Raw genomic sequence first — 55,368 nt, 5'->3', positions numbered from 1 at the left:
GCGACTTGTCCAGGACGCTCACGGCGAGCTCGTAGCCATGGATTCCCGCGCCAACAATCACCGCGGTGCACACCGGAGACAAATAGGAATGATGCCTGAATTCTTCGCGCTGGTGCACATTGGAGATGTGGACTTCCACGGTGGGCAGTTCCACGCCGGCGATGGCGTCGCGCAGCGCCACCGAGGTGTGCGTATAGGCTCCTGCGTTGATGATGATGCCCACCGACCTGCCGCGTGCGGCATGAATGGCGTCCACCAGGGCACCTTCGTGGTTGGACTGCAGGCAGGTGGTGCCGAAGCCGGCGACCTTGGCGGCAGCCGTGGCGAGTTGTTCGACGTCGGACAGGGTGGCCGTGCCGTAAATCTCCGGTTCGCGGGTGCCCAGCAAGTTCAAATTGGGTCCGTTGATGATCAGCAGGGTGCCGCGGTCGGCAGCGGGGGATGAGGTCATGGGTTAATAATGCCCCATGCAGCAAACGCAGCTTGCGTCCAGCCTCGAAAGGACTTGGATGCAAGCTGCGTTGGTTGCAGGCCAGTGCAGAAATGCTACTTGCGCAGGGACTCCGCAATCTGGTTCATGACAGTGTTGTCGGCCAGCGTCGAGGCATCTCCCACTGCGCGGCCTTCGGCCACGTCCTTGAGCAGGCGGCGCATGATTTTTCCGGATCGGGTCTTGGGCAGTTCCGGCACCACCAGGATGGTCTTGGGCTTGGCGATGGGCCCAATTTCGCGGCCAACGTGGTTGCGCAGCGTGGTGACGATGTCGGCGTCTTCCACGGCGGAACCGCGCAGGATGACAAACGCCACCACGACCTGGCCGGTGGTCTCATCGGCTGCGCCCACCACGGCAGCCTCGGCCACCGAGGGGTGGCTGACAAGGGCGGATTCAATTTCCGTGGTGGAGAGGCGGTGCCCGGAGACGTTCATGACGTCATCGACGCGGCCTAAGAGCCATACGTCCCCGTCCTCGTCCCACTTGGCGCCGTCACCGGCAAAGTACATGCCGTCAAAGCGGGCCCAGTAAGTGTCCTTGTAGCGCTCGTTGTCTCCCCAGATGCCGCGCAGCATGGCCGGCCAGGGCTCGCGGATGACAAGGTAGCCGCCGTGGCCGTGGGGCACCGAGGCACCAAGTTCGTCAACGACGTCGACGGCGATGCCGGGCAGCGGGACTTGGGCGGAGCCGGGCTTGGCTACCGTCACACCGGGCAGCGGGGCGATCATGATGGCGCCGGTTTCGGTCTGCCACCAGGTGTCGACGATGGGGGCCTTGTCTGCACCAATGACGCGGCGATACCACATCCAGGCTTCCGGGTTGATGGGTTCGCCCACCGAACCGAGCAGGCGGATGGAGGACAGGTCGTACTTGGCGGGGATGTCCTCGCCCCACTTCATGAACGTGCGAATGGCCGTGGGTGCCGTGTACAAGATGGAAACCTTGTACTTTTCCACGATCTCCCAGAAGCGGCCCTGGTGCGGGGAGTCCGGGGTTCCCTCGTACATGACCTGCGTGGCGCCATTGATGAGCGGCGCGTAGGTGACGTAGGAGTGGCCGGTGACCCATCCGACGTCGGCCGTGCACCAGAAAACATCCGTTTCCGGGTGCAGGTCGAAGACGGCGCGGTGCGTGTACGCGGTCTGTGTGAGGTAGCCGCCGGTGGTGTGCAGGATGCCCTTGGGCTTGCCGGTGGTGCCGGAGGTGTACAGGATGAACAGCGGGTGCTCGGCAGGGTGCCCCACAGCGGTGTGCTCGGTGGAGGCGGCGCCAACACTGTCGTCCCACCACAGGTCGCGGCCCTCAACCCAGTTGACGTCCTCGCCATTGCGCTTGACCACGACGACATTCTGCACCGAGTGCCCGGGGGTGCTTAGGGCCTCGTCCACGGCCGGCTTGAGCGGGCTGGGCTTGCCGCGGCGGTAGGTGCCGTCGGAGGTGACAACCAGCTTTGCCTCGGCGTCGTCGATGCGGGAGCGCAGGGCGTCGGCGGAGTAGCCGCCAAAGACTACCGAGTGGATGGCGCCAATGCGGGCGCAGGCCAACAGCGTGATGACGGCTTCCGGGATCATGGGCAGGTAGACGGCGACGCGGTCCCCTCTGACAAGGCCGAGGGATTCGAAGGCGTTGGCAGCCTTTTTGACCTCTTCGGTGAGCTGCGCGTAAGTGTAGGTGCTGGTGTCTCCGGGCTCGCCCTCAAAATAAATGGCGACACGGTCGCCGTTGCCGGCTTCAACGTGGCGGTCAAGGGCGTTGTAGGCGGCGTTGATTTCGCCATCCTCGAACCAGGTGGCGAAAGGCGGGTTGCTCCAGTCGAGGGTTTTGGTGAAGGGCTTGCTCCAAGTGAGGAGTTCGCGGGCCTGCTCGCCCCAGAAGGCGGGACGGTCGGCGTCGGCCTTTTCGTATTCATCGCCGTGAACAATCGCGTTGGCGGCAAATTCCGCGCTGGGCGCGAACGCTCGGTTCTCCGTGAGCAGGTTCTCCAGTGCGTCGCCGGACTGGCCGTCCGCTGCGGTTGTGACCTCAGACATCTAAAATCCCTTCATTCCTACGTAGCTGATGTCCTGCAGTTCCCCATCGGCGGCAGTGCGCTGCAACTCCCAAGAAAGGAGTGGGTGCGGTGCTCGGGATAGTTGCTGGGACAGCGTTTTGTTCCAGCTTTAACTGTAGCGCTTTTCATCATGGAACGTGTTTGCCGTCACAGGGCGGTGGGGTCAATGGGGTCATATCTGCGCTCAAATGCGCGAAGTCCGCGTGGGCAGGGGTAGGCGAGTTCTGCCCTTTAAACGCATTTTGCGCTATTTAAGCTGTGGCTCGCTAGTGTTGCCTCTCTGCGGTAACTAGGCTGGAAGACAATCGTGACTTTGAGGAGTAGGACCATGACAGAGCAACACACGCCTTCTGCCCAGAGCGCCGCAGGCAACTCGGGTACAACGCCCAGCCATGCAGCAGTCGGCCCGCTAACTATCCGGGATCTATGGGTCCTGGGATCTGTTGCGATTATTTTCGTCGCTTCACTGGTGCCACTCATCTCGAACCTTGCCGGCAGTTTCAATCTATGGAACACCGGCGGGCTGTTTTACATCGGCATCGGAGTCGTGCTTCCGCTGGCCGTGGGCGGGCTGTTCCTTGCCCGTCGGCTGAGCCCGGAAAGCAAGGTTCGTTTCGGGTCGCTCTCCGTTGACCAGTTCGCTTCGGTGGTCGCGGCCTTCGCCACGTTCTTCTTCTTCACCGGAGCCGTGACGAGCTTTGGCCCCGCCTATCTGGTGGGTCTGGTCGGTTCCTTGCTGCTGTTGGCAGGGACTGTTTGCGCACAGTGGATCCCCTTCCTGGCCTCCGACTTTTCCGGCCGTGCCGAAGTTCCTGCCCATGTGGCAGCACGCGATGCGATTCCCGCCCCCAAGCGCGCGGTTGCAGCCAAGCCGGCAGCCGTGGCCGCAGGTGCCGGTGCTGCCGGGACGCACTACGGCCATGGTGCACCTCGCCAGGGTGCACAGGCCACCCCGGCCCAAGGCAATCAAGGCATGGCCAACCAGGGTCAGGGCAACCAAGGCCAGAGCAACCAAGGCCAGGGCGGCGCGCAGGCCGCAGGCGGCTGGGCCGCCGCACCGGCTGCCGGCCACTCGTCCGCCGGCCAGATCTTCACTCCGGCCAAGGAAGGCAACCCAGCCCAGGGAGCTCCAGCGCAGTCCGGTGCCACGCAGGCATCCACTGCCACGGGAGCCAGCGCAGGTGCTAAGCAAGCCGGTGCAATCCAGACCGGTGCAGGGCATGCAGGTGCGGGGGGTGCAGCAGCGCAGACGGCTGCAGCCAAGGCAACCGCAAGCACGTCCGCTGCAACTGAAAGCGCCGCCGCAGCCCAGCCTGCTGCCGAGCAGTCGGCTTCACACGGTTCCGCTGCAGGGAAGTCCGGCGTCGAGACGTCATCAAACGAAACGGCAACGGCTGCCAGCGCGGGCGGCGCAGACCGGTTCGGCAGCGACCGCTCTGGCAGCGACCGCTCCGACGGCGGCCAGCCAGGTGCGGCGCAGGGCGCTGCAGCTGCGACCACGCTGAACCCCCAAGTGGCAGCAGCTGCCAAGGACAGCATCGCGGCCACAGTGAATCCGAAGGCTGCTGCGGCGCCTGTCAGCGTTGATCCGTTCTGGTTTGCCGTGGACCGCCCGCAAAACGTGATTGACGAAAATACCCGGCAATTCCTTTTCAAGCTGGCTCCCGGGGCCTGGATCCTGGCCCTGGAGGACCGCGGCAATAGTTTCCTCGTTCAAGACAGCCACGGCAAGACAGGTGTTTTGCTTGATCTGGTGGGGATCGAGCGCGCCTCGGACAGCCAGTAGCCAGTGGTGGCAGTGGTCCCGGAAACGGCGCTGGCACTCAAGCGCCGGGCTCGGAAAATCAACCGCGAGTTGGCGCAGCTGTACCCTTATGCCCACGCGGAGTTGGACTTTCGGAACCCGTTTGAGCTGCTGGTTGCCACCGTGCTGTCAGCGCAGACCACCGACATTCGAGTCAATGCGGTGACCCCGGCCCTCTTTGCCCGCTTTCCCACGCCGCTGGCAATGGCGCAGGCCCAGCCGATTGAGCTTGAGGTGCTGATCAAATCCACCGGTTTCTTCCGGGCCAAGGCAGCAAATTTGTTGGCGCTGGCCACGCGCGTGGTGGATGAGTACGACGGCGTGGTGCCGGGTTCCCTTGAGGCCCTCGTCACGCTTCCGGGAGTGGGGCGAAAAACCGCCAATGTGGTGCTTGGGAATGCGTTTGGGGTTCCGGGCATTACCGTGGACACGCATTTCATCCGGCTGGCACGGCGCTTTCGCTGGACCGAATCCACGGATCCGGTGCGGATTGAGGCTGATGTTGCGGCTTTGTTTGAGCGCAAAGACTGGACGATGGTTTCGCACCGCGTAGTTTTCCACGGCCGGCGAATCTGCCACGCCCGCAAGCCCGCGTGCGGGGTCTGCCCCATTGCGCATCTGTGCCCGTCCTACGGGGACGGTGAAGTGGATCCGGTGAAAGCCGCGAAACTGCTCAAGTACGAGCTCGCGCCGGGGCAGGAGGAACTGCTGGCGCGCATGCTTGCCGACGTGGGCAAAGCCGCGCAATACCGACAAGAGTTCCAGCGAGCGGCTCGATCCACGGAAACGGACGCCAGGGACAACTCCCGGTGAGTGCCTACACCGACTTGGCGGCCTTGGCGCAGAAAGTTGCGTTGAGCGCTGCACTGCCTGCAGCCAAGCGAATGGGCCGTCCCTCACTGTGGCAGCCGCCGGTGGACAGCGCAGCAACCCGCAAAGCGGCCGTCCTGATGCTCTTTGGTGCCTTGGACGACGTACCGGCTGCTTCTGCCAAGCCGTTGGTTTCGGCCGATCTGGACATCCTGCTGATTGAGCGGGCGGCAACCTTGAACGACCACCCCGGCCAAGTGGCTTTCCCGGGCGGGGGAGTGGATCCGGATGACGCTTCGATGGCTGCGGCAGCGTTGCGGGAAGCCGAAGAAGAGACAGGTTTGGACCCGCAGGGTGTGGACGTCTTGGGCCTGCTGCCCGAAATGCCTCTTCCCGTCAGTAATTTCATGGTCACGCCCGTGCTCGGCTGGTGGTCGCGGCAAAGCCCCGTCGAGGTTGTGGACTATGGCGAGTCGGCCCAAGTTTTCAGATTGCCCGTCAGGGACCTGCTGGATCCCGACAACCGTTTCACCGCCGTCCTGGCACGCGACGGCCAGCGCTACCGGGGGCCCGCCTTTACCGTCAATGGCGTAGTGGTGTGGGGTTTCACGGCAGGGATCCTCAGCTACGTTTTCCAAGAGTTGGAGTGGGACGTGCCTTGGGATGAGACGCGGGAACTGCCTGCTCCCATCTAGGAGGTCCAAACCCGGTGGAAGTTGCCCTATTTGGCATCGGCGTAGCACTGCACAACGCTGACGTTGACAGGAAACTCCAGCGGGATCCTGCCAAAAATCAACTCCGTTGCAGCCTGCGAGGACTCATGCACAATCCGAGTGACCTCATCCACCAACGCGGTGGGGCAATGCACCATGACTTCATCGTGAAGGAAGAACACCAACTGCGGCGTGCCCTGCCCTGGCGTTCCCCCGGCGTCGAGCGAGGCAGCCGTCAAGGCCCGCAGCCGACGTCGCAATTCAGCGAGCCAGCACAGGGCCCATTCAGCAGCTGTTCCCTGAACCACAAAGTTGCGGGTGAAGCGTCCCCGGGAGCGGGCAGCGGACTCGGCCCGGCGTTGTTCCACAGCTGAGGAGCTGCGCTGGCCGTCGTGCCATTCCTGTGTGGTGGGAGGGGTGCTGCGGCCAAGGAACGTGCTCACACGCTGGCCGCGTTCGCCTGCTCGGGCCGCTTGTTCCACATAGTCCAGCGCTCGCGGGTACATGCGGGCAAGTTGGGGCACCAGCCTGCCCGATTCCCCCGTGGTGGAGCCGTAAATGGCACCCAGCAAGGCAATTTTGGCCATGCTGCGGTCGCCGCCAAAGCCCTGGGCCGCAATCCCCGCATAGAGATCCTTGTTGTGCCCGTCGTGGTCTTGGCCCGCCGCGGCCATCGCCGTGTCCTGGGCGAGGGCAGCCAGAACCCTCGGCTCCAATTGGGCTGCGTCGGCCACAATCAACGTGTAACCGGGGTCGGCAACGGCGGCGCCCCTGATCTGCGCCGGCACCTGCATGGCGCCGCCGCCGCGCGAAGCCCAGCGCCCCGACACCACTCCGCCCACCACGTATTCGGAATGAAATCGCCCCTCTCGCACCCACTGCCGGAGCCAATTCCAGCCGTTGGTGGTGAAAAGTCGGCTGAGTTTTCGGTACGCCAGCAGGGGTTCGATGGCAGGGTGCTTGAACTCCATCAGCTCCCAGCTTCGGGTGGATTTCGCCTCGATGCCCGCCTTGTGCAGGGCCCGGATCAAGTCCTGCGGGGAGTCGGGGTTCAGTGAGGGTGCATTCAAGGCGGTGCGCAACTGTGCGGCCAGCGCCTCCATCTTTTCCGGGTGGGCATGGTCGGTTGGTTCCGGGCCAAGCAAGTCATTGAGCAGCCTCCTGTGCAGGTCTTCCCTCCAAGGGATACCTTCATATTGCATCTCCGCTGCCACCAAAGCACCAGCGGATTCTGCAATGAGCAAAAGTGAGAGCCTGGCTGGGTGTGTGGAGGAAGCAACGGCGACTTTTTGGGCACCGAGTTCCTTCGCCACGGTCTCAAGATCCCACGCCCGCGGGGCGGTGGCATGTGTGGGGGCATCGAACAGGCTTTCCTGCCCGGTGGTTGCCGCACCCCAGATTGAGGTTTGACGGACCGGGTCGATCTCCGGCGGAAGGGAGGTGGATTGCGCGTGGTAGCCGGTGGCTGCGGCAAATTCGGAGTGCAGCAGAATGTTCTGGCACAAGGCCAGGTCATGGCACTTTTCCACCCGCACATTGGCCGCCAGCAGCTCCGGATACCAGTTGGCAGCCCTGTCCCACACCCAGCGGGGGCGGTGGGTCGCCTCAAGCTCGCGCACAGTTGCCTGGAGTGCGGCTCGGTCCACTGTCCGAGCCTCCGAAGCGGGCGTGCCGTCGTCGTGCCTGAGCTGAACCATGGCGGTGGAAGCAGCAGGCCCCTTGGCCAACAATGCGTACATAGTTTCTATTCTGCACTGTCCGCCCGCCACCTGCCCGCCCATTCCTCCACAGCCGCCCCTGGCGTCCTCTTCCTCCACTTTCAGACAAGGACCTGTGGAGCCGATTCGAGGGCAAGGGCACAGTTGATTCATGAGACGCAGCCAGAGTCCTCCGCCCGGTCCGGCAGCGGCACCGTGGATGCCGCGCAGGGACACCACCATCGTGCTGTTGTCCGGGTCTGCAGAGTTGCAGGGCGCCGTCGGCAGGGTCAGTGCCGCCGCCGCTGTTGAACTGGTGGTTGGGCAGAGCCTTGACCAAGTGGCTGGCAGGTGGGAAGACGTGGCTGCGGTGCTTGTCGACGCCGAAGCGCTTGCCGGCTCGGCCATTGACGCGGGACTTGCCGGGTGGCGCGGACCCACCGCTGTGGTGGGCTTTGCCGGCGAAGCGGCGCAGATGTGGAAGCAGGCTGAACGGCTGGGGGCCGATCGGGTGGCCATACTCCCAGATTCAGCTCCGTGGCTGGCCAACTACCTGAGCTTTTTGCGAAATCCAGTCGCCGGTGCCGGAGTGCTGGGCGTTGCCGGTGGTTGTGGCGGTGCCGGGGCATCCACGCTGTCGGTCCTGGTTGCGGCCGGGGCTGCTGCCCGGGGCACGAGAACGCTGCTGGTCGACGGCGACCCCTGGGGCGGTGGATTGTGCACGGCTCTGGCGGCCGTGGATGTGCCGGGCCTGCGTTGGCCGGAGCTGCTGCAGGCATCCGGGGCCATCAATCCGGACCAGCTGGCTGCCTCCCTGCCGCAAATGGGCGCCCTGTCCCTGCTCTCCTGGGACAGCGCCTTGCGGCAGGAAACTGCCGGAGCCATGCTGGCTGCCGGGCCGCGGGTGGAGGGGAGCGCACAGGCGGAGCCCGGGTCTGGCACCCGCTCGGCGGCTGGGGAGATCATGCGCGCTGCCCGCGGAGCCTACGGGCTGGTGGTGGTTGATTTGGGTCGAAGCCCCGAAGCGTTTGCGGCCTTGGCTCTGCGGTGCAACGGTCTGGCCGTGGTGGTTCCGGGCCGTGTGCGCGCTGCCGCGGCCACGCTGCACATGCTGGAGACGATGGCGCCCATGCCCGCTGCCGCCGTCGTGCGTGGACCACTGGCGGAAGGGCTGGACGCGGCCATGGTGGCTGATGCTGTCGGCCTGCCGCTGGTGGGCCGGCTTCCTGCGCTGCGCGGAGTAGGTGAAGCGTTGGAAGCCCAGCGCCTGCCGGAGCTCCTGCGGCGCCGGGCCGTGCGGAGGCTTGTCTCCAATGTTCTGAATTGGATGTCGGGGGAGTCCTCGAACGACGGCGGGACGTCGGGCAGGCGGCTGCCATGAGTGCGCCTGTGCCCAACGGGGGTGTGCGCGGCCCGTGGGACGGGGCGATGGATGCGCAGTTGCTCGAGGTGGTTCGGCGCAGCGTTTTGGCCAGGCCGGGACCAGTGACCGAGCTGCAGGTCGCTGCCGCTGTGCGGGAAAGCGGGCGGCTGCTCGGAGCCGCCGGCTCGCTGGTGGCCATGGAACGGATTGCCGCCGAGCTCAACGGGCTTGGGCCGTTGCAGGGCTTGGTGAATGATCCCGCCGTCACCGACATTTTTGTCAATGCCCCGGATTCGGTGTGGCAGGACCGCGGGGCGGGGCCGGAACGGGTGGGGGTGGGTTTTTCGAACGAGGGCGAACTTCGCGCTCTCGCCGTGCGGCTGGTGGCCACCGGCGGGCGCAGGCTGGATGAAAGCAGCCCATGCGTGGATGTGAGGATCTCCTCCGGCTACAGGGTCCACGCCGTCCTGCCACCTATTTCAACCACGGGAACCCTACTGTCCATCAGGATCAAGCGCCGAACAGTCCTGACGATGTCCCAGCTGGTCGACGCCGGCAGCGTGGAACCCTTGGTTGCCCGGGTGATGGCCGCGGTTGTTGACCGCCGGCTGAACTTTCTCATCAGCGGAGCGACAGGGGCCGGGAAGACCACTTTGCTGTCAACTCTGCTGGGGCTGTGTCCAGCAGAGGAAAGGCTGGTGCTCATAGAGGACGCGGCAGAGTTGGAGCCGGAGCACCCGCATGTGGTGACGCTTGAAGCCCGCCATGAAAACGCTGAAGGGGCCGGTGCCCTGGATTTGGCGGAATTGGTGCGCCAAGCATTGCGGATGAATCCGGGTCGACTCATTGTTGGCGAATGCCGAGGCAGTGAAGTGCGTGAACTGCTCATGGCGATGAACACCGGCCACAGCGGAGGTGGCGGAACTATCCATGCCAACAGCGCCGGCGACGTGCCTGCCCGGCTGGCAGCCTTGGGGGCGCTCGCGGGCATGACCTCGGAAGCTGTTTTCCTGCAGGCTGCCAGCGCATTGGATGTGGTGATCCACCTGACGCGAAGGAACGGCCAACGCGTTGTTGCCGAGGTTGCCGCGGTGGTTTTACGCGAAGGCCGGCTGGAAGTGGTGACGGCTTTGGCCTGCCGGACCTCACGGGAGGATGGTTCCGGATTGGTGCAGGGACCGGCGTGGTCGGCGCTGGCTAAAAAGCTGGGAGTGGCGCCCGACGCCGTCTCCCGCCATGTCGACGCGGCTCACCGCTCCGGGGCCCTGCCATGAGCGCACTTTTGGTCTTCATCCTGTCGGCGGCAGCCTGCGGTCTGGTGGGCCTTGGCGGCTCTGTTTGGCGGGCTACGCGGCGCGGTGGTGGCGGCAAAGAGCTGAGCGCAGCAGGCCGCACGGGACCGAACACAGCCGAATCGCTCCCTCGACTGGTCCGGCAGTTGGCATCGCTGTTGGCGGCCGGCCGGTCGGGACCCCTAGTATGGGGGGCGCTGGCCCAGGTGCTGGCGATGGAACAAGCGCGCAGGCCTGCAGGACGCCCCGTGCCTGTCCGGTCCAGGGCTGCTGCCAACGGAGACCGCATGCCAGCCGACGCCGTTTTGGTGCTCGTCCTGGCTGTGCAGCGCGCCACGGGTTTGGGGATGCCCACGGCAACCGCTGTGCGCACTTCCTGCGGCGAGGCAGCCGCACCAGCCCGCAAACTGCGAATCCGCAGGCATGGTCCGGCCCTGACAGCGGAGCAGCACAGAGTGTGGCTCGATGTGGCAGCCTGTTTTGAAGTATGCGAAGGCAGCGGAGCGCCCGTCGCCGCGATCCTTGACCGCTTGGCACTGGCCATCGAAGCAGAGCAGGACACCGCTGCTTTGCGGGCAACTGCGCTCGCAGGACCGCGTGCCACTGTGCGGCTTTTGAGCTGGCTGCCCTTTATTGGGTTGGGGTTGGGTGTGGCCATGGGTGTGGACCCGATTGGGGCTTTGCTGGGCAGCCCGCTTGGGTGGGCGGTGCTGGCCACCGGTGTTGCGTTTTCGCTCGCAGGACGGATCTGGTCGGCCAGGATGATTGGCGGTGCGGCTCGCCCCCCGGAACTCCCGCAGCGAAGAAGTGCCGGTGCGGGCAGCTGGATGCGGTCATTCACGTTGCACCGGCGGTGGTGAGCATGGTCCCAGTGTTGGTCTTTGCGGTGGCGGCTCTGGCCTGTGCAGGCCTGTGGGGCGGAACGGCTTGGGGTCGTGGCGGCGGCTTGTCGGCGGGAATTGGCAAGCGCAGCCCCCGCCTGTTGGCCTCGCCGGGAGCTGGAACAGCCCATGGTGCAGGCGCCGCAGTACCGCCTGATCCGTCAAGCGGGGTGTCCTCGGTCCCGCTGCTGCTGGAACTGCTCGGCACTGCGCTGGAATCGGGGCTTACGGTTCAGGGCGGCTTGCGGGTGGTGGCCGGCGTGGCCGTGCCGGGAGCGCGCGAGTGTTTGCTGCAGGTGGTGGCGGGTCTGGAGATTGGCGCATCCTGGGACGACTCTTGGGACGGCAAGCTGCTGCGCAGCGACATGGCACGGATCCACGACGCGTTGAGTTTTGGGGCCCTGACAGGAGCCTCGGTGGCCCCGCTGCTGTATGCCGAGGCGCAGCAGCAACGACGGATGGCCGGCCGTGCGGCAGAGAAGCGTGCCGCCGCACTTGGCGTGAAGCTGGTGCTGCCTTTGGGGCTTTGTGCCTTGCCGGCATTTATCGCTTTGGGCATTGTCCCGGTCGTGATGGCCATGATTCCTGAGTTCTAGGTCCGCAGCGTTTCCCCCACAGGCAACGCCGGCGGTGGCTCCGTCCACGAATCAGCAAAGGGGTCTTTTGCCAGGTTCAACCAAGGGCAAGAGTTGCATCAACAGCTTGGGCCGGGAGGCCGATTCAGCGTGAATCGAGCACTGCATGCAGGTCCGGGCGGGTCTTCCGGTTGAGGAAGACCCCGAACCAAGGAGTCGAAATGAACAGCAAGGAAGCCGCACAAGCAATGGGAGTCGGCCCGCAGGAGGCCTGTGCCGAGGACAACGTTCGGGAGATTTTCCCCGGTGCGAGCCGCACCACACCCGTGCTGAACCACGGCACCGGACTCCACACGTCAGCGGGGCAGCGTGCCAGGGCAGGAATGGAAAGCGGTATGGCAACCGCTGAATATGCCATCGCGACACTGGCCGCAGTGGGGTTCGCGGGACTGCTCGTGGTGATTCTCAAAAGCGATGAGGTCCGTGGCTTTCTGCTCAATATCATCCGGACGGCACTGAGCTTTTAGCCGGCAGAGGCTCTTGGCCGGCAGACAATCCGAGCCGGGAAACAGTCACGAATGTCAGAGCCAATCGAAGAGACGAAAACCATGGAAGCACAGGGACGGGGAAGTTGTCGGTTCCATCCTGGCGAATCTCGGCGGGCGGCATCGATGCGCGGATCGGTAACGGCCGAACTGGCCGTGGTGCTTCCAGCCGTCACCGTGCTGCTGGCCATGCTTTTGCTTAGTGTTGCTGCGGGCATGCTTCAGCTGCGGCTGGAGGAGGGCGCCAGGGCAGGGGCGAGGGCGCTGGCGCGCGGAGATTCTTCGACGCAGGTGCTTGCACTTGTCGCGGGCGTGGCCGGAGAGGCTGCCGTCGTGTCCCTGGGACGCTTAGACGGCTATGCCACCGTCACAGTTCAGGGAAGAGTGGGTGGTGTGCTGTCCGGGCTGGTGCCTTGGGCGCAGAGCGCACAGGCCAGCGCCAGGGTTGAATCCACTGATGCATCGTTGGCAGGGCGTCAGGCTTTGGAAGTCATGGCATTGCGGCAAGGATTCGCAGCGCTCAACCCGGCCCTGTGGCGGTGGGCGCGGGCGCCGGAATGCAGGCTCGCAACCGGCCAGTGCACCGCCACTGCATCGAACCAGCGCGGAGTGCAACATGGGCAAGGATGAATCGGGCGCAGGCACCGCGCTGGCTGCCGGTCTGGCAGTGGCGGTGCTGCTCCTCATGGCAATGGTTTTGGGACTTGGCCAAGCGGCCGCTGCGGCGGCCAAGGCGGCAACGGCTGCCGATATGGCAGCCCTTGCCGCTGCGGACGCCTACAGAGGTGTGAGCCAAGGTGCGCCTTGCCGGATTGCAGCGGAAGTCTCCGAACTGCACGGGGCGTCATTGCAGAAGTGCACGCTGGCCGGCGATCTCTCGGTTCAAGTGGAAGTTGCCGTTGAGACCACGCTGCCCTGGCCCGCTCAAGGCAAGGCAAGGGCCGGAGTTCCGCCGGACACGGTCCGCTCTGGTTGGTCGGGCAGCGGTATTGACCTGTTTCAGGCAGCACTTTTGCCGACTATCCAGCAGGTTTGGGACGCTGTTGTCATTTTCTCTAATGGATATTGGCTGGCCCGGGGCCGGCTGGCAGACTGGTGCCACCCCCGGCCGGGTGTGACTCGCTCATTTTCTGACCTGCCACGGCAGTGTCCTGCTTCTGACGTGTCCGCCTGGTCGGGGCTGCACCTTTCTGGCCCACTCCGATGGCTTGATAGAAGGATGTCCGGCCCGCCAATAGGTTGGGCCGTGAATCGTTAGAGAACTGCCTCGGCGTGACTCTTCCCGGATCGGCGCTATTGAAGCCCGTCCGAAGGGAGAACCTGAGATGACCATCGTGGCCAATCACTACACCCATGTCGTAGGCGTGGACCCCCATGCCAAAACCCACAGCTACGCCATCCTTGCCTCGGCGACCGGATAAGTCGTTGACACCGCAACGTTTCTGGCAAGCCCGCCGGGCATCTCCCGGGCCACCGGCTGGATAAACAAGCGGTCCGGAGACGGACAGATCTTGGTCTCTGTGGAGGGTGCGAGTTCCAACGATGCCGGCTTGGCACGGGCGCTTCGTGGGGCCGGGATCAGCGTCTGTGACGTGCAGCCCCCACGCGCGACCTCCCGCAGGGCGGGGAAAGTCCGATGCCTTTGATGCGGTGGCAGCAGCGCAGTCCGTCCTTGGCATCGAGGTCGCGTCCCTGCTCGAGCCCCGCGCCGACGGTGACCGGAACGCCTTGCGGATCCTGTTGGACGCCCGCAGGATGATGGCTCGCAAACGGTCAGCCGATCGCTTGGCACTGACCGCGATTACCCGGACCACCGAACTGGGCGTTGATGCCCGTGCGGCCCTGCGCGACGCCCAAATCCGTAACATCGCTGCCTGGCGGGCAAGGTCCCGGGACAGTCGGGCCGACCGGGGCGCGCGATGAGGCACGTCGTTTGGCCCGTGCCGTCATTGCGTTCGACACCGCAATGGAAGCCAACAGGACCCAGTTGTCCGACATTGTCCAGGACATGGCGCCCGGGTTGATGGATTTACAAGGTCTGGGCCCGGTGACCTCGGCTATCGTGCTTGTCGCTTATTCCCACCACGGAAGGATCCGCTCCGAGTCAGCCTTCGCGGCCATCGCCGGTGTCAACCCGATCCCGGCATCTTCGGGCAACACCGTCCGGCCTCGGCTCAACCGCAACGGTGACCGGCAACTGAACAAGGCACTGCACGCGATTGCCCAGACGAGGATGCTATTCGACGCCGAAACGAAGCAATACGTGGAGCGGCGGACCGCGGAGGGTAAAACCCGAAAGGAAATCCGTCGGTGCCTCAAACGCGCTATCGCCCGGCAACTCTTCAGGAAACTTCAAACGCTTATGGCTTGACTCGAAGCATAAAAGGGTCAGAAGTGCTCTGCACCGAATTTCAGAAGTCGTCAGCACATCCCTCCCTCCCCGCAGGGGTACGGCTACCGAGACAGACTTACCTCATCAAGAGGTTTTCGAATGCGCGGATCCGCCTCCGCGGCCGCCGGGTACGACGCCATGCCACCGGTGCGCCATCTACCCGCCCGGGGTGTTGAGCTCGACGGCGGCATCCAGCAGCGCAGCAAAGGAAACCCGGTCCAACGGCCGGGCCTGGGTAATCTTGACCGTCCTCATCCGGAGGTCGTCGGTTTGCTCGAACAAGCCTTCCGAGTCCTCGAGCAGATAGCCCTTGTAGAAGTAGACGTTGATCCACGCCTTAGCTACGTACCACTTCACGACTGCGCCGTTGTAGTCGAAGTAGGGGTTGCGCCATTTGATGCTCTCTTCCAGCGGAGTCGGCAGCGCACGAATTTCCTCCAGCAGCACTAAGCAGGCGTCCCGCTGCCAGCCGACGGCGAGTCCAGATACGAACGCATCGACATCCACACTTGACATTCCATGAGTCTACGCGCGGCTCATGCATCAGAAGTCCCACATAACGAACGGTTTACGGCCACGAATCTTTGGCATTGCTCACGGTGTTGTTTGCTTGAGTTTCTGGGCGAACATGATCAGGATTCCGCTGGGACCGCGCAGGTATGTGAGCTTGTAGATGTCCTCGTAGGTGGCCACCCCACGCAGCGGATGATAGCCGTGTTTGGCAGCAATCGCCAGGGCTTCTTCGATGTCGTCGACGGAGAAAGCGACTCGATGCATGCCGATTTCATTCGGCAGGGTGGGTTCGGTCTCGATCGCGTCCGGGTGGATGTATTCGAAAAACTCGAGGCGCCCGTGACCATCCGGTGTCTGGAGCACCGCGATCTTGGCGTGATTTCCGTCGAGACCAACAGCCGTATCGGCCCACTCACCGCTGACAGTGTCGCGGCCGAGCACGGTGAGACCCAAGTCGGTAAAAAAGGCGATCGTAGCTTCGAGGTCACGAACGGCGATCCCGACATTATCGAGTTTGATGGACACGTGTTGAAAGCTACCAATGCGTACCGAGCAAATCAAGTAGCTCAGCGCAACAACTGCCCGTAAGCCGGTCCCTTCACAGGACACGAAGGCGCAAAATCAAAGATGTTATGAGCGCTGACCCGCCACAGTCCCGTAAGACCCGTCCGGTGAGTTGTCCGCTGACGCGGGGGCCCTAAGTTGCACACTGATTTGCATGTCTAGGATTGTGAACGGCTACGCGTGTCTACGGAAGAGCAAGATCTAACCTCACAGCATGATGCCCTGGCAGCCCTTGGCGTTGAGTCGGAACGCGTCTATGTTGATCACGGTTTTACCGGCAGGAACAAAAACCGCGCATGACTCCGTGAAGCCTTAGCCGCGTGCCGGGCTGGGGATACGTTCGTCGTTACCAAACTTGACCGTCTGGCCCGTTCTGTCCGGGATGCCCATGAAATTGCGGATGACCTCGCCAGCCGCGAGGTCAAAATCAGCATCGGCGGTTCCGTCCATGACCCTACCGATCCAATGGGAAAACTTGTGTTCAACGTGTTGGCGATGATTTCCGAGTTTGAAGCCGACCTTATTCGGATGCGCACCTGCGATGGAATGGAGGTTGCCAAGACCAAGGGGCGGCTTCGGGGGAAGAAGCCCAAACTCTCGGTGAAGCAGGAAAAGCACCTCCTCGAACTGCATACCGCTGGTGAACACAGCAGGGCCGAGCTGGCTGAGCTGTTTAGCAGAGGTCGTTCCACCGTCTACCGAGCCATTGAACGCGGGCAGCTGCGGAACATAAACCACGACAGCCCCTGAAATTCTGTGCTGTGCACTTCTGACATTTTGTGCACTCGAAAATGACATTTTGGACGCTGTTGAGGGTCCTGCTCGTAGGGGCCTCAATTCGGGGCATTTTTGAGCAGGACCTTCAACAACAGGACGGCACCTGCCTTGTCGAGGGGGTTATTTTTATTGCCGCACTTGGGCGATTGCACGCACGAGGGGCATCCGGACGGGCATTCGCAGGCTTCAATGGCTTCCATGGTCGCCTTGAGCCAAGTGCGCGCCATGTCGAAGCCGCGCTCGGCAAATCCAGCTCCGCCGGGATGCCCGTCATAGACGAAGATTGTAGGCTGGCCGGTGTCGGCATGAAGGGCAGTGGAAACACCGCCGACATCCCACCTGTCGCTGGAGGCGACCAAGGGCAACAAACCGATGGCAGCGTGCTCGGCGGCGTGGAGGGCACCGGGAAATTGTGGTTCCACGAGGCCTCCGGCCAACAGCGTCGCGTTGTCGAGGGTAAACCACACGGCCTTCGTCATCAGGTCTCGGGCTTCCAGCTCCAGTGGTTCTTCCCCGAGAACTTCATTGGAGATCACGGCCTTGCGCTGGAAGGACACCACTTGGGTGCGCACCTGGACGGGGCCAAAATGCATTTCCACCGGCCCCCAGACCTGATGCTTTGTCGACTCGAGCACTTCGATCTGGGTGACGTCCCGGGCCGTGGTGTAAAAGTCGGGGGTTCCACGGCGCACTAGGGCGCAGTGTTCGGCCTCGTTGAGTTCCAGCACCATGTAGTTGGTGCCCTGATGGACGTACACGGCTCCGGTGTGGGCCTGGTAGTGGGATTGCGGTGATCCCATGGTGCCCAGCAATGTACCGGTGTCCGCTTCGATGATGTTGATGGGTCCGCCGCCGTCGTCGCGCAGGTTCACCATGGAAGCGGCGCTTTGGGGGTGGGTCCAGAACCAGCCCGCGGGCCGCTTGCGCAGGTATCCTTGGGCCACCAGCTGATCGAGCAAGGCCGGGGTGCTGGCATCGAAAATGGTCAGGTCCTGATGGGTGATGGGCATTTCGGCGGCCGCCGCACACAGGTGCGGACCCAAAACGTAGGGATTGGCGGGGTCGAACACGGTGGCTTCCATGGCCCGGTCAAAAATGGCTTCAGGGTGGTGGACGAGGAACGTGTCCAGCGGGTCGTCGCTGGCCACAAAGGCTGCGAGGGCGTCTTGGCCGGCCCGTCCTGCCCGGCCTATCTGTTGGAAGAAGGATGCTCTGGTGCCAGGCCAGCCAGCCACCAAAACGGCATCCAGGCCGGAGATGTCGATGCCCAGTTCCAAAGCGGAGGTGCTGGAGACCCCGAGCAGGTCCCCGGCACGCAGCGCCGACTCCAATTCCCGTCGTTCTTCGGGCAGATAACCCGAGCGGTAGGCGGCCACACGTGGGGGCAGGCTGGGATCGACGTCCGCCAGCAGGCGCTTGGCCACGGAGGAGATGGTTTCTGCGCCGCGCCGGGACTTGATGAAAGCGATGGTTCGCACGTGCGCGGACACAAGGTTCGCTAGCAGGTCGGAGGTCTCGGCAATCGATGTCCGTCGGGTTTTGGCTCCGTTCTCGCCCGCAAAATCTGTCAATTCAGGCTCCCACAACGCCACTGTGGTGGCCCCATGGGGGGAACAATCCTCGGTCACGGTGGTGACGGGCGCACCAATCAGGCGGGCAAAGGACTCGCCGGGATCCGCTGAGGTGGCGGACGCCCCGATAAACACAGGATTGGAACCGTAATGGGCGCAGATTCTCCGCAACCGACGCAGGAGCACGGCCACATGGGAGCCGAAGACACCCCTGTAGCTGTGCGCCTCGTCGATGATCACGTATTGCAGGCGTTTGAAGAAACGAGCCCACCAGGTGTGATTGGGCAGCACGCCAAAGTGCAGCATGTCGGGATTGCACAGGATGAAATTGCTGTGCTCGCGAAGCCAGCGCCTGTCGCCCGGGGCCGTGTCGCCGTCGTAGGTGGCCGCACGCAAGGTGGGCAGGTGCAATGAATTCAGTGCCGCCAGCTGGTCTGCAGCCAAAGCCTTCGTGGGGGAAAGATACAGGGCCACGGCTCCTTCGGTCTCCAGCAGGCCGGGGTTTTCATTCACCTTTAGCTGCGCCCTGTGCACGGCGTCGACGGCCGGCAATTGGTAAGCCAGGGACTTGCCGGAGGCAGTGCCGGTGGCAATGATGGTGTGTTGGCCGCCGTGGGCGGCATCGGCACTCGCTATCTGGTGGCGCCAAGGGTGTGCAACGCCCAGCATCGAATAGGCGCCCACTATGTCAGGGTGCACCCATTGCGGCCACTGCGCATTGACTGCCTGCCGGGCCGGAATATTGTGGACATGCTGCAGCTGCGGTGGGTTCGTTCCCCCACCCAGCAGCGAAATTAGCGAATTATTGGGTGACACTCCATCATTGTGCCACCGCGGGCCTCACAGCTTGGCCATCTCCGTCAGCCGTTCCTTGGGTACCAGGACAGTGATGGGACTCAGGCTGCGCCAGCCAAGTTTGGTGTACAAGCGTTGCCCCCCTGTGCTGGCCAACATCAGCCCAGTTGCCACAGGGTAGGCAAGGGCCTTGGCCGTCAGTGTTTTCATGATCAGCATGCCAAAGCCGCTGCGACGGTGGTCGGCATGGGTCTGCAAGCCGTCGAAGATGGCATACTCACCGTAAATGCCCACGCTGCCGCTGGCCAGCACCGTTTGGCCCTTGACAATGGCGACAGAGAAACGGGCGTCGCAGGCAGATGCGCTGCGTTTGCCGCCCAGTGTCTTGACCACCAGGGACAGCTCCGGGTCGCCCAGGAACGGATCCTGGTTGTCCTGGGTCTCCATGGCGCACTCCATGAGGTGTTCGGAATTTGACACCATTCCCAGTCCGAACTTGTGCGCCAATTTTACGTAGTGGTGCACATCGGGACCCAAAACACACAGTGCACGGTGGGCGGACTCCGTTACTTCACCAGCCACGGTGGCGAACGTTGCCGGCGTCGGAGCACAGGAGAAATACTCCCAGTCGCCGGTGCTGTCCAGCCGCATGGCTGCAAAGAAGCCTGGACCGGAGCGGGTTTGGTAGCTCCGCAACGCACTCCAGCCGGCAAACCATGCTGCAGCGCGGGCCGCGAGCTCCGTGGAACCAACCATCATGACTCCAGCCTATGTCGGGATTGGGACGGGGGCAGACAAGCCCTGAGTCATTTGTTTGAACGAAGTACGCTTTAACACGTGTCTTTGAACAAAATTGTGCTCTTTTACGGCTTTACCCCTCTCAATGATCCTGCAGCGATCAAGCTTTGGCAGCGCGCACTGTGCGAAAAGCTCAGCCTCAAGGGGCGCATCATCATCTCCAAGGACGGCATCAACGCCACTGTCGGAGGCGACATCAAGGACCTCAAACAGTACCTGAAAACCACCCGTGAATACACGGGCTTCAGGAACCTGGACATCAAGTGGTCCGACGGCACAGGGGAGGACTTCCCTCGATTGAGCGTCAAAGCTCGTGAGGAAATTGTCAGCTTTGGCGCGCCGGGCGAGCTCAAAATCGACGAGAACGGCGTGGTGGGTGGCGGCACCCACCTCAAACCCGAAGAACTTCACGAACTGGTCGCGGAGAAGGGTGCCCACGGCGAGGAAGTCGTGTTTTTTGACGGTCGCAACGCCTTTGAAGCCCAGATTGGCAAGTTCAAGGACGCCATTGTTCCGGACGTCGCCACCACCGCCGACTTCATCAATGAACTGGACTCCGGCAAGTACGACGACCTCAAGGACAAGCCGGTAGTGACCTACTGCACCGGGGGCGTCCGTTGCGAAGTCCTCAGTTCCCTCATGGTGAACCGCGGCTTTAAAGAGGTTTACCAAATGGACGGCGGCATTGTCCGCTACGGGGAAACGTTCAAGGACAAAGGCCTGTGGGAAGGTTCGCTTTATGTCTTCGACAAGCGAATGCACATGGAATTCAGCGACGAGGCCAAGGAAATCGGCCACTGCATCCGATGCAACAAGCCCAGCAACAAATTTGAAAACTGTTCCAACCTCAGCTGCCGAAACTTGAACCTGTACTGCGTGGGCTGCGCCAGCAATCCCGAAACGTTGCTTTGTCTCCAGGGCTGTACCGACTGATCAGTGGGCCCACCGCCCTTTCCAGGGCCCCGGTCGCCGACGTTGGCATGCAAGAATGGGCGGCATGACTTTGGATGACGAACTGGACCGTCTTTTCAATGCGCGGGACCGCAGCAACATGCAGCCAACCATCGACGCCTTGCTCCCCATCCACGCTTCCCATCCCAAGAATGCCCGCGTGCTCTACGAAGTCGGCGGAGCATATGACACGGCCGGCCAGGAAGCAACTGCGCAGGGATTCTACGAGAAGGCCCTTGCAGCAGGGCTGGAAGGTGACCTGCTTCGCCGGTGCTACGTCCAGTACGGCTCGACACTGCGGAACGTGGGCGATCACGAGAAGTCACTCGAGGTTTTTGCGGCAGCTCGCAAGAAGTTTCCCGAGTCCGCGGCATTGGGGGTATTCGAGGCCATCACGTTCCATGCCGCGGGGCGATCAAATGAAGCCATTGCATCCCTGCTCGACCTGACAGCGGACTTCGTTCGAACTCCAGACATCGATCGATACAAACCTGCGATCAATGGCAATGCAGCGTATATCCGCTCACTGTAGGGAAGCGAAAAAGCTTCCTCCGCCGAGTAGCGCCACACAACCGGTTACCAGGTTGTGGAGCGCGAGTATTCCGCGATGATCACTCCCGAATTGAATGTGCGTGACCGAGTGCGCTGGAAAAGACGAGGGTTGTAGCTTGCGCCGCCGAACATGGGTATTCCGTCGCCGAGCACGACCGGGTTGATTTTGAGGACGAGATGGTCGATCTCGTCGAGAAGCGAACCAGCCAAGGTGCCGCCGCCCGCCAACCAGATTCCCGTTCCTTCCTGCATGCGGAGCTGGCGAATCGTGGCAAGCGGGTTGGGGCTGACCGTCACGTCGGACGGAACATTCCGGGGCTGCCGCGACGCCACGAACTGTTTCAAATGCGGGTAGGGGCTCCTAATGCCAGCATGGAGCGCGGGCGTGTAGGTGTCCCATCCCATCATGACGGTGTCGAACCTGGAGCCATCCGACTGCAACCCGAGCGCAGATTGGACATGGGCCGGGATGGTGTCGATGAAGTCGTTCAGAATCACCTTCATGTGATCTCCGCTTTCGGGGAACGCGCTGAAGTCTCCATCGGGGGCTGCGATCCGCCCGTCCAGACTGGTAGCAACGTAGTAGGTCACATCTCGCATGAAAGTCTCCATTCACCACTTCGCTAGTGATTGGAAAATATACTGCATCTGTAGTGGTTGCGCTAGCCTGTTGGCATGGCAAGGAATGATGACCGCAGACGAGCCCTCGCCGATGCCGGGATCTTGGTTCTTGCCGCCGAAGGGGCCCGCGGACTCTCGCACCGTGCCGTCGACCGCCGTGCCAGTGTTCCCCAAGGGACGACTTCCAACTACTTCCGCTCCCGCAGTGCCCTGATCCGTGCGCTGGTCGCACGGATCGAGGAAAGGTTGATGCCGGACCCCGACGCGCACAGGGAGCTGGGTGGACAACTCCCCGATCGGAAACTCTTCGAGGCGTACATGCGCGACATCGTCGATCGTCTCCTCGCCTCCCCGGAGGTCACGATCGCGCTCTTCGAGCTGCGCCTTGAGGGAACTCGCCGCCACGAGGTGGCCGACGTGATCTCGGCTTGGCGGCGTGCCGGCTTCGCGTCCGCCGTCGAGTTCAATGTGGCGGCCGGGCTGCCAGGAGGGGCGGAAGAAATCGCCCTGTTCCACTATGCAATGGACGGACTCGTCTTTGACGCACTAACAACGCCCATGGACGCGGATCGGGACCCCTACTCCAGCATCCACACTCTTGTTGAGCGGCTTCTGCCGGATTGAACACACCGCCTGCGCGCTAGGCTCGGCTGGTGAATCGGAGGTAGTAGCCATCGGGATCCGTGACACGGAAATCGACAAGCCCCCAATCCCGATGGCGGAGGTCTTCGGCGAGAGTGATTCCCTTATCGACGATTTGGTCGCGAAGGGCAACCACGTCGTCGACCTCGACGACCAATTCAGTCATGACAGGGTGGGCGCGCCGCGCAGGATCGATGGGGTTGGCCTGGCATACGCCGATCCGGACGCTGCCCATGCGCATCGACGCGTAGCGTGGCGGCCGAGTCCTGCGATCGGTCACTTGAAAGCCCAAGCGTTCGTGGAATTCTGTCGTCAATTCCACGTCTCCGGGGAACAACTCAACTCGCAGGGAGGCATCCATTAGTCCCATTGTGGCGCAACCGCAGGAGCCCGTCGAGGTACGGGCTGGTAGCGGCGCACTTTTCGGCCCGAGCAACGGCGGGCACAGTTCCTGTCAGTGCTCACGGGGCCTTGCGGGGCGCCCACTCAGGGCGAAGGCACGCAGCGACGTATTTCTCAGCGCGAAACCGCCGACTGCAAGGACGCAGAGGCCCCCACCTGCCGCCAAGGTGGCTGTGGGTGAACCGAAGCCGGCCATCAGTCCGGCAAGGAAGTTTCCCAGCTGTGGTGAACCGACGCCGACCACCTGTTCAACTGCGCTGATCCGTTCCCGCAAGGCATCAGGAGTGGCAAGTTGGAGCAGCGTCCCTCGCGAGACGACGGCGACTGTGTCTGCCGCGCCGGCAATCGCAAGGAAGGTCAGCGTGGGCCACAGGCCGGAGGAGAGCCCCGCCATGGCCAAGGATGCTCCCCAACAGGCCGTGGCGAGAAGCTGAACCTGACCGGTCCGTGAGCTGCCGGTGACAACGCTTGAGGCAGCGCTGGCGCAGATGCCGCCAATGGCGATGGCGGAGAGGAGAAATCCCAAGGTCTCAGGGTTGCCGCCGAAGCGTTCTTCGTTCATGGCCGGAAACAAGGCGATAAACCGCATTCCGTCGCCAATGGCTCGAACGCCGGCACGTCCAGTTTGTGCAAGTGGCTTGAGCGCTGGCAAGCCGGCGATTCCGCAAAGTGCTGCACAGCAGGCCAGTGCCTCCACGACATAGCAGGCAGCAAGGCCCCACCCCGCGATGATGAGGCCGGCAAGAACCAGTCCGGTGAGCATGCTGGTCTGGAAGTTGAGGTGGGAGAGGGCAACTCCGGCGCCAGCCTGGTCTTCGGGAAGAATGCGTGAGACGAACGTGCGCGGGCCGGACTGCCAGGGTGCCGCCGACAAGGGCCAAGACAACGGATGGAATTGCGTTGCTCAGCCCAACAACGCCCACCCAGAAAGAGTGGTGCGTCATGTTCCACAGCTGCCCGAGCACGGCGACAACTGTGATCTGGCCACCCACGGCCTGGAGGGATGTTCCGATCCAAAGCTTGCGAAATGTGGCGTCCCGCAGCGGGCGCGTGTCGATGGCCCGGTCGAGCAATGTCACTCCTGGTGCGCAGCCTCGAGATGGTCGGCTATCCGTTGGTGGAACGGCCTCTTGGCCAGGGCGGCTTGCATGTCTTGGACGACCTGGGTGAGTGCGTAGGGCAGCTCGTTGTTGAGTTCCTGAATGGCTGTTTCGGTGGCCCGCCATTCGGCTTCCAAGAATGGAATCAGGGATTGTCCTTGTGCAGTTAGTTCGATCGTGCGAGTCCGGGCATCCGCGCCAGGAGAACTCTCCACCAGTGCGTCCTTCTTCATCGCCGCGACGGTCTGGCTCATCGCGGAATGCGTGACGTTGATCTGTGTAGCGAGCTCCTTCACAGTCAGGGGGCCCAGGTGTTGCAGACGGATTAGGGCCATGCTGAACCTTGGCCGCACCGTTTCGATTCCGCGGTCCTTGTAGATGAGGGCGATGTCATCGTCCATGCTGTCCAGCAGGCGCTTCAGCGGACGGATGATGCTCTCTTTGGTCGGGTCTTCATTATTTATCACAGCACTAATATAACAGAGCTCATGGAATATAGGAACTTCCCGCGAAGACGCGGATGCTTCTCATGGGGGAGGCAACTTTCGAGGCCTGTCGACAAATCGCATGGGCGTCTGCTGCCGCTGGTAAGTTCGCCGAATGAAGGCTTTTCGATACGTATACATGGCCTCGTTTGTTGCAGCCGTGGAGTTGGCGGATTGAGTGTTCAACGCCTACCAGGAACGTGCCTGGATATGCCCAGGGCAACTTTTTCGAGGGTTGGGCGGTTCATTTCCGAGGGGCGCGGGCGCCGGACGCATGCAAGGGTCGACGGCGCTCTCAGGAGCCTGCCGCATCATCGATCCGGCGCAGCAGCCCCGCAAGGACTGCCTGCTCTTCGAGGCTAAGTGTGGCAACGATGGCCCGTTCCGTTTCGAGGTGGTCGGGCAAGGCTTTCTCGACAAGTTCCTTTCCGGCATCGGTGAGCGCAACAAGTGTGCCGCGGCCGTCATTCGGGTTCATCTCGCGCCGGACGAGCCCGCGGCTTTCCAGTTTGTTCAGGCCCTGCGCCACCGCGCTCGTGGAGATCATTGCTGCTTGTGCCAAGTGGGCTGGGGCTATCCGGTACGGGGCGCCGCTGCGCAGCAGTGTAGCGAGCACATCGAACGACGACGCATCCAGGCCATGCCGTGCGAAGGTGTCCGCCAGACGGGATTCGACGGTGAGTGCCGTGCGGCTCAGCCGGCCAATGACAGCCATGGGGGAGACGTCCAGGCCGGGTTTCTCCATCCTGACCACCGCCTTTGCGCCCGCGCTTTGGGGCACCACGTACCTCACAACCACTATGCTCCTGCCTGCGGATCGCCCGTTCCTCGCCGCAACATTGCGCGCGCTCCCTGCCGGAATGCTGCTCCTTTTGATGTGCCGTCGGCTGCCGAGGGGCGAATGGTGGTGGAAGTCTTGGATTCTGGGGATTTTGAACATCGGGGCCTTTTTTGCGTTGCTGTTCATCGCGGCCTACCGGCTGCCGGGCGGTGTCGCCGCGATTGTTGGCGGTATCCAGCCCCTTGTCGTCGCGTTCCTGGCCAGTCGGGTTCTCCATGAGCGGCTGACCGCCCGGGTTGTTGCGGCCGGCATGACGGGCCTTTTGGGGGTGAGCCTCATAACGCTGCAAGCACAAGCCCGACTGGATGCCATCGGCATCCTGGCAGCCGTCGGCGGGGCTCTTTCCATGGCTACCGGGATCGTCCTTTCCAAAAAGTGGGGACAGCCCGCGTCCCCACTGGCCACCACATCGTGGCAACTGATCACGGGAGGGCTCACCCTCTGCATCGTGATGCTCGCGTTCGAAGGGCGTCCCGCCACTTCGCTGACGTCATTGAACGTCGTCGGCTACACCTACCTTGCCGTCGTCGGCACAGCTTTTGCCTACGTCATGTGGTTTCACGGCATATCCCGTCTTCCCGCGAGCACCACTGCTTTCCTCGGGTTGCTCGGCCGCGATCGTCACCAAAGGCGTGAAGCGTAGCGCTGAGCCAGGCTCCTCAGGCCTAGCGCCACCTCCCCGTCAGCCGTCGAATCCACGTTCGACGTCGGGCATCCAATCTGAGCGAGTCGGAGCATGGACCTCTTTTACTACTCGTCCGGCGCATTCTGTCCCGAAAAACTGCCACTGGCCATTGATCCGGGCTGATTGATGTTGCTAGCGTGAGGGTGAAAAGCGGAAGGTTGTTTCGATGGTTCGCGTGACAGCAGGAGCGCCAGTTGCCGGCCAACACCTGCAGATGGTGCCGGTTCATCCTTCGCTGCGGAAGTATTTCGCCCGCCCCCATGTCGGTTTCGTCGAGGACTCCACGGGCGAAGACAGCTGGGTCGAGTATCCGAACGGGATGGTCACGATGATCATCAACGTGGGTGACGCTTTCGGCGGGCACCCGTCGGCCTTTGTTGCGGGTCTGAGCGAGACGTTCGATGTCATCGGACGCGACGGAGCCATCGAGTGTTTGGACATGAAGTTGACGCCTCCGGGAGCGCGTCGGTTGCTCGGTATTCCCTTGGGGGAGCTGACCGGGTCGATCGTGGCACTCCGCGACCTGCTGGATCCGTTCACGGCGGGGGCCGCCGAGAGCCTGGACACGGAAAGCGCCTGGACCGCCCGTTGCCAGCTACTCGATGCGGCACTGCTGCGGCGCCACGATGACCAGACCAATGTCGATCCCCGCATCGAGTGGGCCTGGCGCCGCATCACGGCCCGGCAAGGAATGCTCAGTATCAGGGACCTGGCAGAGGAGGTCGGGTGGAGCCAGCGACACTTCATCCGGTCGTTTCGTCGCGAACTCGGACTGACCCCGCACAAACTTTCCCGCATCACCAGGTTCAACGCGGTGCTGCCCGAGTTGCGCACCGGAAGGATGGACGGTGCGAGTCTTGCCGCTGGGCACGGATACGCCGACCAGTCCCACCTGATTCGCGAGGTTCGCGAATTCACCGGATCCACTCCGAACAGCTTGGCGGGGACCGGCCGACCCTGAGGTGCGGCTGAGGTCGCTTTTATCCAATCGAGGAACCGGTGGGGGCCGTAGTGTTTCTTCATACGACGACGACGGTCCCCGTCCATTGAGTGAAGGAGAGGAAACAATGCCCGCCACATCAAGCATCACGCCCGTCTTGGTCTACTCCGATATCGAGTCCGCCCACACGTTCCTCGTTGAAGACGTGGACGCGCACTATGAACGTGTTCGCGCGGCGGGTGCGGTGATCGAGCACACACCGCAGGACCAGCCTTACGGACGCCGCGAATACGGTGTTCGCGACCCCGAGGGCCACCGTTGGTGGTTCGGGACAGCGCTGGAGTAGCAAACGGCAGGTGGCATGTGGTTGGCCCTACAATGGACCGCATGAACGTCACGTCTGTCCTCAGCCGACAAATTACCCGGAGCCCCGGCGCTGTTCGAGCGCGGCGAAGCGGGCTTGTCACCATGGCTGTTTTCACCGGCGCTTGGTCGATGTTGGGCTTGGCCAGCGGGGTCTTGGCGTTGCAGATCGCAGCATGGGTGCTGATCGTTGCAGCAGTTTATTTCTTCATCCGCAGCACACGGGCGGGTGCCCCGTCCCCGGCTGGAAAGACCGACCCGGCGCCAAGCAACTCTGCCCGCCTGTCGGCACCCTCGGACTCACGATTCGTGGTGGCGGTGATTGCGGAAACAGTGGCCATCGTGGCAACGGTGTTCATATTGTTGACCCTGCACCTGCCCCAGTATGTTGTGCCGCTGGTGGCAGTGATTGTGGGCGCCCACTTCTTCATCTTCATCCGCCCCGGCGATCGCACGGTGCATGTCATCGCCGGCAGCGCAGGCGTCGCCGTCGGCCTCGCCGGCATCGCCCTGATCGCTCAAGGAAGACTGGACCCGGTGGTTGTGCGTGGTCTTCTAGGCTGCAGCTTCGCCTTGATCACCGCCTACTACGGATGCTATTTCCTCTCCTGGCGCTTCGTCGATGCAGACCCAAACGAAGGAGCCTGATGCCGCGACCGACTGCCACGCTGCTGCGAACCCCGGGGGACTGAATTGGCGATTGCGACGCCAGGCTAAAAGTCGTGGCCGCCGTCGCCACTTCCAGGGACAGTCGGATGATAGCGGTGCAAATGCACCCGCCGCGTGAAACGGATCGCAGGTCGGATCAGCATTTCGATGCTGCCCATCACGAACAACCACGTACCGATACTGGTCAGCGACGGGGAAAAGAAAAAGAAGCTCCCCACCAGAAACCAACACCCGATCAGTAGATCGTTGACGATGCTGATCGTTTCGTAGCGCTGGCGAATGACGAGCTCTTCGGGTCCCAGATGCAAAATCAGCGGGCCGCCGGAATCGCCCCCACCGGCTTGAGCTGAAGTGGCATCCATGGGTCAATCGTACTGCCGATCGAGTGATTGATCCTTCTTGCCGAGCCCGCTGTCAGACGCGACAGCCCGCACCACGGGCCATCAATTCTCGGCGGTGGGCGTTGGGTTGCGCGACGGTGTTGGCTGGTACAGCTGCACAAGTTCCGAGCCGAGGCGGGCAAGGTGAGCCTTGACGGCTTCGGGTTCCAGCACTTCGACAGCGCCGCCCCAGCCAGCGAGCTGTTCCGCGATCGAGCGTGCCATCTGCGCCGTGACACGCATTTGCACCCGTCCGCCTTCATCGAGGCCCAGCTCTTGGCAATGCCGCCCGAAGTATTCGCGAAAGGCTGGGAGCAGACGGATATCGACGAGCATAGTGGCCGAGACGATCGAGCGGTGCCGCTCAACTTCGTCGACGACCAAGCCCCACTCGCGAGGCAGTTCGAAGTCGGCGGCACGCTCAGCCGCAAGTTCGGTAACGGTTGCCTCAATGATGCGGTCGATGCGGAATGTCCGCTGTCCGGCCTCGGTTCCGGCGACCAGATACCAGACACTGTCCTTGTTGACCACGCCCCACGGGTCGACCAATCGGCGTGTTCTTTCGTGGACGCGGTTCTCATACTCCAGTGATACTTTGCGGCGGGCAACCACGGCGGCTTGCAGCTGGTCGACGCGCTCGGGGCGGGGCCGGTCGGTTTCACCCCACGGCGTGGGATCGACGATGAGGGCCGTGGCGGCGGCGTGGGCCTGGGCGCGGAAGGTCTCCGGCAGCGCCTGAACAAGCTTTTGCAGCGCCGATCGGGCCGCGGAGTCGAGCGCTGTTGCGGCCCCGATGAGCAGGAAGATGGCCTTCACCTCGCTGGAAGTGAGGCCTGTCAGATCCGTGCGGGCGCCGCCGAGCAACGACCACCCGCCGCCGCGGCCTGGCTGCGGGTACACCGGGACTCCTGCCACGGACAGCGCCTCAAAGTCGCGCCGGCTGGTGGCAACAGAGACCTCAAGCTCGGCCGCGACCTCGGCGGCGGTGACCCTGCCCCGGGCCTGCATCAGCAACAACGTGGCTACCAGCCTGTCTGCGCGCATGCCACAAGTCTCCCACTAAAAGTGCTCACAGGATGAGCACTTTTCCTGGCCATACTTGTGATTACCACTGCGGCGGTCCAACCATCTCTTGAGCCACCGCCCCGAGCAAAGGACCAAGACGATGTTTCGAGGATTAGCCACCATCAGCTTCTATGCGGACGACGTGCCCGCTGCAGCGAAGTGGTACACCGAATTGCTGGCCGTCGATCCGTACTATGCCTTTCCGCCACCGCCCGCACCGGCGGCGTACATCGAGTTTCGAGTGGGCGACGACCAAGACGAATTTGGCATCATCGATCGCCAGTACGCGCCTGTTGGCGCAGCCAACGTTCCGGGCGGGGCCGTCGCGTTTTGGCATGTTGACGACCTCGCTGCGACCGTCGAACAGTTGGCGGCAATGGGGGCCACCGTGTACGAACCGCTGACCGAACGAGAATCCGGCTTCTCCACCGCGTCGTTCATCGACCCTTTCGGCAACGTCCTGGGCATCATGGCCAACCCGCATTACCTGGAAATCCAAGCTCGGAGGAACCCGTCATGAACAATGCCTCATCCACCCCTGAAAGTGCACAGCACCCTGAGCCCCCTGAGCGTCCTGTACGAACAGTTGCGCAGAAAATGGGCCTCGAGCCGGGAAACCGCGCCTTCCTGCTGGCAGCGCCGCCTTCCGCCGTGTCGGCCATGCAGCTGCCCCCGCTCGCCATCCCACCCGAAGCAAACGGTGGGTTCGACTACCTGCATCTGTTCACCACCACACAAGTCGAGATGACAAGCGCCTTCCCCGAGCTCAAGGCGCACCTGGCGCAATCCGGGATGCTGTGGGTGTCGTGGCCCAAGGCAAGGAAGCATGGCACGGACCTCACCCTTGCCGCAGTCGTAAGGATCGGGTATTCGCACGGCTTGGTCGAAAGCACCTGCTTGAGGGTGGACGAAACATGGTCTGCGCTCAAATTCACCCACCCCAAGCCGGGCAAAACCTACAACAACAGCCACGGCACACTCCCAACGAGCTCGCCGCGGCCGTCGCTTGGGCCCATGCCGGACTCGTTAGGCTTGGTGCATGACTGATTTCTCCACCGTGCCGGACGCACCACGCAGCGACATCCCGGACCTGCTGACCGCCCTCGCTGCCGATCTGCTGGCCCTTGACTACACGGTCGACGGCGTGGCGGAGCTCCTGGGCGAGGAAGCCCACCAAGCGCTGGGCCGGGACCAGACGGTGCCGGCCGCGCTGGTGCTGCACGGCCGTGCGGAGCCGTTGGCCGCCGTCGTGCGCTTGTGGCTGCTGGCCCACAGCATCCCCGCCGAGGAAGTCGCTGCGGCCCTGCCCAGCCTCGACATCAAGACGCTGACGACCATGGGAATCGTTGAAGCGGTGCCCGGCACGGACAGCACAAGCAAGAACATGAAAACCACGGCGATGGTGCGCGCCGCCATCGACCTGCGCCCCTATGGCTGGCCGGCCGCCGAGGAGGGCGGGGAAGACACCAACCTGTGGGTGGCCAGCGACCTCGGCGCCCACCAGCGCCCCGGCGTGCTGCGCCACGACCACGTCCTGGGCATTGGGCAGGCGTCGCTGACGCTGGCCCAAGGCACCATTCGCCGCCCCGTGGACCGTGCCTTGGACGTAGGAACCGGCTGCGGCATCCAGCTGTTCCACCTGCTGCACCACGCCAAAACCGTCGTGGCCACCGACATTTCCGTCCGCGCCCTGGCCTTCACCCGCTTCAACCTGCTCCTGAACGCCCCGGCGCTGGGCCTGGGCCCTGCCGACTTCGAGCCAAGCACCGCCAATCCGCGCGTGTCCCTGCGCCTGGGCAGCCTGCTGGAACCCGTCGCCGGGGAGAGTTTCGACCTGGTCGTCTCCAACCCGCCCTTCGTCATCACGCCCCGGCACGGCGGTGAGCGCAGCACCGAACAGTTCACCTACCGCGACGGCGGACTGGCCGGGGACGCGATCGTGGAGAGCCTTGTCCGCGAGCTGCCAAGCATCCTGGCCCCCGGCGGGACGGCCCAAATGCTGGGCAACTGGGAGGTTACCAAGGACGACGCCGGTGCCCCCGGAGCGTGGTCCGCCCGCCCCCGGCAGTGGGTTGGGGAAGGGGTGCAGGCCTGGTTCATCCAGCGCGAGCAGGTCAGCCCGGGCAGCTACGCCGAAACCTGGTTGCAGGACGCCTCACAGGGACGGGACTCCGATGCCTACGCCGCCGCTTACGAGGACTACATGCTCGATTTTGCCTCCCGGAACGTGGCCGGCGTGGGCTTTGGCTACATCCTGCTGCGACGGCCGGAAGCCGCGGTCCTGGAATCCCGAGTCCAGGGAGTCGCCGGCATGGACGCGGCGCACGGCTGCAAGTTCAGCACCGACACCCGCTTTGAGGAAATCCTTTACCCCGTCGAACAGCCTGTGGGCCCGCACCTGGCCGCCACGTTGGACCGTGAAGCCTGGCTGGATGCGCGCGAATCCATCCTGGACGAACTGCTGGTGGTGGCCGGGGACGTCACCGAGGAACGCCACCAACGCCCGGGCGCCGAACACCCCGGGGTGATCCTGCTGCGGCAAGGCGCGGGGCTGCGCCGCACCAACCTGCTCAGCACTGAACTGGCTGGATTTGTCTCCGCCAGCGACGGCGACCTCACCGTGGGCCAGTTGATCGGCGCGCTCGCAGCCTTGCTGGAACGACCCGACGACGAGTTCTCCGAAAGCCTTTACGGCGAGGTGTGCAACCTGGTCAGGGACGGCTTCCTGCTCCCTGCCTAAACCTGCAGCCAGCCCAGGGGATTCGAGTGTGCAGTAGTTGGCAATGTTTGACGGAAACATTGCCAACTACTGCAAACTCGAATTTGTGGTGGGGGTTTTGTGGTGGGGGTACCGTGGGAGCAACGCTGAGGAGTCGCCATGGTCCTGGGAAGCAACGCCCCGTGGTGGGCCATCCTGCTGTGCCTGCTGGCCGCCGTGGTGCTTCCCACCTTGATTGGGCTGGAACGGCAGATCAACAACAAGTCAGCCGGCATGCGCACCCACGCGCTGGTGGGCTTGGGGGCGGCACTGTTCATGGTGGTCAGCAAATATGGTTTTTCCGATGTGCTTGAGGCCAACCTTGTCCGGCTTGACCCCTCGCGGGTGGCCGCACAGATTGTGACGGGGATTGGCTTCATTGGCGCCGGCCTGGTGTTTGTGCGCAGGAACAAGGTGCGCGGGCTGACCACTGCCTCCTCGATCTGGCTCACGGCAGCGGTGGGCTCGGCGGCCGGGGCCGGGCTGTTGCTGCCGGCCGCGTTCACCACGGGCGCGTATTTTCTGGTGGTTGTGGTGTATGCCAAGGTCATTGCCCGGCTGCGAGTGTCGGGGCGGCGCTACCACGCGCTGCAGGTGACGTATGTGGACGGGACGGGGGCGTTGCGGGAAATCCTGCAAAGCTGCACGAACCTTGGCTTTCAGATTCAGGGCTTTACCACCCGGCCGATGGAACACTTGGGCAGCGGGGTGCTGGGCCGGGCGCTGAATGAGGAAAGCGTCCCCAACGGGCCGGATCTCGTTGAAGTTGAGCTGGAAATCGAAGGCCTGGCACCACGCGGCACGCTCCTGCAGGAGCTCTCGGCACTGCCCGCCATCAAGGCCATTTCCTTTGACGACGAGAACGAATAGCAGCGGTGTTTAGGCCGCAAATTTTGTCTTCGATTTTTTGCACAATACGCGTTCACTGCAAAAATATGGTGAACTAGGCTCTGGGGGACGCCGTTCGTCCCCGTTCATTCCCTGTAGGAGTACCGTGCCCAGCAAGGCAGCAGCCAGCAAGCCCAAGACCGGCAAAAAGCTCGTTATCGTCGAGTCCCCTGCCAAAAGCAAGACCATCGCCAAGTACTTGGGCGAGGGGTTCGTCGTCGAGGCCTCCATCGGTCACATCCGCGACCTCCCGCAGCCTTCCGAGCTCCCTGCGGAACTGAAGAAGACCTCGATCGGCAAGTTCGCCATCGACCTTGACCACGATTTCAAGCCGTACTATGTGATCTCCCCGGACAAGAAAAAGAAGGTTGCCGAGCTCAAGGCGCAGCTCAAGGACGCCGACGAACTTTACCTGGCAACTGACGGGGACCGCGAAGGCGAGGCGATCGCGTGGCACCTGCTCGAGGTGCTCAAGCCCAAGGTGCCCGTGCACCGCATGACGTTTGCTGAAATCACGAAGGAATCGTTGCAGCGCGCCATGGGAAACCTGCGCGAACTGGACACCGACTTGGTGGACGCGCAGGAAACCCGTCGCGTGGTGGACCGCTTGTTCGGCTACGAGCTTTCCCCGGTGCTGTGGCGCAAGGTGGCCCCGAAACTGTCCGCCGGACGGGTGCAGTCCGTGGTGACCCGCATGGTGGTGGAGCGTGAACGTGAGCGCATGGCGTTCCGGTCCGCCAACTACTGGGACCTCGCCGGCACGTTCACCCCTGAAACCGGTGAGAAATTCAACGCCAAGCTGGCCGCCGTGGACGGTCTGCGCGTGGCTTCCGGCCGCGACTTCAACGACAAGGGCGAGCTGACAGGCAAGAACGTCACGCACTTGGACGAGGTGGCCGCCAAGGCACTGGCCACGGGCCTGCAGGACGCGCCCTTTGCCGTCCGCTCCGTGGAGCACAAGCCGTACACCCGCCGTCCGGCGCCGCCGTTTACGACGTCGACCCTCCAGCAGGAAGCTGGGCGCAAGCTGCGCTTCACCTCCAAGTCGACGATGTCAACTGCCCAGCGCCTGTACGAAAACGGTTACATCACGTATATGCGTACGGATTCATCCTCGCTGAGCGACGAGGCCGTGAACGCGGCCCGCCGCCAGGCGTCGGAACTGTACGGGCCCGAGTTTGTGCCGACGGCCAGGCGCGTTTACGCCAACAAGAGCTCCAACGCGCAGGAAGCCCACGAGGCCATCCGCCCCGCCGGCGACTCCTTCCGCACCCCGGCCCAGGTGGCCAGTGCCCTGCGCGGGGACGAGTTCAAGCTGTACGAGCTGATTTGGAAGCGCACCGTCGCCTCCCAGATGGCGGACGCCAAGGGTTCCACGGCCACCATCAAGTTGGGTGCCACGGCTGCTGGCGGCGCTGCCGACGGCAAGGATGCAGAGTTCTCGGCCTCCGGCACGGTCATCACGTTCCGCGGTTTCTTGGCTGCTTACGAGGAAGGCCGCGACGAGTCGCGCAACGACTCCGACGATTCGGACCGCCGCCTGCCCAACGTCAAGGAAGACGACGCCCTGACGGCCGCCGATGTCCAGGCCAACGGCCACGACACCTCCCCGCCGCCGCGTTTCACCGAAGCGTCGCTGACGAAGGAAATGGAAGAGCGAGACATTGGCCGCCCTTCCACCTACGCCTCCACGCTTTCAACCATCATGGACCGCGGCTACGTCCGCAAGCAGGGCTCCGCCCTGGTTCCCAGCTGGATTGCGTTCTCCGTGGTGCGCCTGCTGGAAATTCACTTCACCGACTACGTGGATTACGAATTCACTGCCGGCATGGAAACCGGCCTGGACAGGATTGCCAACGGCCAGGAGCAGGGCTCCGACTGGCTCAAGCACTTCTACTTTGGTGACGGGGACGACGTCGGACTCCAGAGCATTGTGAACAACCTCGGCGACATTGACGCCCGCGACATCAACTCGATGCCCATCACCGACACCCTGGTGCTGCGCGTGGGCAAGTTTGGCCCGTACCTGGAAAGCACCGTCCCCACGCTGGACCCCAAGACCGGGGAAATCATCGAGGCAGCGCGCGCCAACGTGCCCGAGGACCTGGCCCCCGACGAGCTCACGCCCGCCAAGGCGCAGGAGCTCATGGACACGGCAGCCCCCGAGGAGCGCGTGCTCGGCGTCGACCCTGTTTCGGGGCACTCCGTGGTGGCCAAGAACGGCCGCTATGGACCCTACGTCACCGAGCTCATCCCGGAGATGACGGCCGAGGAAATCGCCAACCAGCCGGTGGAATACTACAAGAACGGCAAGCCGAAGCCGCCGAAGAAGCCGGTCAAGGCCAAGCCGCGCACCGGCTCGCTGTTCAAGACCATGAGCGTTGACACCATCACGCTGGAGGAAGCGCTGGCCATCATGAGCCTGCCGCGCGTCCTGGGTGAAGATGCCGAAGGCAATGAGATCACTGTCCAGAACGGCCGGTTTGGTCCATACCTGAAGAAGGGCTCAGACTCCCGTTCCATCGGCACGGAAGAGGAAATCTTCAGCACCACCCTGGAACAGGCGCTGGAGATTTACTCCCAGCCCAAGCAGCGCGGCGCCCGGGCCGCGGTGCCGCCGCTGGCCGAGTTTGGCGAAGACCCCGTCTCGGGGAAGAGCATTGTGGTCAAGGAAGGCCGTTTCGGGGCTTACATCACCGACGGCGTCACCAACATCACCGTGCCCCGCGGAACCGATGTTGAGGAGCTGACTCGGGAAACCGCCGTCGAACTTTTGGCGGACAAGCGCGAGCGAGGACCGGTGAAGCGCACCACCAAGGCGCCGGCCAAGAAAGCTGCGCCCAAGGCTGCGCCCAAGAAAAAGGCGCCTGCCAAGAAATAGCCTCGCAGTTTGCGTCGGCTCAAAAAGGCCACTTGTCGGCGATGCAACACAATTGTTGCATCGCCGGCAGGCGGCCTTTCGCATGGAAAGGGGGTGGATGGAGAATAATGGTTCCATGAGATTAGGCGTGCTCGACATCGGGTCCAATACAGTCCACTTGCTCCTTGTCGATGCGCGCCCGGGAGCCAACCCCGTTCCCTACGCTTCCCACAAGCGCCCGCTGAGCCTGGTGAAACACCTGGACGAAGACGGGAACATCAACGATCAGGGACAGCGGGAGCTGATTGAATTCATCCTTGAAGCGTGGGAATTTGCGGCCAAGCACCAGGCCAAGGACCTTCTGGCGTTTTGCACCTCGGCCATCAGGGAATCAACCAACGGCGCCGCAGTGTTGGCCCGGGTCCAGCATGAGACCACCATCCGCCTGACCGAGCTCACCGGTGAGGAAGAGTCCGCCATGACGTTCTTCGCCGTGCGTCGTTGGCACGGCTGGGGTGCCGGGACCATCTTGAACCTGGACATTGGCGGCGGATCCTTTGAAATCTCGCAAGGATCCAACGAACTCCCGGACCTGGCGCATTCGGTACCGCTGGGTGCCGGGCGGCTGACCCGCGAGTGGCTGGCAGAGGACCCTCCCACGGCCAAGAGCATCAAGCACCTGCGCAAGCACATCAAGGCAACGCTCAAGGAACCCATTGCCGCCACGCAAGAGCTGGGGGCGCCCAACATCGTCACGGGCTCTTCCAAGACGTTCCGGGCGTTGGCGCGCATTACGGGGGCTGCGCCGTCGTCCATGGGGCCCTACGTGCGCCGCGAACTGCACCTGAGCGATCTTGGGCTGTGGTCCCAGCGACTCTCCGCGATGTCCTCCGCCGACAGGCTGTACCTGCCCGGCGTCTCCGCGCCCCGCGCCCCGCAGGTGTTGGCCGGGGCTTTGGTGGCGCAAAGTGCCCTTGAATTATTCAATGTGACAACCATGCAAATCAGTCCTTGGGCGCTGCGCGAAGGCCTGATCCTGCGGCGCCTCGACCAGCTGGTTTTTGATGGCCCGCTGGACCCGCCGGCGCACGTTGGTAAGCTGAGAAATTCGGACACGGAGTAGGCAGAGATGACGCAAGTACCAAGCAATGCACCAGACGACCAGCCAGAGGAAGTCTCGGAGAGCCCCAAGCGCCCAATCCCCGTGGCGCTTTCCACGGCCTCCGTGTATCCATTGTCGGTGCATGACGGTTTCGCGATTGCCGCCGACCTTGGCTACGACGGCATCGAAGTGCTGGTGACGCACAACGGCGACAGCCAGGATTCATCCGCATTGAATCGGTTGGCAGAGCGCTACGAGCAGCCCATTGTCGCCATCCACGCCCCGACTCTTTTGCTGACGCAGCAAGTGTGGGGAAGTGCTTGGAACAAGGTCCAGCGGTCGGCCCAGATGGCGGTGGACGTCGGCGCCGACGTCGTGGTGGTGCACCCACCCTTCCGCTGGCAGAACGACTACGCCGAGACGTTTGCCCAGGGCGTGCGCGATGTGGCGGACGCATTCGGCATTCGCATTGCCGTTGAAAACATGTACCCGTGGCGCGTGCGCGGGCGGGAAGCGTTGGCTTATCTGCCACACTGGGACCCCGTTTCGCAGGACTACCAGGATGTCACGTGGGACTTTTCGCATGCAGCCACCGCCGACGCCTCCAGCCTTGACGCGGTCAAGGCCCTGGGCTCGAGGTTGCGGCACATCCACCTCACCGACGGCACCTCGCCCTCAACCAAGGATCAACACCTGATCCCGGGCCACGGCACGCAGGAATGTGTTGAGGTGCTTGCGCACATCGCCAACAACGGGTTCGACGGCGCAGTGGTCGCCGAAATCTCCACCCGCAAGGCCAAGGGGGCTGGGCAACGCGAAGAATGGTTGGCTGAAACGCTGGAATTCGCCCGGGTGCACTTGGGCCAGACGCTTTCCTAGCAGGCATGCGCCTGGCGCGGTCAACTGCCTGCTTGGCCGCGGGCGTCGAGTTGACGGGCGCGGCAAAAGTGACTTTAACGTGAAATCGCCGGAGAGCCTGCGCCAGTGGATGGGGGGAAACACTGGCGAGTTCTCCGGCGATTTGACTGGTCTTCAGGACAAGACCAGTCCGATCATCACTCGCACCCTTATGAGGTAATTAAGAGACTACGGCCCGTGGTTGAGAATAGCCGGGACGCAAGCTGTGCGTTTGCCATTAACCTATTTTTGGAGTCCAGGGCGTCCGGGCATTCGTGTCAAATGGGTCGCGCGTGCTGGGGCAAACTGGTGCTTCGTTTGCATGCGCTGCCGCGGCAAAGCAATGATGGGGACATGATGAAAAAAATTGTGTTTCTTGGTTGCGGGTCCATGGGCGAGGCAATTCTGGGCGGCATGCTTGCCGCCGGAGTTTCCCCGACGTCGGTGACAGTGACGGTGCGGCGCCCCGAGCGCGCCAACGAATTGGTTGAGCGCCACGGCATTACGGCACTGGCTTCCAATGAAGAGTCCGGTGCGAATCAACAGGCTGTCCAAGGCGCCAGCGTGGTGATCCTGGGTGTGAAGCCCGTGGGAATCGTTGACATGTGCCGGGAAGTTGCCGAAGCTCTTGACCCCAACGCTGTTGTCATCAGCGTAGCCGCCGCCGTTTCCCTGGCGCAGATTGAGGGCGGATTGCGGCCGGGGCAGCCCGTTGTGCGTTCGATGCCCAACACCCCGTTGAAGGTTGGTCGCGGCGTAGTTGCCCTGTCCGCCGGTTCCAGCGTTGAAGAGCACCACTTGGCGAACGCGCATGAGATCTTTGCTGGCTCCGGCGTGGTTCTCGATGTTCCCGAGGAGCAGCAGAACGCCGTTTCCGCAATCAGCGGTTCAGGACCGGCCTACGCCTTCTACCTGGCCGAAGCCATGGCTGCGGCAGGAGAGGCGCTTGGACTGGCGCCGGAAATCGCCCAGGTGCTGGCCCGTGAAACCGTGGCGGGAGCCGGCATGATGCTGGCCGAGCCCGGCGCCAACGCCTCCGATCTGCGCCGCGCCGTGACCAGCCCCAAGGGCACCACCGAGCAGGCCATTGCCACCTTTGACCGCCAGGGCTTGCCGGCAATCGTGAAGGCTGGAGCCGAGGCGGCAGCCGCCCGTGCTGCTGAGATCACCGCAGAGCTGGGACAGAACTAGCTCCTGGCTGTGTCCGCCACTGCGGTGCCGTGCAATTTCGCTGCAGACATGGTGATCCGCGCCCGGTTAAATCGGGCGCGGATCACCATATGTGCGTCTCAGCAGGGAAAGCGGCCCTCAGCGGCGTCCGCTTCGAGCTTCAGCAGCAATGATTTGGCCTCAGCGCCGCCCAAGTAGGCACCCTGGCCGCCGTCCGAGCGGACCACCCGGTGGCAAGGCACCACAAGAGGCAGCGGATTGCGGGCACACGCGGTCCCCACAGCGCGCACGGCCCGAGGGCTCGACGTATGGGCCGCGACGGCCGCATAGCTGGACGTATGGCCATACCCAATCTCCTGCAGGTGCGAGAGCACCTCACGCCTGAAGCCGTGCGCCAGCCGGAAATCCAAGGCAAGGTCAAAGTGGCGGCGACGCCGGGCGAAATATTCCTCGAGTTCCTTCGCCGCCGCATCCAGGCGGGCCGGCGCGGCCAGGATGCGCGGACTGATGGTGGCCGCCAACGACTCCAGCACGGCATCGTGGCCCTCGCTGGCGAAGGCAACGCGCACCAAGCCCGCCTGGGTCCCGGCCAGCAACAGCCGCCCCACAGGCGAGTCGATGACCCGATAAGCCACATCCACCAGCCCCTGGGACGCAGCCTTTTGCCGGAAAACCGCGCCCAGCCGCTCAAGCGAGGCAGCTTCAGCCTCCGCCACTGGTGCAAGTTCCACAGGTAGTTTATGCTCGCCCATCGTGTTCCGTCCCTTCGTTTGGCACCAACAACGTGCGCAACGCTTTCATGCCGTCGGCCGCTGCCCGCCGTGCCGCGGCCTCTGAATTGCCGAGTAATGCGGCCACATCCACATAGCGCAGCCCGGCCAGGTGGTGGTAGACCACCGCTTGTTGTTGGGTGGGCGGCAGCGTCGCCAGTGCCGCCCATACCAACCGGGACGTCTCTCCGGCTTCCACAGCACGCACGACGTCGTCCCCTCCTCCCAGCCCTGCGTCGCCCCCGTGCGAACCCGGCAGGGGACGGAAGGGGCCTGCCTCTGCTCCGGGCCTCGGCAAATCGGCCGCCAAGAGGGGCAGGCGGCCGGCTTTGCGGTGGTGGTCCACCGCCTTGTTCCGGGCGATGGTGACAAGCCAGGCCTCGCGATTGCGAACCTCTCCGCTCGACGGGTAGGCCCGCAAGGCTGCCAAAAAAGTCTCCTGCCACACATCATCGGCATCAACCATGCCCACCAGCGCACGGCACACGCGCAGCACCGCAGCCCCGTGGCGTGCCACCAGCGCCTCAAAAATCGGCAACGCAGCGGCGGGAGCAGCCGGGCTGTGCGTTGCGGTTTGCTGGACGCGGGACCCTGCGGGCGCCGCCGTCCCTGCGGTCTCTGCGGGCGCCGCCGTCCCTGCCGTCCCTACGGGTTCTCCGCCCGTTCCGGCTGGCGGCGTGCTCAAAACAACGTGCCCGTGTGGGTGCGGGCGGGGTTTTCCAGCTCGAGCAGGAACTGTTTGCGTTCAAGTCCGCCTGCGTAGCCCACCAGCGAGCCGTCGGAGCCGAGCACCCGGTGGCAGGGGACGATGATGCTGATCGGGTTGCGGCCATTGGCCGAGCCCACGGCCTGGGCCATGGAACGGTCGCCCAACAGAGCCGCCAAATCCCCGTAGCTGCGCACTTCACCGAAGGGAATGGTGCCCAGTGCAGCCCAAACGCGTTGCTGGAAGTCACTGCCGCAGGGCGCCAGCGGGACGGAAAATTCCTGCCGGCCGCCGGAAAAGTATTCGTCCAATTCCGTCGCTGTCTGTGCCAAGACGGGCGAACCCGACGCTGCCACTGCATCCCCCAACATCTCCCAAACCGGGCGGCGCTTGTGCTCAGCCATGTACACGGCCTGCAGCCCAGTGCCATTCTCCACCGCCGTCAGCAAGCCCAGCGGGGAGTCAAAAACCATGTGCCTAACCATCAAAACACCTCCTGCCCGGTAGACGCGGCCCAAGCGAAAAACGTGAGGTCAGGGGCGTGATGCGAAGCGTTCCAGCAGGTCCACATAGCCGGAGACAATGAGCATGTCGCGGCCGGAAACACGCGTTTGCGGCTGCGCGTAGGTGAAATCCTCCCCCGGGGACTTCACCCCGACTATGGTCACGCCATACTTGGAGCGCACTTTGGACTCCTCCAGCGTGAACCCCTGCGTTTCCTTCGGCGGATACATCTTCACAATGGCGAAGTCGTCGTCGAACTCGATGAAGTCCAGCATGCGCCCGCCCACCAGGTGCGCGGCACGGACGCCGGCGTCGGCCTCGGGATAGATGACGTGGTTGGCACCAATGCGCGTCAGGATCTTGCCGTGCGACTGCGTGATGGCCTTGACCCACAGGTGCGCAATGCCCAAATCCACCAGGTTCACGGTGATCAGCACGCTGGATTCAATGGAGGTTCCCACACCGACGACGGCGGAGCTAAAGTCCTGTGCCCCGAGCTGGCGCAGTGCATCCATGTTGGTGGCATCGGCCTCCACGACATGGGTGAGCACGCCGGCCCACTTTTGCACCAAGGCCGGGTCGCGCTCGATCGCCAACACTTCGCGGCCCTGCTTGACCAGCTGGTGGGCCGTGGCGGCACCAAAACGGCCCAGCCCAACCACTAAAACTGGAGCATTGTGCGGCGGACGGTTGCTGGAGTCGATTTTCTCAGCCAATGATGGGCCTCTCTTCCGGGTAGTGGTACAGCTGGCGGCGCTGGCGCAGTGCCAACGCCGAAGCCAAAGTGATGGAGCCGACCCTGCCGAAGAACATCATGGCGCAGAGGATGTATTTGCCCGACGGCGGGAGCTCGCCGCTGAGACCGGTGCTTAGTCCCACGGTGGCGAAGGCGGAGATGGTTTCAAAAAGCACCCGGTCCAACGATTGCCCGGAGATGGCGAGCAGCAGTCCGCAGGCAACCATGACGAAGGTGGCGCCCATCACGATGACGGAGATGGCGACGCGCATGGTGCCTTGGGGGATGGTGCGGCCATGAATCTTCACATCGTTGTCGCCCCGGGCTTCGGCCACAATGGCCAGAAACATCACTGCCAGGGTGGTGACCTTGATGCCGCCGGCGGTTGAGGCGGAGCCGCCGCCCACAAACATGAGGGCGTCGGTGAGCAGCATGGTGGGGGAATGCAGCGCATTCATGTCCACCAGGTTAAAGCCCAGGGAACGGGGCATGACGGAGGCAAACACCGAATGCGTGATCTTGTCCCCGACGCTCATGCCGCCAATGGTTGCCGGGTTGGTCCATTCCATGGCACCCCACAGCAGGGCGCCGGCCACCAAGAGCATCAGCGAGACTTGGACGGTGAGCTTGGCGTGCAGCGTCCACTTCTTGAACCGGAAGCCTGTGGCCAACAGCACCATCAGCACGGGGAAGCCCAAGCTACCGATGAAGCCGCCCACCATGAGCGGGGTCAGGATCCACAAATCTGCTTCATAGGGGACCACGCCGTCGGAGTGGGGTGTGAAGCCGGCGTTGTTAAAGGAAGAGATGGCATAAAAGACGGAGTGCCAGATGGCTTGGGGAGGCGGTTCGCCCAGAATCAGGAATCGTGGGACCAGTGCCAATGCCAGCACCAGTTCAATGGCCACCGACGTGCTGATGACAATGCGAAGCAAGGTGCCCACCTCGCCCAGACGCCCGGCGCTCAAGGCCTCCTGGGCAATGAGTTTTCCGCGCACGCCCAGTCGCTTGCTGACCATGAGCGACATCAGCGAGGCCAAGGTGAGGATGCCCAGACCGCCCACGAAGATGCCGATCAAAATGACCAACTGGCCAAAAAACGACCAGTGCAGTGCCGTGGAGACAGTTGTCAGGCCGGTGACACAGACGGCTGAAACTGCCGTGAAAAGCGCGTCGTGGAACGCAGTGGCTTCACCGTCCCTGGCCGCAGCAGGCAGGGACAAGGTCAGGGTGAAGGCGAGGATGACCAGCGCAAAGACTATGAGCGCCAACCGTGCCGGTGAGCTGTTTGCAACCCTGTCGACGAAGTCGCGGACACTGACCACAACCCGTATGGGCCAGTCCGGCAGCCACCGAGTCACTGTTGAATTAGCTGTCAACGCCGTTGCGCCCCTCCTGCCATGAACTTTCGCAAAGCCGCGAATACGGCAATTGCGTCCAGACTTGGGTAGCCTGTGATGGATGTCATCATTTGCCAGCTCAGGGCCAGCGGCCGTCCCGACAAGCATAGTCTGCGATGCGGCCATGTCCGCGTACAATTTTGGCCCGAACCATCCCATGTCGCCCAAGCGTTTGGATCTCACGTCCGCGTTGGCCCGCGAGCTGGGAATCATTGATCTTCCCCAGGTGCAGGTTGTCGAGTCCTATGTGCCGTCCGACGACGAGCTGGCCTCCGTGCACGACCGCGACTATATTGCCGCCGTGCGACGAGTCGGGGACGATCCCTCGCTCAGCGACCCGGCCCGCGGCCTTGGCACCGAGGACGATCCAGTATTTGCCGGGATCCATGAAGCCAGTGCCAGGCTGGGCGGCGGTTCGCTGGTGGCCGCACAAGCAGTGCTTGATGGCACAGTGACACGTGCGGTGAACTTTGGCGGCGGCATGCACCACGCATTCGCCGGCAAGGCGAGCGGGTTTTGCATTTACAACGACACGGCTTTGGCCATCGCCAAGCTGTTGGACTCGGGTGTGTCCAAAGTGGCCTACATCGACATTGATGCACACCACGGCGACGGCACCGAAAGCATCTTCTGGGACGATCCCCGCGTCCTGACCATTTCGCTGCACGAATCCGGGATGACACTTTTCCCGGGAACGGGCTTCGCCAATGACATGGGCGGGCCCCTGGCACAGGGTGCAGCCGTCAACGTCGCCTTGCCCTCCGGCACATCCGACGCCGGTTGGCTCAGAGCCTTCCACGCCGTCGTCCCGCCCTTGGTCAAAGCCTTTGAACCGGAAGTCATCTTCAGCCAGCACGGCTGCGACTCGCACCGTGACGATGCTCTGACGCACTTGAACACAAGTGTTGACGGTCAACGCGAGGCAGCGCTGACCATTGCAGCGTTGGCGGAGCAGGTGTGCGACGGGCGCTGGATCTCCACCGGTGGCGGCGGCTACAACATTGTCAGCGTTGTGCCGCGGGTTTGGTCGCACTTGATGGCGATTGCGGCCGGACGGCCGGTTCCGCTGCGCACACCCGTGCCTGAGCCCTGGCGGGAGCACGTGGCGGAAAAATACGGCAGGGTGGCGCCGGAATTCATGGGCGAGGGCGCCGACACCTGGTGGCGCTCGTGGGAGGTTGGCTACAATCCCTCCGATGCGCTGGACAGGACCGTCATGGCCACCCGGAAGGCCGTCTTTCCCCTGTACGGCCTGGACCCGTGGTTCGATTAGGCCCCACGCCCTCCCAACGCTCGCAAGTTCGCGTCGGGTCCCTCGGGCGCGTGGGCCCACCCACCGGCCGGCCGGATAAATCGCTGAAGCGATTTCCCCGGAACCTGACCGGCGTGGGCCCACCCACGCCGTTCCCACGCTCGCAAGTTCGCGTCGGGTCCCTCGGGCGCGTGGGCCCACCCACTCGTTCGGGTGCCGATCTTCACTTTGCGGATGCTGTTGTGGACATATGTCGTTAGGGTAGTGGAATGGTTGCAGAAAAAGTCTTTGCGGTAATTGCCGAAACCACCCGCCGGGACATCTTGGCGGCGCTGGCACAGGAGACGAAGGCAGTGGGCCAGCTGGTGGACGAGTTGGGGGTTTCCCAGCCAACCGTGTCCAAACACCTTCGAGTGCTGCGCGAAGCAGGTGTCGTGACCATGCGCGCCCAGGGCCAGAAGCGCTTCTACGGCATCAACACCGAACCTCTCACGCTGGTTGCAACGTGGCTGGAATCCCTCGGAGCCGGTACGAAGACAGCCCCGGTGGCAGCTCCAACGCCGACCGAAGCCGGAACTGTTGCCGTTCAGCAACATCCAAGGAATAGGCAGCCCGCCGTGTCCTTCCCGGTAGCAGCCACCGAAACCACGGCGAACGGAACCTCCGCCGCTCGCCCAGCTCCGGTACCCATGGCCCCGGCGGTTCGTGTTCCGGCACCGGCGGCCGTAGCGCAAGCCCTCCCGGTCCCTGCGGAAGAATCCGCGCCTGCGAACATCCCGACGGCAGCAAAATCATCGGCGACGACCGAGACAGCTCGAGTGGAAGCTGCGGAATCGCTGGCAGCTGCGAAGAGCGCGAAGACTGCAACCGACGCGGCGCCCATTGTTCCTGCAACGGGCCCGCCAACGCAGGGAGGCGCCCTGGTTGTACAGTCGAGCGCCGTGCAACAGAGCGCTGTGCAGTCGAACGAACCTGACGGCAGCATGCAGGGGCAAATTAGCCGTGGCGTGGGGCGCGCCGCCAACAAGGCGGCGGATCTGCTGGCCAACCTGCCCGCGTTCAGACGCCGAAAAGACTAAAGACGCCAAGTATTCAATTCTGATCTGGAAAAATATGCATGATATTACATATAATGTCATGCTGTGAGAAGAATTAGCGTCATGGGCTGGGTGCCTGCAAGATTGCTCCTGAGCATATTTTTGCGCTTTCTGGCGCCTCACCCTTTTCAGGAGACTCATGGATACCAGGCTAGAAGCCATCCGGGAGCAAGTTTTAGCCCGCAACCCCGGTGAAAAAGAATTTCATCAGGCAGTTTTGGAAGTTTTCGAAAGCCTCGGCCCCGTTTTGGATAAGCATCCGGAATTTGTCGATGCCGCCGTGCTGCAGCGCTTGTGCGAACCCGAGCGCCAGATCATTTTCCGTGTGCCGTGGATGGACGATGCCGGCCGCGTGCAGATCAACCGTGGTTTCCGTGTTGAGTTCAACTCCGCGCTTGGCCCGTACAAGGGCGGCCTGCGCTTCCACCCTTCGGTGTACCTGGGCATTGTGAAGTTCCTTGGCTTTGAGCAGATTTTCAAGAACGCGCTGACAGGCATGCCCATCGGCGGCGGCAAGGGCGGGTCCGACTTTGACCCGCGCGGGCGGTCCGACGCCGAAGTCATGCGTTTCTGCCAGAGCTTCATGACCGAGCTTTACCGCCACATTGGCGAGTACACCGACGTCCCCGCGGGCGACATTGGTGTTGGGGGCCGCGAAATCGGCTACCTGTTCGGCCAGTACAAGCGCATCACCAACCGCTTCGAGTCGGGAGTTCTGACCGGCAAGGGTGTTGGTTGGGGCGGTTCGCTGGTGCGTCCCGAAGCCACTGGCTTTGGCACCGTCATGTTCACCCAGGAAATGCTCAAGACCCGCGGGAGCTCGCTTGACGGCCAGCGCGTTGTGGTCTCCGGGTCCGGAAACGTGGCAACCTTTGCCATCGCCAAAGCACAGCAGTTCGGTGCCAAGGTTGTGGCCTGCTCGGATTCCTCCGGCTACATTGTGGACGAGAACGGCATTGACGTTTCGCTGCTGCGCCAGATCAAGGAAAAGGAGCGCGGACGCCTGAAGGAATACGCCGTCCGCCGCGGCGCGTCCGTCAGCTATGTCGAAGGCGGTTCCGTCTGGGACGTCAATGCCGCCGTGGCCCTGCCGTGCGCCACCCAGAATGAAATCAACACCGAAGCTGCCACCCGCATGGTCAAGAACGGCCTGGTTGCGGTTGCTGAAGGCGCCAATATGCCTTCCACTAGCGGTGCCATCGCAGTGTTCCAGGAAGCTGGGATCCTGTTCGCCCCGGGCAAGGCGGCCAACGCCGGCGGCGTGGCAACCTCCGCTCTGGAAATGCAGCAGAACGCCAGCCGCGACGCCTGGACCTTCGAGCACACCGAAGAGCGCCTGTCGGAGATCATGACAGGCATCCACAACCGTTGCGCCGAGACCGCCGAAACTTACGGCTCCCCGGGCAACTACGTGGTGGGCGCCAACATCGCCGGCTTCGTCAAAGTGGCCGACGCCATGCTGGCCCAGGGCCTGATCTAGCGGCCCCTGCTCGTCCGGTGTCTGGACAAGCACGACGGCGCGTCCCCACTGAGGTGGGGGCGCGCCGTCGTGCTTTCTCCACCGTCTGCGCCGTGCAATCTAGCCTTGGCTGGCCAACCCAGCCTTGGCCGCGCAAGCCGGTCGTCGCTGTGCATGCCGACCGTCAGGCGGGGCGCCCCGAGGCGCCAATTTTTGCGCCGTGGGAAGTTAAAATCGCGAGCCGAAAATGGCGTAGGGTCGGCCAAGGTGGGCGGTCGAGCGGCCGAACATGCCCTGAGACCTCGGAAGAAGCGCTAATGAATACTATGCTCGCGGGCGGTTCCCGGGCTGCCGTCAATGAGTCCGCCGTCATTGAGGCCACGGTGGCCGCCTGGAAGCCGGGGGCCCTGCCGGCAATCCGCACGAAATCGGTGCCTGCATGAACGGCAACGACCGCCGGGAGACGGTGCTGTACAGCAACAAGATGTCCGCGGAATCCCTGGCGGGCTGGGTCCGCGAAGGGCCGTTGGCCATCACGGACGGACACGACGGAGCCGTGTTGGCCAGCAGTGCCGATGCCGACGAGCTGGGGGCCCACGCCCATTTCGTCCTGTGGTGCCCGGAGATCTTTCCCGACCGGATCCGGATTTCCTGGGACTACCATCCCATTGACGGCGAAGGTCTTGCCATGGTGTTCTTCGGGGCGCAGGGCAGTGCAGGACGGGACCTTTTTTCCCCCGAGCTTGCTCCACGCACAGGGTTTTATCCGCAGTACCATTCCTCGGACATCGCCGCGCTGCACGTCTCCTACCAGCGGCGGAAATTTGCCTCCGAGCGGGCGTTCCGCACCTGCAACCTGCGCAAGAGCCCCGGCGGCCACCTAGTGGCGCAGGGGGCCGATCCGTTGCCCAGCCCCGAAGATGCCGACGGGTTCTACCGCGTGGAAGTGTGCAAGGACGGCCCGCACGTCACCCTGAGCATCAACGGCCTGCAGATTTTCCACTGGCTGGATGACGATTCCGGAACCGGGCCGCAAATTGGCGGTGGCTATCTGGGCTTCCGCCAGATGGCCCCGTTGCGTGCAGCCTACAAAAATTTGACGGTTGCACAACTTCACTGACGTGGCATCACAGTAGTCCGGACTGTGGGCCGCCACAGCAGGGCGGAGCGTTGCTCCGCCCTGCTGTGATCACCGATACGCTGGGAGCAGCGCCGGCAGTCAAGGTGCCGGCAACTCGCGAGGGGAGTGGATCGTGGCCAAGACAACGGCGCCTGAACACGTGGTTGTTGTGGGTGCGGGAATCATCGGATTGAGCACTGCCTGGTATTTGCAGGAGCACGGCATCAAGGTCACCGTGGTGGATCGCGGCGGCGTGGCCTCCGGCTCTTCGTGGGGCAACGCCGGCTGGATCACTCCGGCCCTGACGCTGCCGCTGAGCGAGCCCACAGTGCTGACGTACGGGCTCAAGGCCATGCTGGACCCGGCCTCGCCCCTCTACATACCCTTTACCACCGACCCGGCGCTGCTGCGGTTCCTGCTCGGCTTTGCCCGCAACTGCACGCCTGGGAAGTGGCGCGCAGCCATGGCGGTCTTCGCAGAAATCGGGCGCAGCGGCATTGACGCTTTTGCGGAACTTGCCGCCGGGAATCCGCCCCCGGCCGAGACCACGCACCCCGCTGATCCCTTCCTCGCCGGATTCTCCTCGCTGAAGGACCGTGAGGCCCTTGTCAAGGAATTGCACGTCATCCGTGAAACAGGGGGTGCCGTGGACTTCACGCTCATCTCGGGAGAGGAAATCCGCACCCTTGAGCCCACCCTGGGCAGCGGGGTCGTGGCCGGGGTGGAAATTCGGAACCAGCGCTACCTCAACCCACCGGCGTTCATGGAATCCCTGGCCGAGACCGTGGTCTCCCGGGGTGCTGAACTTCTCACGGCGTTCAACGTCGTTGACATCCGCGACAACGGCTCCGGCGTGGACGTGGTTGCTTCGGAAGGGCGTCTCCTGAAGGCCGACGCCGTCGTGCTCGCCACGGGCGCGTGGCTGGGGAGGCTGGCGCGCAAGTTCGGTCTCAAGCGGGTGGTCCAGGCAGGTCGCGGCTACAGCTTCTCGGTTGTGCCCGAGGCTATGCCGCGCCACCCCATCTATTTCCCGGCCCAGCGCGTCGCATGCACCCCGCTGGGGGACAGGTTCAGGGTCGCAGGCATGATGGAATTCAAGGACGCCGACGCACCCTTGGACCCGCGACGCATCCGGGCCATCGTGGAGGCGGCCTCGCCCATGTTCACCGGCATCGACTTCGAAGACAGGGCGGAGGAATGGGTGGGGTCCAGGCCCTGCACCACCGACGGTTTCCCGCTCGTGGGCGCCACCCGGTCCCCGCGAGTCCACGTGGCGGGCGGGCACGGCATGTGGGGAGTTGCGCTGGGGCCGCTGACGGGAAAAATGGTTGCTGCAGAACTGACGGGAAACACGCCGCCGGCCGGCATGCAGCACTTCAATCCGCTGCGCTAGCGCATGGCCGCCACCTGGCACCGCTGACACGCATGGTGGCAGCAAATACGCACCTTGAACGCTGGTGGGGACTCCCTCCGGCGCCCATTTGTGTGAAAGGTGCGGTTACGCGGGCAGGTGCGCATGTGCGGGCAGTGCTGGGACGGATTTGCTGGATGCCTGCGGCTCTGCTTATGGTGTGGGGATGACAAACCGTTGGTATGCGTATTTTTCGTTGGCTCTGGAGGGGCCCGCGTCTAACTGACACGCATCCAACTTACCTTCAGAGCCAACAGGACAGGGAATTCATTCCCTGTCCTTCGCCATTTTCAGGCGGGCTCCGAAGAGGGGGCCTGCAGCCAGCCCCAACATAAGGAAAGCCACCCCATGAGCACTACAGCAGCCACCGAAAGCACAGCAGCGGCTCCGGCGTCCACAAGGAACCTGCGCGTCAGCCACTTCACCGAACTGCCGTCGCCTGCCGAGCTGGCCGCGGGGCTGCCGCTGGATGCGCACACAAGCAACGTCGTCGAACGCGGCCGCGACCAGGTCCGCGCCATCATGGACGGGCTTGACGACAGGCTCCTGGTGGTGGTGGGCCCGTGCTCCATCCATGACACCGAGGCCGGGCTGGAATACGCGCGCCGGCTGGCTGAAACCGCCAAGGAACACGTTGCGGACCTGCTCATTGTGATGCGCGCCTACTTCGAAAAGCCGCGCACCACCGTTGGGTGGAAGGGCCTGATCAACGACCCCGCGCTCGATGGCAGCCACGATGTGGCCAAGGGACTGCAAATGGCACGGAAGTTCCTGCTCGACGTGGCCCGCCTGGGGCTGCCCACGGGCACCGAATTCCTTGAACCCATCAGCCCCCAATACACCGCCGATTTGATCTCCTGGGGAGCCATTGGCGCACGCACCACCGAGAGCCAGATCCACCGCCAGCTCTCCTCCGGGCTTTCCATGCCCATCGGCTTCAAGAACGGCACCGACGGGGACCTGCAAGTTGCCTTGGATGCGTGCAACGCCGCCAGTGCACCCCAGTCGTTTCTGGGAATTGACGGGGACGGCCGGGCCTCCCTTGTCAGCACGGCCGGCAACCAGGACACCCATGTAATCCTGCGCGGCGGGCGCAAGGGCCCCAATTACCACGCAGCGGACGTGGCGCAGGCCTCAGCCCAGGCGACACAAGCCGCCGTCAACCCGCGGTTGATCGTGGATGCCAGCCATGCCAACTCCGGCAAGAGCCACCACCGCCAGGCCGAGGTAGCGCTTGAATTGGGTGCCCAGCTGGAAGCCGACGACGCCACGGCCCATACGATTGCCGGTGTCATGCTGGAGAGCTTCCTGGTAGGTGGCGCCCAAAAACTCGACGTCGACCAGGTGGCCTCCGGCGACGCCGCATTGGTTTACGGCCAAAGCGTCACCGACGCCTGCATGGACTGGGACGTGACGGCGGATGTGCTGGCCAAGCTGGCCGGGGCCTCGCACGCCCGCCGCACATCCGTTGCCTGAGGAAACATCCTTCACAGACACCACTTCTGCCCCTAGAGTTAGCCTTGGGAGTGGAAAGGCTGCACGTGGGAAAATGGATGTTTCAGCCGAATAGTCGACACCGAGGATGGCCATGACGCAGGAGCAGGATTTCTCCGATGTGAAATTCCTGACGGTTCAGGAAGTCGCCTCACTCATGCGCGTGTCTAAAATGACGGTGTACCGCATGGTGCATGCCGGTGAGCTGCCAGCCGTCCGTTTTGGCCGCTCGTACCGGGTGCCGGCCAACGCTGTGGAGAGCTGCCTGCGCGCGGCAGTGGTGGACGGCACAGCGACGCACGAAGCCCCCGGTTCGGCGCATACAGGGTAAAGGCGGTACCCTAGGAAAGATCCATTTTCGGCTTTGACCGATTCCTGCGATCGGTCGACCTAATCGTTACGGCCTCATTCGAGGTTGTTCTATGCAGTTTGTGAGGAACTTTCATGGGTTCAGTAGTCAAGAAGCGCCGCAAGCGGATGTCCAAGAAGAAGCACCGCAAGCAGCTGCGCAAGACGCGTCACCAGCGTCGCAACAAGAAGTAAGCAGCTCCTTCGCGAAAGCGCCCGTTCACCCTTGTGGTGTGCGGGTGTTTTTTTGCTTAATTTCCGCTACCGTCGCCGCACCATGGCAATGCCTTTCCACAGCCCGTAGACCACGCCGGCGCCGGTGGCCGCCCGCAGGCCCAGCGTGGCGGCGCGGCGCCCGGAGCGGTAGTCGTAGATGGGCCAGTTGTTTTCGCGGGCGTGCCTGCGCAGCTTCGCGTCGGGATTGATGGCCACCGGATTGCCCACGGTCGTCAGCAACGGAATGTCGTTGTAGGAGTCGCTGTAGGCCCAACTGCGGGAAAGATCCAAGCCCTCCTGCTCGGCCAGTTCGTGAACTGCCCGGCCCTTGGCGGGACCATGCAGAATCTCACCCACCAGGCGCCCGGTGTACAAGCCGTCTTCAATCTCGGCCACGGTGCCCAGCGCCCCAGTGAGGTTCAGCCGCTCCGCAATGACCCCGGCAACTTCAACAGGGGTTGCCGTCACAAGCCACACCTGGCGGCCGGACTTGAGGTGTTCTTGTGTCAGCGCCCGCGTGCCCGGCCAAATCTTGGAGACGATCATCTCGTCGTAAACTTCTTCGCCAAGTTCGCGGACAAAGTCGGCCTTGATGCCGGCGGCGAGTTTCTGCGCGGAGTCTTGAACGGAATGGACATCGCTCATGTTTTCCCCGCGCAGGATGAACTTGGCCTGTTTCCACGCGAAGCCAGCGACATCCCGAAGGGTGAACGCACGCTTCTGGTACATTTTTCGGGCCACATGGAACAAGCTGGCGCCCTTCATCAAAGTGTTGTCCACGTCGAAGAAAGCGGCCTCGCCCTGGTGCAACGCAGTGGTCGAGACGGCCTCGGCACTGTTGGTATTCACGTCGGGCATGGAACGAGTCTAGTCAATGCTGCTCCCATGTGCTCCCTCCGCCACTTGCAGCGGGGTTAACTGTGGTGAAACTTTCATTTGCCGGCGGACGTCTCCCGGCGGCAGTCGGCAGGCGTGCCCGGCCAAGGGTTCATTGGGTAGGTTGTATCCATGACACAAGCTGCCGGTGAGCCGGCCACCAGCAATGCCACCACCAGCAACGCCGACGCCGCGGATGGACACCTGCGCGTTCCGTTGCTTGAGCTTCTTACCAGGGGCGGGTGCCACCTGTGCGAAGCTGCCCGCGTCGTCGTGGCCGAGGTGGCCGGCAATCTCGGTCTGCCCTGGCACGAGGTTGACATAGACGGCGACGAGAATTTGACTACCCGCTACGGCGAGGAAATTCCCGTGGTTCTGGTGGACGGCATTCAGCGCGACTTTTGGCAGATAGATCCGCTCAGGCTGCGCAGCATCCTCGATCGGGCCGCGGCGGGCCAGTAGGCGCCTGCCGGCACGCCGAGCAGCTGACTTGGGGGAGGACAGTGGCGGCTTTCGGCTTTTGGTGATGGACCGGGCACGACTTACAGTGGAGGCAGGCGAGTGCGGACCTTGCGGATACACATTCAGCAACGGGGCGCGGCCTCAGTTTGAGAATGTGGAGTGTTGTCTTGATCCAAGCGCAGATCCCCGAAGGACAGCCGCCAGAGCCTTCCCGGCAGCTTCCACCTGCCACGGTGGCCCGGCTGACACTTTATTTGCGCACGCTGAATTCCTTGTTGGCCAGTGGCACTGACAGCGTTTCCTCGGAGGCGTTGGCAGAGTCGGCCGGGGTGGGCTCGGCCAATGTCCGCAAGGACCTTTCCTATCTTGGCTCCTACGGCACCCGCGGAGTCGGCTATGACGTGGCCAACTTGAACCGGCAGATATCCCAGGCTCTGGGCCTAACGCACGAGTGGCGTGTGGCCATTGTGGGTGCCGGCAACTTGGGCCGAGCGCTGGCCCGCTACGCCGGGTTCGAATCCCGCGGCTTCGACGTTGTGGCCTTGTTGGACGCCGACCAAATGGTGGTGGGCAATGAGGTGGGCTGGCTGCGCGTCAACGATGTGGTGAACTTGGAGACCGTGCTGAAGAGCACCCGCGCCAACATGGTTGTCTTGGCCCTGCCGGCAGCCGTGGCCCAGTCCGTGTGCAACAGGGTTGTGGCAGCGGGGGTCCACAGCATTCTCAGCTTTGCCCCGGTTGCGTTGAGCGCACCGGACTTCGTGAATCTGCGCAAGGTGGACATGGCAACTGAATTGCAGATTCTCGCCTATCACGCCAAAAGATCCCAGCATTCCTCCCTGGAGCAGGACCGCCCGGGAACATAAACGTACCTTTCCCGCTCGTGGGGCCGTTGCCCAGTGCGCTTTTGCACAGAAGGTGCGTCTGTGCGCGGAACGTGCGGTTACAGTCGGCGCGCCTTGTGCTCCTTGTGCTCCTTGTGCGCCAGGAAGTAGTCCTTGGACGGCGAGCGGAACAGCAGGATCATGGCAATCACGCCCAGGGAAATCTGGACAATGGCGAGCACATTGGGCTGGCCCAACGCCAAAAGTGAGAAGCACGCCAGCACCAGGGCCGTGATTCTGGCCCAATTGGTGCCTCGGCGAATCTTCTTGGCCAGATAAAAGTAGGCAATGCTGCCCAGCACGCTCAACACAAACGCCGTGTAGAGCAGGGTGTTCATCATCGCCGGGTCCGCATAAAAACCGGCCAGGGTGGGGTCTCCGGCAGTCGCCGCTCGGATGGTGTTCACCGCCACGTCGCGCAGCGAGGGAACAAGCAGGACAAGAACCACGGCCAGCGTGGAGAGCAGCTGCAGCACGCCCGCCAGTTGGATCAGCCTTACTGCCACGAGGAGGGGTTTTGGCGGGGCCAAGTGTGGGCCGGCAACGTTGGGCACGCCCTGCTGGGCGCCTTGGTAGCCCGGATAGGCAGCGGCCGGGGGAAGAGGCGACGGCGACGTGTTGGCGGCTTGTGCGTCCTTCACTTCTTGCGGCGGTTCCCACCCGGCGGGTGCATATTCTCCGTATCGGGGGACGCCCGGGGCAACCTCGCCGTAGCTGCCAGGTTGGGGAGTGGGGCGCTCTTGGGGTTCTTCACCGGAGGTGGTCATGACAGCTGCTCTTTCAGTGGTGCGGGATCTTGGCCAAGGCTACGGACCAGGGAAGGCGCCGAAAGGTGGCCAGAGAAGAAAAAAGAGGCCGCGGCGGGTATTGCTTCAACCCTACGCGACCTCTCCGCACACAACTACTTGCCGTGGCCGGCTACTTGCCGTGGCTGGCGCGGGAATTGAGCCACGCCGTTGATTCGGGCATCCACATCAGCACTGCCGCAACAATGCCCAGCCAGACGCCGACGGTGGTGCCGAAGAATATCAAGAAGATGCTCACCACCACGATGATTGAAAGCGCCATTCTGGCCCATTGCATCCCTTCCTTGAGCTTCATGGCGCAAATGACAATCGCAGCAATGATCACGAGGGAAACGACTGTCATCACGATTCCACGGAAGCCGTTGCCGCGAAGATACGGGGAGGCCAACAGGAACAGTGCAGCGATGAAGGACAGGAAGGCGAAGAAAAGCGAGATCCCGGCAGTGACAAGCCACATGATGTACGAGATCTTCAGCAGCGGGGGCAGTCCCTCCGTTTTGAACAAGCTGGAGAATCCGCCCGCCGGCATGACGTCGGCCATGGAGCGGGGCGTGTCAGTGGGCATCTCGAACTTTAAGCTGTTGTCGGGCTGCTGGTACTGCGGCTGTTGGTACTGCGGCTGTTGGTACTGGGGCTGCTGGGGCGAGCCCGGCTGCTGCTGATACCCGGGCGGGGACTGCTGGTACCCGGGAGGTGATTGGTATCCGGGCGGGGGCTGAGCCGCACCGCCGGGGAGGTTGGGGTTGTGTGCGGGAGCAGCATTTGGATCGGGCTGGGAACCATAACCGTCAGGAGATGGTTGCGAGCCTGGTTGCTCGGGACC

Annotated in this window: 58 protein-coding genes and 2 pseudogenes (1 of these 60 only partly in view); 38 read left to right on the top strand and 22 right to left on the bottom strand. The window is 63.3% G+C overall.

The window, feature by feature from the left end; translation table 11 throughout:
• On the bottom strand, positions 1-451 hold the 5' portion of the coding sequence (gene aroQ, locus QMG25_RS01100) for a type II 3-dehydroquinate dehydratase (protein WP_283456434.1). 20 nt of this gene lie to the left of the window's left edge; the window shows 451 of its 471 coding nt (coding positions 1-451); the start codon lies at positions 449-451; the stop codon falls past the left edge of the window.
• 95 nt (positions 452-546) lie between these two features.
• Positions 547-2,523 carry an acetate--CoA ligase gene (acs, locus tag QMG25_RS01095; protein ID WP_283456433.1) on the bottom strand — a complete coding sequence of 659 codons (1,977 nt, stop codon included), beginning with the start codon at positions 2,521-2,523 and terminating at the stop codon, positions 547-549.
• Positions 2,524-2,871: 348 nt separating this feature from the next.
• Between acs and QMG25_RS01090 the strand changes: the two genes are divergently transcribed.
• From QMG25_RS01090 to QMG25_RS01080, 3 genes are read left to right on the top strand one after another with little or no spacing between them, the layout of a single operon-like run.
• On the top strand, positions 2,872-4,329 hold the full coding sequence (locus QMG25_RS01090) for a hypothetical protein (protein WP_283456432.1): 1,458 nt from the start codon (positions 2,872-2,874) through the stop codon (positions 4,327-4,329).
• Between the two features lie 3 nt (positions 4,330-4,332).
• Entirely contained in the window at positions 4,333-5,160 is an 828-nt protein-coding gene (gene nth / locus QMG25_RS01085; RefSeq protein WP_502866320.1) for an endonuclease III, read from the top strand.
• Positions 5,157-5,852: an NUDIX hydrolase gene (locus tag QMG25_RS01080; protein WP_502866319.1), complete on the top strand. Its 696-nt coding sequence runs from the start codon at positions 5,157-5,159 to the stop codon at positions 5,850-5,852. Before nth ends, QMG25_RS01080 begins: the two co-directional genes overlap by 4 nt.
• A 26-nt stretch (positions 5,853-5,878) precedes the next feature.
• Here the strand turns inward: QMG25_RS01080 and QMG25_RS01075 are convergent, their stop codons facing one another.
• Entirely contained in the window at positions 5,879-7,609 is a 1,731-nt protein-coding gene (locus QMG25_RS01075; protein WP_283456430.1) for a bifunctional 3'-5' exonuclease/DNA polymerase, read from the bottom strand.
• A gap of 130 nt (positions 7,610-7,739) precedes the next feature.
• Here QMG25_RS01075 and ssd point away from each other — a divergent pair, with 130 nt between their 5' ends.
• The 8 genes and pseudogenes from ssd to QMG25_RS01035 all read left to right on the top strand — a co-directional run bounded on the left by ssd (position 7,740) and on the right by QMG25_RS01035 (position 14,594).
• A complete protein-coding gene (gene ssd / locus QMG25_RS01070; protein WP_283456429.1) occupies positions 7,740-8,948 on the top strand; it encodes a septum site-determining protein Ssd in 1,209 nt (402 codons plus the stop codon).
• Positions 8,945-10,204 carry a TadA family conjugal transfer-associated ATPase gene (locus QMG25_RS01065; protein ID WP_283456428.1) on the top strand — a complete coding sequence of 420 codons (1,260 nt, stop codon included), beginning with the start codon at positions 8,945-8,947 and terminating at the stop codon, positions 10,202-10,204. The genes ssd and QMG25_RS01065 overlap by 4 nt, the downstream gene beginning before the upstream one ends.
• The gene (locus tag QMG25_RS01060) at positions 10,201-11,082 is read left to right on the top strand and encodes a type II secretion system F family protein (protein ID WP_283456427.1); all 882 of its coding nucleotides are present in this window, start codon (positions 10,201-10,203) and stop codon (positions 11,080-11,082) included. The genes QMG25_RS01065 and QMG25_RS01060 overlap by 4 nt, the downstream gene beginning before the upstream one ends.
• A gap of 2 nt (positions 11,083-11,084) precedes the next feature.
• Positions 11,085-11,699, top strand: a complete 615-nt coding sequence (locus tag QMG25_RS01055; protein WP_283456426.1) for a type II secretion system F family protein — start codon at positions 11,085-11,087, stop codon at positions 11,697-11,699.
• A gap of 200 nt (positions 11,700-11,899) precedes the next feature.
• Positions 11,900-12,205: a DUF4244 domain-containing protein gene (locus QMG25_RS01050; protein ID WP_283456425.1), complete on the top strand. Its 306-nt coding sequence runs from the start codon at positions 11,900-11,902 to the stop codon at positions 12,203-12,205.
• Between the two features lie 144 nt (positions 12,206-12,349).
• A complete protein-coding gene (locus QMG25_RS01045; RefSeq protein WP_283456424.1) occupies positions 12,350-12,853 on the top strand; it encodes a TadE family type IV pilus minor pilin in 504 nt (167 codons plus the stop codon).
• Positions 12,840-13,481 carry an Rv3654c family TadE-like protein gene (locus tag QMG25_RS01040; RefSeq protein WP_283456423.1) on the top strand — a complete coding sequence of 214 codons (642 nt, stop codon included), beginning with the start codon at positions 12,840-12,842 and terminating at the stop codon, positions 13,479-13,481. Before QMG25_RS01045 ends, QMG25_RS01040 begins: the two co-directional genes overlap by 14 nt.
• 67 nt (positions 13,482-13,548) lie before the next feature.
• Positions 13,549-14,594, top strand: a pseudogene (locus QMG25_RS01035) (transposase).
• Between the two features lie 177 nt (positions 14,595-14,771).
• On the opposite strand, the gene QMG25_RS01030 reads toward QMG25_RS01035, so the two are convergent.
• The gene (locus QMG25_RS01030; protein ID WP_283456422.1) at positions 14,772-15,131 is read right to left on the bottom strand and encodes a DUF1801 domain-containing protein; all 360 of its coding nucleotides are present in this window, start codon (positions 15,129-15,131) and stop codon (positions 14,772-14,774) included.
• A gap of 78 nt (positions 15,132-15,209) precedes the next feature.
• The gene (locus tag QMG25_RS01025; protein WP_283456421.1) at positions 15,210-15,653 is read right to left on the bottom strand and encodes a VOC family protein; all 444 of its coding nucleotides are present in this window, start codon (positions 15,651-15,653) and stop codon (positions 15,210-15,212) included.
• Positions 15,654-15,872: 219 nt separating this feature from the next.
• Here QMG25_RS01025 and QMG25_RS01020 point away from each other — a divergent pair.
• Positions 15,873-16,442 (top strand): annotated as a pseudogene (locus tag QMG25_RS01020) (recombinase family protein).
• Between the two features lie 83 nt (positions 16,443-16,525).
• Here the strand turns inward: QMG25_RS01020 and QMG25_RS01015 are convergent.
• Positions 16,526-18,856, bottom strand: coding sequence for a DEAD/DEAH box helicase (locus QMG25_RS01015; RefSeq protein WP_283456420.1), 2,331 nt, complete (start codon positions 18,854-18,856; stop codon positions 16,526-16,528).
• 24 nt (positions 18,857-18,880) lie between these two features.
• Positions 18,881-19,594: a GNAT family N-acetyltransferase gene (locus QMG25_RS01010; RefSeq protein ID WP_283456419.1), complete on the bottom strand. Its 714-nt coding sequence runs from the start codon at positions 19,592-19,594 to the stop codon at positions 18,881-18,883.
• Positions 19,595-19,672: 78 nt separating this feature from the next.
• Here QMG25_RS01010 and trhO point away from each other — a divergent pair, with 78 nt between their 5' ends.
• Both trhO and QMG25_RS01000 read left to right on the top strand, forming a co-directional pair.
• The gene (trhO, locus tag QMG25_RS01005; protein ID WP_283456418.1) at positions 19,673-20,566 is read left to right on the top strand and encodes an oxygen-dependent tRNA uridine(34) hydroxylase TrhO; all 894 of its coding nucleotides are present in this window, start codon (positions 19,673-19,675) and stop codon (positions 20,564-20,566) included.
• Positions 20,567-20,630: 64 nt separating this feature from the next.
• On the top strand, positions 20,631-21,116 hold the full coding sequence (locus QMG25_RS01000) for a tetratricopeptide repeat protein (protein WP_283456417.1): 486 nt from the start codon (positions 20,631-20,633) through the stop codon (positions 21,114-21,116).
• Between the two features lie 44 nt (positions 21,117-21,160).
• Here the strand turns inward: QMG25_RS01000 and QMG25_RS00995 are convergent, their stop codons facing one another.
• Positions 21,161-21,736, bottom strand: a complete 576-nt coding sequence (locus QMG25_RS00995) for a dihydrofolate reductase family protein (RefSeq protein WP_283456416.1) — start codon at positions 21,734-21,736, stop codon at positions 21,161-21,163.
• A gap of 75 nt (positions 21,737-21,811) precedes the next feature.
• On the opposite strand from QMG25_RS00995, the gene QMG25_RS00990 reads away from it, so the two are divergent.
• The gene (locus QMG25_RS00990) at positions 21,812-22,381 is read left to right on the top strand and encodes a TetR/AcrR family transcriptional regulator (RefSeq protein ID WP_283456415.1); all 570 of its coding nucleotides are present in this window, start codon (positions 21,812-21,814) and stop codon (positions 22,379-22,381) included.
• Between the two features lie 16 nt (positions 22,382-22,397).
• Here QMG25_RS00990 and QMG25_RS00985 read toward each other — a convergent pair whose 3' ends face one another.
• The 4 genes from QMG25_RS00985 to QMG25_RS00970 all read right to left on the bottom strand — a co-directional run bounded on the left by QMG25_RS00985 (position 22,398) and on the right by QMG25_RS00970 (position 25,131).
• Positions 22,398-22,760 (bottom strand): VOC family protein, encoded by a 363-nt coding sequence (locus QMG25_RS00985; RefSeq protein ID WP_283456414.1) that lies wholly within the window; start codon positions 22,758-22,760, stop codon positions 22,398-22,400.
• Between the two features lie 93 nt (positions 22,761-22,853).
• On the bottom strand, positions 22,854-23,675 hold the full coding sequence (locus tag QMG25_RS00980) for an MFS transporter (RefSeq protein ID WP_283456413.1): 822 nt from the start codon (positions 23,673-23,675) through the stop codon (positions 22,854-22,856).
• Positions 23,676-23,876: 201 nt separating this feature from the next.
• The gene (locus tag QMG25_RS00975; RefSeq protein ID WP_283456412.1) at positions 23,877-24,368 is read right to left on the bottom strand and encodes a MarR family winged helix-turn-helix transcriptional regulator; all 492 of its coding nucleotides are present in this window, start codon (positions 24,366-24,368) and stop codon (positions 23,877-23,879) included.
• A 313-nt stretch (positions 24,369-24,681) separates the two neighbouring features.
• Entirely contained in the window at positions 24,682-25,131 is a 450-nt protein-coding gene (locus QMG25_RS00970; protein ID WP_283456411.1) for a MarR family winged helix-turn-helix transcriptional regulator, read from the bottom strand.
• Here QMG25_RS00970 and QMG25_RS00965 point away from each other — a divergent pair.
• The 4 genes from QMG25_RS00965 to QMG25_RS00950 all read left to right on the top strand — a co-directional run bounded on the left by QMG25_RS00965 (position 25,091) and on the right by QMG25_RS00950 (position 27,863).
• Positions 25,091-25,870: an EamA family transporter gene (locus QMG25_RS00965; RefSeq protein WP_349307097.1), complete on the top strand. Its 780-nt coding sequence runs from the start codon at positions 25,091-25,093 to the stop codon at positions 25,868-25,870. The two genes, QMG25_RS00970 and QMG25_RS00965, sit on opposite strands and share 41 nt — an antisense overlap.
• Positions 25,871-26,078: 208 nt before the next feature.
• Entirely contained in the window at positions 26,079-26,873 is a 795-nt protein-coding gene (locus QMG25_RS00960; protein ID WP_283456409.1) for a helix-turn-helix domain-containing protein, read from the top strand.
• 106 nt (positions 26,874-26,979) lie between these two features.
• Entirely contained in the window at positions 26,980-27,198 is a 219-nt protein-coding gene (locus QMG25_RS00955) for a VOC family protein (protein WP_283456408.1), read from the top strand.
• A 41-nt stretch (positions 27,199-27,239) separates the two neighbouring features.
• The gene (locus QMG25_RS00950; RefSeq protein WP_283456407.1) at positions 27,240-27,863 is read left to right on the top strand and encodes a hypothetical protein; all 624 of its coding nucleotides are present in this window, start codon (positions 27,240-27,242) and stop codon (positions 27,861-27,863) included.
• A gap of 65 nt (positions 27,864-27,928) precedes the next feature.
• Here the strand turns inward: QMG25_RS00950 and QMG25_RS00945 are convergent, their stop codons facing one another.
• On the bottom strand, positions 27,929-28,246 hold the full coding sequence (locus tag QMG25_RS00945; protein ID WP_283456406.1) for a YrhK family protein: 318 nt from the start codon (positions 28,244-28,246) through the stop codon (positions 27,929-27,931).
• Positions 28,247-28,327: 81 nt separating this feature from the next.
• Positions 28,328-29,308: a helix-turn-helix transcriptional regulator gene (locus QMG25_RS00940; protein ID WP_283456405.1), complete on the bottom strand. Its 981-nt coding sequence runs from the start codon at positions 29,306-29,308 to the stop codon at positions 28,328-28,330.
• A 121-nt stretch (positions 29,309-29,429) separates the two neighbouring features.
• Here QMG25_RS00940 and QMG25_RS00935 point away from each other — a divergent pair, with 121 nt between their 5' ends.
• The 8 genes from QMG25_RS00935 to proC all read left to right on the top strand — a co-directional run bounded on the left by QMG25_RS00935 (position 29,430) and on the right by proC (position 39,025).
• Entirely contained in the window at positions 29,430-29,849 is a 420-nt protein-coding gene (locus QMG25_RS00935) for a VOC family protein (RefSeq protein ID WP_283456404.1), read from the top strand.
• Positions 29,846-30,376: a hypothetical protein gene (locus QMG25_RS00930; RefSeq protein ID WP_283456403.1), complete on the top strand. Its 531-nt coding sequence runs from the start codon at positions 29,846-29,848 to the stop codon at positions 30,374-30,376. The genes QMG25_RS00935 and QMG25_RS00930 overlap by 4 nt, the downstream gene beginning before the upstream one ends.
• Positions 30,369-32,069, top strand: a complete 1,701-nt coding sequence (locus tag QMG25_RS00925; protein WP_283456402.1) for a DUF7059 domain-containing protein — start codon at positions 30,369-30,371, stop codon at positions 32,067-32,069. The genes QMG25_RS00930 and QMG25_RS00925 overlap by 8 nt, the downstream gene beginning before the upstream one ends.
• Before the next feature lie 138 nt (positions 32,070-32,207).
• Positions 32,208-32,957: an MgtC/SapB family protein gene (locus QMG25_RS00920; protein WP_283456401.1), complete on the top strand. Its 750-nt coding sequence runs from the start codon at positions 32,208-32,210 to the stop codon at positions 32,955-32,957.
• A gap of 124 nt (positions 32,958-33,081) precedes the next feature.
• Positions 33,082-35,856: a type I DNA topoisomerase gene (gene topA, locus QMG25_RS00915; protein WP_283456399.1), complete on the top strand. Its 2,775-nt coding sequence runs from the start codon at positions 33,082-33,084 to the stop codon at positions 35,854-35,856.
• A gap of 115 nt (positions 35,857-35,971) precedes the next feature.
• Entirely contained in the window at positions 35,972-36,958 is a 987-nt protein-coding gene (locus QMG25_RS00910; RefSeq protein ID WP_283456396.1) for a Ppx/GppA family phosphatase, read from the top strand.
• Between the two features lie 6 nt (positions 36,959-36,964).
• A complete protein-coding gene (locus tag QMG25_RS00905) occupies positions 36,965-37,816 on the top strand; it encodes a sugar phosphate isomerase/epimerase family protein (RefSeq protein WP_283456393.1) in 852 nt (283 codons plus the stop codon).
• Between the two features lie 372 nt (positions 37,817-38,188).
• Positions 38,189-39,025: a pyrroline-5-carboxylate reductase gene (proC, locus tag QMG25_RS00900; RefSeq protein ID WP_283456392.1), complete on the top strand. Its 837-nt coding sequence runs from the start codon at positions 38,189-38,191 to the stop codon at positions 39,023-39,025.
• A gap of 98 nt (positions 39,026-39,123) precedes the next feature.
• On the opposite strand, the gene QMG25_RS00895 is transcribed toward proC, so the two are convergent.
• Genes QMG25_RS00895 through QMG25_RS00875 form a run of 5 tightly spaced genes read right to left on the bottom strand, consistent with a single transcriptional unit; the run spans position 39,124 to position 43,081 of the window.
• Positions 39,124-39,756, bottom strand: a complete 633-nt coding sequence (locus tag QMG25_RS00895; protein WP_502866318.1) for a methylated-DNA--[protein]-cysteine S-methyltransferase — start codon at positions 39,754-39,756, stop codon at positions 39,124-39,126.
• A complete protein-coding gene (locus QMG25_RS00890) occupies positions 39,743-40,459 on the bottom strand; it encodes an RNA polymerase sigma factor (protein ID WP_283456390.1) in 717 nt (238 codons plus the stop codon). The genes QMG25_RS00895 and QMG25_RS00890 overlap by 14 nt, the downstream gene beginning before the upstream one ends.
• Complete coding sequence (locus QMG25_RS00885) at positions 40,456-40,953, bottom strand: methylated-DNA--[protein]-cysteine S-methyltransferase (protein WP_283456388.1); 498 nt, start codon at positions 40,951-40,953, stop codon at positions 40,456-40,458. Before QMG25_RS00885 ends, QMG25_RS00890 begins: the two co-directional genes overlap by 4 nt.
• A 60-nt stretch (positions 40,954-41,013) precedes the next feature.
• The gene (locus QMG25_RS00880) at positions 41,014-41,700 is read right to left on the bottom strand and encodes a potassium channel family protein (RefSeq protein ID WP_283456386.1); all 687 of its coding nucleotides are present in this window, start codon (positions 41,698-41,700) and stop codon (positions 41,014-41,016) included.
• Complete coding sequence (locus QMG25_RS00875; RefSeq protein WP_283456384.1) at positions 41,693-43,081, bottom strand: TrkH family potassium uptake protein; 1,389 nt, start codon at positions 43,079-43,081, stop codon at positions 41,693-41,695. Before QMG25_RS00875 ends, QMG25_RS00880 begins: the two co-directional genes overlap by 8 nt.
• Before the next feature lie 163 nt (positions 43,082-43,244).
• On the opposite strand from QMG25_RS00875, the gene QMG25_RS00870 reads away from it, so the two are divergent.
• The 9 genes from QMG25_RS00870 (at position 43,245) to QMG25_RS00830 (ending at position 51,496) form a co-directional block, all read left to right on the top strand.
• Positions 43,245-44,393, top strand: coding sequence for an acetoin utilization protein AcuC (locus QMG25_RS00870; protein ID WP_283456383.1), 1,149 nt, complete (start codon positions 43,245-43,247; stop codon positions 44,391-44,393).
• Between the two features lie 248 nt (positions 44,394-44,641).
• On the top strand, positions 44,642-45,451 hold the full coding sequence (locus QMG25_RS00865) for a metalloregulator ArsR/SmtB family transcription factor (RefSeq protein WP_283456380.1): 810 nt from the start codon (positions 44,642-44,644) through the stop codon (positions 45,449-45,451).
• Between the two features lie 157 nt (positions 45,452-45,608).
• Entirely contained in the window at positions 45,609-46,949 is a 1,341-nt protein-coding gene (gene gdhA / locus QMG25_RS00860) for an NADP-specific glutamate dehydrogenase (RefSeq protein ID WP_283456378.1), read from the top strand.
• A gap of 296 nt (positions 46,950-47,245) precedes the next feature.
• The gene (locus QMG25_RS00855) at positions 47,246-47,371 is read left to right on the top strand and encodes a hypothetical protein (protein WP_283456376.1); all 126 of its coding nucleotides are present in this window, start codon (positions 47,246-47,248) and stop codon (positions 47,369-47,371) included.
• Positions 47,368-48,048 carry a DUF1961 family protein gene (locus QMG25_RS00850; RefSeq protein ID WP_283456374.1) on the top strand — a complete coding sequence of 227 codons (681 nt, stop codon included), beginning with the start codon at positions 47,368-47,370 and terminating at the stop codon, positions 48,046-48,048. The genes QMG25_RS00855 and QMG25_RS00850 overlap by 4 nt, the downstream gene beginning before the upstream one ends.
• Before the next feature lie 133 nt (positions 48,049-48,181).
• A complete protein-coding gene (locus QMG25_RS00845) occupies positions 48,182-49,441 on the top strand; it encodes an NAD(P)/FAD-dependent oxidoreductase (protein WP_283456372.1) in 1,260 nt (419 codons plus the stop codon).
• Between the two features lie 366 nt (positions 49,442-49,807).
• Entirely contained in the window at positions 49,808-50,935 is a 1,128-nt protein-coding gene (locus QMG25_RS00840; protein ID WP_283456370.1) for a 3-deoxy-7-phosphoheptulonate synthase, read from the top strand.
• A 112-nt stretch (positions 50,936-51,047) separates the two neighbouring features.
• On the top strand, positions 51,048-51,284 hold the full coding sequence (locus QMG25_RS00835; protein ID WP_283456368.1) for a helix-turn-helix domain-containing protein: 237 nt from the start codon (positions 51,048-51,050) through the stop codon (positions 51,282-51,284).
• A 113-nt stretch (positions 51,285-51,397) separates the two neighbouring features.
• Complete coding sequence (locus QMG25_RS00830) at positions 51,398-51,496, top strand: 30S ribosomal protein bS22 (RefSeq protein WP_074712200.1); 99 nt, start codon at positions 51,398-51,400, stop codon at positions 51,494-51,496.
• 66 nt (positions 51,497-51,562) lie between these two features.
• On the opposite strand, the gene QMG25_RS00825 is transcribed toward QMG25_RS00830, so the two are convergent.
• The gene (locus QMG25_RS00825) at positions 51,563-52,375 is read right to left on the bottom strand and encodes an HAD family hydrolase (protein ID WP_283456358.1); all 813 of its coding nucleotides are present in this window, start codon (positions 52,373-52,375) and stop codon (positions 51,563-51,565) included.
• Between the two features lie 150 nt (positions 52,376-52,525).
• On the opposite strand from QMG25_RS00825, the gene QMG25_RS00820 reads away from it, so the two are divergent.
• Both QMG25_RS00820 and QMG25_RS00815 read left to right on the top strand, forming a co-directional pair.
• Positions 52,526-52,855, top strand: a complete 330-nt coding sequence (locus QMG25_RS00820; RefSeq protein WP_349307096.1) for a glutaredoxin family protein — start codon at positions 52,526-52,528, stop codon at positions 52,853-52,855.
• A 152-nt stretch (positions 52,856-53,007) separates the two neighbouring features.
• Positions 53,008-53,721, top strand: a complete 714-nt coding sequence (locus QMG25_RS00815; protein WP_283456356.1) for a redox-sensing transcriptional repressor Rex — start codon at positions 53,008-53,010, stop codon at positions 53,719-53,721.
• Positions 53,722-53,798: 77 nt separating this feature from the next.
• On the opposite strand, the gene QMG25_RS00810 is transcribed toward QMG25_RS00815, so the two are convergent.
• Entirely contained in the window at positions 53,799-54,506 is a 708-nt protein-coding gene (locus QMG25_RS00810) for a hypothetical protein (RefSeq protein WP_283456353.1), read from the bottom strand.
• 151 nt (positions 54,507-54,657) lie between these two features.
• Entirely contained in the window at positions 54,658-55,110 is a 453-nt protein-coding gene (locus QMG25_RS00805) for a hypothetical protein (RefSeq protein ID WP_283456351.1), read from the bottom strand.
• Positions 55,111-55,368: the final 258 nt, after the last annotated feature.

This window comes from Arthrobacter sp. H35-D1, assembly GCF_030063185.1.
In the GTDB taxonomy this organism is placed as follows: domain Bacteria; phylum Actinomycetota; class Actinomycetes; order Actinomycetales; family Micrococcaceae; genus Specibacter.
This window is presented reverse-complemented; position numbering and strand designations above follow the sequence as displayed.

Bases quoted from the DNA above. Each gene is read 5' to 3' on its own strand.
- acs (WP_283456433.1), bottom strand. From the start codon at position 2,523: ATGTCTGAGGTCACAACCGCAGCGGACGGCCAGTCCGGCGACGCACTG.
- QMG25_RS01090 (WP_283456432.1), top strand. From the start codon at position 2,872: ATGACAGAGCAACACACGCCTTCTGCCCAGAGCGCCGCAGGCAACTCG.
- QMG25_RS01075 (WP_283456430.1), bottom strand. From the start codon at position 7,609: ATGTACGCATTGTTGGCCAAGGGGCCTGCTGCTTCCACCGCCATGGTT.
- ssd (WP_283456429.1), top strand. From the start codon at position 7,740: ATGAGACGCAGCCAGAGTCCTCCGCCCGGTCCGGCAGCGGCACCGTGG.
- QMG25_RS01065 (WP_283456428.1), top strand. From the start codon at position 8,945: ATGAGTGCGCCTGTGCCCAACGGGGGTGTGCGCGGCCCGTGGGACGGG.
- QMG25_RS01060 (WP_283456427.1), top strand. From the start codon at position 10,201: ATGAGCGCACTTTTGGTCTTCATCCTGTCGGCGGCAGCCTGCGGTCTG.
- QMG25_RS01055 (WP_283456426.1), top strand. From the start codon at position 11,085: ATGGTCCCAGTGTTGGTCTTTGCGGTGGCGGCTCTGGCCTGTGCAGGC.
- QMG25_RS01050 (WP_283456425.1), top strand. From the start codon at position 11,900: ATGAACAGCAAGGAAGCCGCACAAGCAATGGGAGTCGGCCCGCAGGAG.
- QMG25_RS01045 (WP_283456424.1), top strand. From the start codon at position 12,350: ATGCGCGGATCGGTAACGGCCGAACTGGCCGTGGTGCTTCCAGCCGTC.
- QMG25_RS01040 (WP_283456423.1), top strand. From the start codon at position 12,840: ATGGGCAAGGATGAATCGGGCGCAGGCACCGCGCTGGCTGCCGGTCTG.
- QMG25_RS01030 (WP_283456422.1), bottom strand. From the start codon at position 15,131: ATGTCAAGTGTGGATGTCGATGCGTTCGTATCTGGACTCGCCGTCGGC.
- QMG25_RS01010 (WP_283456419.1), bottom strand. From the start codon at position 19,594: ATGATGGTTGGTTCCACGGAGCTCGCGGCCCGCGCTGCAGCATGGTTT.
- QMG25_RS01000 (WP_283456417.1), top strand. From the start codon at position 20,631: ATGACTTTGGATGACGAACTGGACCGTCTTTTCAATGCGCGGGACCGC.
- QMG25_RS00995 (WP_283456416.1), bottom strand. From the start codon at position 21,736: ATGCGAGATGTGACCTACTACGTTGCTACCAGTCTGGACGGGCGGATC.
- QMG25_RS00990 (WP_283456415.1), top strand. From the start codon at position 21,812: ATGGCAAGGAATGATGACCGCAGACGAGCCCTCGCCGATGCCGGGATC.
- QMG25_RS00985 (WP_283456414.1), bottom strand. From the start codon at position 22,760: ATGGATGCCTCCCTGCGAGTTGAGTTGTTCCCCGGAGACGTGGAATTG.
- QMG25_RS00965 (WP_349307097.1), top strand. From the start codon at position 25,091: ATGACAGCCATGGGGGAGACGTCCAGGCCGGGTTTCTCCATCCTGACC.
- QMG25_RS00970 (WP_283456411.1), bottom strand. From the start codon at position 25,131: ATGGAGAAACCCGGCCTGGACGTCTCCCCCATGGCTGTCATTGGCCGG.
- QMG25_RS00960 (WP_283456409.1), top strand. From the start codon at position 26,079: ATGGTTCGCGTGACAGCAGGAGCGCCAGTTGCCGGCCAACACCTGCAG.
- QMG25_RS00955 (WP_283456408.1), top strand. From the start codon at position 26,980: ATGCCCGCCACATCAAGCATCACGCCCGTCTTGGTCTACTCCGATATC.
- QMG25_RS00950 (WP_283456407.1), top strand. From the start codon at position 27,240: ATGAACGTCACGTCTGTCCTCAGCCGACAAATTACCCGGAGCCCCGGC.
- QMG25_RS00945 (WP_283456406.1), bottom strand. From the start codon at position 28,246: ATGGATGCCACTTCAGCTCAAGCCGGTGGGGGCGATTCCGGCGGCCCG.
- QMG25_RS00940 (WP_283456405.1), bottom strand. From the start codon at position 29,308: ATGCGCGCAGACAGGCTGGTAGCCACGTTGTTGCTGATGCAGGCCCGG.
- QMG25_RS00935 (WP_283456404.1), top strand. From the start codon at position 29,430: ATGTTTCGAGGATTAGCCACCATCAGCTTCTATGCGGACGACGTGCCC.
- QMG25_RS00930 (WP_283456403.1), top strand. From the start codon at position 29,846: ATGAACAATGCCTCATCCACCCCTGAAAGTGCACAGCACCCTGAGCCC.
- QMG25_RS00925 (WP_283456402.1), top strand. From the start codon at position 30,369: ATGACTGATTTCTCCACCGTGCCGGACGCACCACGCAGCGACATCCCG.
- QMG25_RS00920 (WP_283456401.1), top strand. From the start codon at position 32,208: ATGGTCCTGGGAAGCAACGCCCCGTGGTGGGCCATCCTGCTGTGCCTG.
- QMG25_RS00910 (WP_283456396.1), top strand. From the start codon at position 35,972: ATGAGATTAGGCGTGCTCGACATCGGGTCCAATACAGTCCACTTGCTC.
- QMG25_RS00905 (WP_283456393.1), top strand. From the start codon at position 36,965: ATGACGCAAGTACCAAGCAATGCACCAGACGACCAGCCAGAGGAAGTC.
- proC (WP_283456392.1), top strand. From the start codon at position 38,189: ATGATGAAAAAAATTGTGTTTCTTGGTTGCGGGTCCATGGGCGAGGCA.
- QMG25_RS00895 (WP_502866318.1), bottom strand. From the start codon at position 39,756: ATGGGCGAGCATAAACTACCTGTGGAACTTGCACCAGTGGCGGAGGCT.
- QMG25_RS00885 (WP_283456388.1), bottom strand. From the start codon at position 40,953: ATGGTTTTTGACTCCCCGCTGGGCTTGCTGACGGCGGTGGAGAATGGC.
- QMG25_RS00870 (WP_283456383.1), top strand. From the start codon at position 43,245: ATGTCCGCGTACAATTTTGGCCCGAACCATCCCATGTCGCCCAAGCGT.
- QMG25_RS00865 (WP_283456380.1), top strand. From the start codon at position 44,642: ATGGTTGCAGAAAAAGTCTTTGCGGTAATTGCCGAAACCACCCGCCGG.
- gdhA (WP_283456378.1), top strand. From the start codon at position 45,609: ATGGATACCAGGCTAGAAGCCATCCGGGAGCAAGTTTTAGCCCGCAAC.
- QMG25_RS00855 (WP_283456376.1), top strand. From the start codon at position 47,246: ATGAATACTATGCTCGCGGGCGGTTCCCGGGCTGCCGTCAATGAGTCC.
- QMG25_RS00850 (WP_283456374.1), top strand. From the start codon at position 47,368: ATGAACGGCAACGACCGCCGGGAGACGGTGCTGTACAGCAACAAGATG.
- QMG25_RS00840 (WP_283456370.1), top strand. From the start codon at position 49,808: ATGAGCACTACAGCAGCCACCGAAAGCACAGCAGCGGCTCCGGCGTCC.
- QMG25_RS00835 (WP_283456368.1), top strand. From the start codon at position 51,048: ATGACGCAGGAGCAGGATTTCTCCGATGTGAAATTCCTGACGGTTCAG.
- QMG25_RS00830 (WP_074712200.1), top strand. From the start codon at position 51,398: ATGGGTTCAGTAGTCAAGAAGCGCCGCAAGCGGATGTCCAAGAAGAAG.
- QMG25_RS00825 (WP_283456358.1), bottom strand. From the start codon at position 52,375: ATGCCCGACGTGAATACCAACAGTGCCGAGGCCGTCTCGACCACTGCG.
- QMG25_RS00820 (WP_349307096.1), top strand. From the start codon at position 52,526: ATGACACAAGCTGCCGGTGAGCCGGCCACCAGCAATGCCACCACCAGC.
- QMG25_RS00815 (WP_283456356.1), top strand. From the start codon at position 53,008: ATGTGGAGTGTTGTCTTGATCCAAGCGCAGATCCCCGAAGGACAGCCG.
- QMG25_RS00810 (WP_283456353.1), bottom strand. From the start codon at position 54,506: ATGACCACCTCCGGTGAAGAACCCCAAGAGCGCCCCACTCCCCAACCT.
- QMG25_RS00805 (WP_283456351.1), bottom strand. From the start codon at position 55,110: ATGCCCACTGACACGCCCCGCTCCATGGCCGACGTCATGCCGGCGGGC.